The organism is Cryobacterium sp. TMT2-14 (genome assembly GCF_004402465.1).
Taxonomy (GTDB): Bacteria; Actinomycetota; Actinomycetes; order Actinomycetales; family Microbacteriaceae; genus Cryobacterium; species Cryobacterium sandaracinum.
The window spans coordinates 55,963-97,842 of record NZ_SOFV01000007.1 but is presented as its reverse complement, the minus strand read 5'-3'; the positions used below and the strand labels follow the sequence as shown (position 1 = coordinate 97,842).

General features: G+C 67.3%; 41 protein-coding genes, 2 tRNA genes and 2 pseudogenes (1 of these 45 only partly in view). 15 read left to right on the top strand and 30 right to left on the bottom strand.

The genetic code is table 11. From position 1 onward, the window contains the following. A partial coding sequence (locus tag E3O28_RS01905) for a non-ribosomal peptide synthetase (RefSeq protein ID WP_134415091.1) occupies positions 1-2,508 on the bottom strand: 2,508 nt, incomplete at its 3' end. 120 nt (positions 2,509-2,628) lie between these two features. Next, complete coding sequence (locus E3O28_RS01900) at positions 2,629-3,486, bottom strand: Cof-type HAD-IIB family hydrolase (RefSeq protein ID WP_166784707.1); 858 nt, start codon at positions 3,484-3,486, stop codon at positions 2,629-2,631. 250 nt (positions 3,487-3,736) lie between these two features. Here E3O28_RS01900 and E3O28_RS01895 point away from each other — a divergent pair, with 250 nt between their 5' ends. Next, a complete protein-coding gene (locus E3O28_RS01895) occupies positions 3,737-4,522 on the top strand; it encodes an acetoin reductase (RefSeq protein WP_104100116.1) in 786 nt (261 codons plus the stop codon). A 138-nt stretch (positions 4,523-4,660) separates the two neighbouring features. Here the strand turns inward: E3O28_RS01895 and E3O28_RS16640 are convergent. The 7 genes and pseudogenes from E3O28_RS16640 to E3O28_RS01865 form a co-directional block, all read right to left on the bottom strand. Then, positions 4,661-5,166: pseudogene (locus E3O28_RS16640) on the bottom strand (YihY/virulence factor BrkB family protein); the annotation flags it as partial. 60 nt (positions 5,167-5,226) lie between these two features. After that, positions 5,227-5,538, bottom strand: coding sequence for a hypothetical protein (locus tag E3O28_RS16635; protein ID WP_198411521.1), 312 nt, complete (start codon positions 5,536-5,538; stop codon positions 5,227-5,229). Positions 5,539-5,654: 116 nt separating this feature from the next. Then, positions 5,655-5,729 (bottom strand) — tRNA-Arg (locus E3O28_RS01885). A gap of 57 nt (positions 5,730-5,786) precedes the next feature. Next, a complete protein-coding gene (locus E3O28_RS01880; protein ID WP_134415089.1) occupies positions 5,787-6,815 on the bottom strand; it encodes a CHAP domain-containing protein in 1,029 nt (342 codons plus the stop codon). Between the two features lie 107 nt (positions 6,816-6,922). Next, positions 6,923-7,420, bottom strand: coding sequence for an HNH endonuclease (locus tag E3O28_RS01875; protein WP_104100118.1), 498 nt, complete (start codon positions 7,418-7,420; stop codon positions 6,923-6,925). 363 nt (positions 7,421-7,783) lie between these two features. Next, positions 7,784-8,674, bottom strand: a complete 891-nt coding sequence (locus E3O28_RS16630; RefSeq protein WP_241972971.1) for a C40 family peptidase — start codon at positions 8,672-8,674, stop codon at positions 7,784-7,786. A gap of 263 nt (positions 8,675-8,937) precedes the next feature. After that, positions 8,938-9,645 (bottom strand): metal-dependent transcriptional regulator, encoded by a 708-nt coding sequence (locus E3O28_RS01865; protein WP_134342244.1) that lies wholly within the window; start codon positions 9,643-9,645, stop codon positions 8,938-8,940. Between the two features lie 73 nt (positions 9,646-9,718). On the opposite strand from E3O28_RS01865, the gene serC reads away from it, so the two are divergent. Together serC and E3O28_RS01855 are read left to right on the top strand one after the other, a co-directional pair. After that, positions 9,719-10,837: a phosphoserine transaminase gene (gene serC / locus E3O28_RS01860; protein WP_104100120.1), complete on the top strand. Its 1,119-nt coding sequence runs from the start codon at positions 9,719-9,721 to the stop codon at positions 10,835-10,837. A gap of 8 nt (positions 10,838-10,845) precedes the next feature. Continuing rightward, a pseudogene (locus E3O28_RS01855) lies at positions 10,846-11,016 on the top strand (DUF2530 domain-containing protein); the annotation flags it as partial. On the opposite strand, the gene E3O28_RS16800 reads toward E3O28_RS01855, so the two are convergent. Both E3O28_RS16800 and E3O28_RS01845 read right to left on the bottom strand, forming a co-directional pair. Continuing rightward, positions 10,942-11,580, bottom strand: coding sequence for a DUF3027 domain-containing protein (locus tag E3O28_RS16800; RefSeq protein WP_134415087.1), 639 nt, complete (start codon positions 11,578-11,580; stop codon positions 10,942-10,944). The pseudogene E3O28_RS01855 and the gene E3O28_RS16800 overlap by 75 nt on opposite strands. After that, positions 11,573-11,953, bottom strand: a complete 381-nt coding sequence (locus E3O28_RS01845; RefSeq protein ID WP_104171911.1) for a cold shock domain-containing protein — start codon at positions 11,951-11,953, stop codon at positions 11,573-11,575. The genes E3O28_RS16800 and E3O28_RS01845 overlap by 8 nt, the downstream gene beginning before the upstream one ends. A gap of 93 nt (positions 11,954-12,046) precedes the next feature. Here E3O28_RS01845 and E3O28_RS01840 point away from each other — a divergent pair, with 93 nt between their 5' ends. The 3 genes from E3O28_RS01840 to E3O28_RS01830 are packed head-to-tail and all read left to right on the top strand — an operon-like array spanning position 12,047 to position 15,895. Further along, complete coding sequence (locus E3O28_RS01840; RefSeq protein WP_134342241.1) at positions 12,047-12,322, top strand: hypothetical protein; 276 nt, start codon at positions 12,047-12,049, stop codon at positions 12,320-12,322. 2 nt (positions 12,323-12,324) lie between these two features. Continuing rightward, a complete protein-coding gene (locus tag E3O28_RS01835) occupies positions 12,325-14,199 on the top strand; it encodes a helicase-associated domain-containing protein (RefSeq protein ID WP_134342240.1) in 1,875 nt (624 codons plus the stop codon). Positions 14,200-14,239: 40 nt separating this feature from the next. Continuing rightward, a complete protein-coding gene (locus E3O28_RS01830) occupies positions 14,240-15,895 on the top strand; it encodes a DNA repair helicase XPB (protein ID WP_104100124.1) in 1,656 nt (551 codons plus the stop codon). A 19-nt stretch (positions 15,896-15,914) separates the two neighbouring features. On the opposite strand, the gene E3O28_RS01825 is transcribed toward E3O28_RS01830, so the two are convergent. The 3 genes from E3O28_RS01825 to E3O28_RS01815 are packed head-to-tail and all read right to left on the bottom strand — an operon-like array spanning position 15,915 to position 18,806. Next, positions 15,915-16,643: a pyrimidine reductase family protein gene (locus E3O28_RS01825; protein ID WP_134373905.1), complete on the bottom strand. Its 729-nt coding sequence runs from the start codon at positions 16,641-16,643 to the stop codon at positions 15,915-15,917. Beyond that, on the bottom strand, positions 16,643-17,551 hold the full coding sequence (gene folP, locus E3O28_RS01820; RefSeq protein WP_104171865.1) for a dihydropteroate synthase: 909 nt from the start codon (positions 17,549-17,551) through the stop codon (positions 16,643-16,645). The genes E3O28_RS01825 and folP overlap by 1 nt, the downstream gene beginning before the upstream one ends. Positions 17,552-17,561: 10 nt before the next feature. Continuing rightward, complete coding sequence (locus tag E3O28_RS01815) at positions 17,562-18,806, bottom strand: FAD-dependent oxidoreductase (RefSeq protein ID WP_104100127.1); 1,245 nt, start codon at positions 18,804-18,806, stop codon at positions 17,562-17,564. Between the two features lie 108 nt (positions 18,807-18,914). Between E3O28_RS01815 and E3O28_RS01810 the strand changes: the two genes are divergently transcribed. From E3O28_RS01810 to E3O28_RS01800, 3 genes are all read left to right on the top strand, one after another. Next, the gene (locus E3O28_RS01810; RefSeq protein WP_104100128.1) at positions 18,915-19,607 is read left to right on the top strand and encodes a response regulator transcription factor; all 693 of its coding nucleotides are present in this window, start codon (positions 18,915-18,917) and stop codon (positions 19,605-19,607) included. Positions 19,608-19,637: 30 nt separating this feature from the next. Further along, the gene (locus tag E3O28_RS01805; RefSeq protein ID WP_134373901.1) at positions 19,638-21,353 is read left to right on the top strand and encodes a HAMP domain-containing sensor histidine kinase; all 1,716 of its coding nucleotides are present in this window, start codon (positions 19,638-19,640) and stop codon (positions 21,351-21,353) included. Positions 21,354-21,495: 142 nt separating this feature from the next. Beyond that, on the top strand, positions 21,496-21,786 hold the full coding sequence (locus E3O28_RS01800; protein ID WP_104100130.1) for a WXG100 family type VII secretion target: 291 nt from the start codon (positions 21,496-21,498) through the stop codon (positions 21,784-21,786). A 292-nt stretch (positions 21,787-22,078) separates the two neighbouring features. Here the strand turns inward: E3O28_RS01800 and groL are convergent, their stop codons facing one another. The 5 genes from groL to E3O28_RS01770 all read right to left on the bottom strand — a co-directional run bounded on the left by groL (position 22,079) and on the right by E3O28_RS01770 (position 26,369). Further along, positions 22,079-23,698: a chaperonin GroEL gene (gene groL, locus E3O28_RS01790; protein WP_104100131.1), complete on the bottom strand. Its 1,620-nt coding sequence runs from the start codon at positions 23,696-23,698 to the stop codon at positions 22,079-22,081. A gap of 131 nt (positions 23,699-23,829) precedes the next feature. Then, the gene (locus tag E3O28_RS01785) at positions 23,830-24,909 is read right to left on the bottom strand and encodes a DUF3048 domain-containing protein (protein ID WP_158250231.1); all 1,080 of its coding nucleotides are present in this window, start codon (positions 24,907-24,909) and stop codon (positions 23,830-23,832) included. A 91-nt stretch (positions 24,910-25,000) separates the two neighbouring features. Beyond that, positions 25,001-25,204, bottom strand: a complete 204-nt coding sequence (locus tag E3O28_RS01780; protein WP_104100133.1) for a cold-shock protein — start codon at positions 25,202-25,204, stop codon at positions 25,001-25,003. Positions 25,205-25,416: 212 nt separating this feature from the next. Further along, the gene (locus tag E3O28_RS01775) at positions 25,417-25,995 is read right to left on the bottom strand and encodes a LytR C-terminal domain-containing protein (RefSeq protein ID WP_134415086.1); all 579 of its coding nucleotides are present in this window, start codon (positions 25,993-25,995) and stop codon (positions 25,417-25,419) included. A 62-nt stretch (positions 25,996-26,057) separates the two neighbouring features. Then, positions 26,058-26,369 carry a DUF3263 domain-containing protein gene (locus tag E3O28_RS01770; RefSeq protein ID WP_134342235.1) on the bottom strand — a complete coding sequence of 104 codons (312 nt, stop codon included), beginning with the start codon at positions 26,367-26,369 and terminating at the stop codon, positions 26,058-26,060. 190 nt (positions 26,370-26,559) lie between these two features. On the opposite strand from E3O28_RS01770, the gene msrB reads away from it, so the two are divergent. Then, positions 26,560-26,961, top strand: a complete 402-nt coding sequence (gene msrB / locus E3O28_RS01765; RefSeq protein WP_104100136.1) for a peptide-methionine (R)-S-oxide reductase MsrB — start codon at positions 26,560-26,562, stop codon at positions 26,959-26,961. A 3-nt stretch (positions 26,962-26,964) separates the two neighbouring features. Beyond that, positions 26,965-27,543: a nitroreductase family protein gene (locus E3O28_RS01760; RefSeq protein ID WP_134415085.1), complete on the top strand. Its 579-nt coding sequence runs from the start codon at positions 26,965-26,967 to the stop codon at positions 27,541-27,543. 16 nt (positions 27,544-27,559) lie between these two features. Here the strand turns inward: E3O28_RS01760 and E3O28_RS01755 are convergent. Then, positions 27,560-27,632 (bottom strand) — tRNA-Thr (locus E3O28_RS01755). Between the two features lie 73 nt (positions 27,633-27,705). Then, on the bottom strand, positions 27,706-28,620 hold the full coding sequence (locus tag E3O28_RS01750) for a thioredoxin domain-containing protein (RefSeq protein WP_104100138.1): 915 nt from the start codon (positions 28,618-28,620) through the stop codon (positions 27,706-27,708). A gap of 252 nt (positions 28,621-28,872) precedes the next feature. Here E3O28_RS01750 and ugpC point away from each other — a divergent pair, with 252 nt between their 5' ends. Together ugpC and E3O28_RS01740 are read left to right on the top strand one after the other, a co-directional pair. Then, a complete protein-coding gene (gene ugpC, locus E3O28_RS01745) occupies positions 28,873-29,970 on the top strand; it encodes a sn-glycerol-3-phosphate ABC transporter ATP-binding protein UgpC (protein ID WP_104100139.1) in 1,098 nt (365 codons plus the stop codon). A gap of 93 nt (positions 29,971-30,063) precedes the next feature. Then, complete coding sequence (locus E3O28_RS01740) at positions 30,064-31,392, top strand: DUF4032 domain-containing protein (RefSeq protein ID WP_134415084.1); 1,329 nt, start codon at positions 30,064-30,066, stop codon at positions 31,390-31,392. Between the two features lie 125 nt (positions 31,393-31,517). Here E3O28_RS01740 and rlmB read toward each other — a convergent pair whose 3' ends face one another. The 4 genes from rlmB to E3O28_RS01720 all read right to left on the bottom strand — a co-directional run bounded on the left by rlmB (position 31,518) and on the right by E3O28_RS01720 (position 35,968). After that, the gene (gene rlmB, locus E3O28_RS01735; protein WP_134415083.1) at positions 31,518-32,630 is read right to left on the bottom strand and encodes a 23S rRNA (guanosine(2251)-2'-O)-methyltransferase RlmB; all 1,113 of its coding nucleotides are present in this window, start codon (positions 32,628-32,630) and stop codon (positions 31,518-31,520) included. Beyond that, a complete protein-coding gene (cysS, locus tag E3O28_RS01730; protein ID WP_104100142.1) occupies positions 32,630-34,045 on the bottom strand; it encodes a cysteine--tRNA ligase in 1,416 nt (471 codons plus the stop codon). Before cysS ends, rlmB begins: the two co-directional genes overlap by 1 nt. Continuing rightward, on the bottom strand, positions 34,042-35,280 hold the full coding sequence (ispD, locus tag E3O28_RS01725; RefSeq protein WP_134415082.1) for a 2-C-methyl-D-erythritol 4-phosphate cytidylyltransferase: 1,239 nt from the start codon (positions 35,278-35,280) through the stop codon (positions 34,042-34,044). Before ispD ends, cysS begins: the two co-directional genes overlap by 4 nt. A 205-nt stretch (positions 35,281-35,485) precedes the next feature. Continuing rightward, positions 35,486-35,968, bottom strand: coding sequence for a CarD family transcriptional regulator (locus E3O28_RS01720; RefSeq protein ID WP_104100144.1), 483 nt, complete (start codon positions 35,966-35,968; stop codon positions 35,486-35,488). A 165-nt stretch (positions 35,969-36,133) separates the two neighbouring features. On the opposite strand from E3O28_RS01720, the gene E3O28_RS01715 reads away from it, so the two are divergent. Next, the gene (locus E3O28_RS01715) at positions 36,134-36,610 is read left to right on the top strand and encodes a hypothetical protein (protein WP_104100145.1); all 477 of its coding nucleotides are present in this window, start codon (positions 36,134-36,136) and stop codon (positions 36,608-36,610) included. 70 nt (positions 36,611-36,680) lie between these two features. Here the strand turns inward: E3O28_RS01715 and E3O28_RS01710 are convergent, their stop codons facing one another. Further along, positions 36,681-37,361 carry a response regulator transcription factor gene (locus E3O28_RS01710; protein ID WP_104100146.1) on the bottom strand — a complete coding sequence of 227 codons (681 nt, stop codon included), beginning with the start codon at positions 37,359-37,361 and terminating at the stop codon, positions 36,681-36,683. Beyond that, complete coding sequence (locus E3O28_RS01705; protein WP_104100147.1) at positions 37,358-38,512, bottom strand: ATP-binding protein; 1,155 nt, start codon at positions 38,510-38,512, stop codon at positions 37,358-37,360. The genes E3O28_RS01710 and E3O28_RS01705 overlap by 4 nt, the downstream gene beginning before the upstream one ends. Positions 38,513-38,692: 180 nt before the next feature. On the opposite strand from E3O28_RS01705, the gene phoU reads away from it, so the two are divergent. Further along, positions 38,693-39,349, top strand: coding sequence for a phosphate signaling complex protein PhoU (gene phoU / locus E3O28_RS01700; RefSeq protein ID WP_104100148.1), 657 nt, complete (start codon positions 38,693-38,695; stop codon positions 39,347-39,349). Positions 39,350-39,435: 86 nt separating this feature from the next. Here phoU and E3O28_RS01695 read toward each other — a convergent pair whose 3' ends face one another. From E3O28_RS01695 to E3O28_RS01685, 3 genes are all read right to left on the bottom strand, one after another. Then, complete coding sequence (locus E3O28_RS01695) at positions 39,436-40,188, bottom strand: phosphoglyceromutase (protein ID WP_134415081.1); 753 nt, start codon at positions 40,186-40,188, stop codon at positions 39,436-39,438. A gap of 80 nt (positions 40,189-40,268) precedes the next feature. Further along, positions 40,269-41,456, bottom strand: a complete 1,188-nt coding sequence (locus E3O28_RS01690) for a folate-binding protein YgfZ (protein WP_104100150.1) — start codon at positions 41,454-41,456, stop codon at positions 40,269-40,271. A 66-nt stretch (positions 41,457-41,522) separates the two neighbouring features. Continuing rightward, positions 41,523-41,880 carry the 3' portion of an FABP family protein gene (locus tag E3O28_RS01685; protein WP_104100151.1) on the bottom strand. 257 nt of this gene lie beyond the right edge of the window, so 358 of the gene's 615 nt are visible here — the last part of the coding sequence; its start codon lies beyond the right edge, outside the window; its stop codon occupies positions 41,523-41,525.

Below are 41,880 nucleotides of genomic sequence, written 5' to 3'. Positions count from 1 at the left end.
GGCCGGCCACGAGCCGCGGGCGGCGCCCATGCGGGCGGCCGGGGACCCGGCCCAGCGTTCACCCGGCGGCACCGGTCCGGAGACGGCCGAGCCCGGCTCGATTACGGCGCCCCGCCCGATGTCGGCGCCGCCGAGCAGTGCGCTGCGGGAGCCGACCGTGGCGCCGGCGCCGATCCGCACCGGCCCGATGCGCAGCACGTCGCCGTCGATCCAGTAGCCGGACAGGTCGGTCTCGGGTTCGATGGCTGCCCCGGCACCGATGTCCAGCATTCCGGTTACCGGCGGCAGGGAGTGCAGGTCGACGTCGGTGCCGATGCGGGCGCCGAGAGCCCTGGCGTAGTAGCTGATCCAGGGGGCACCGGCCAGGCTCACGGCATCCGAGAGCAGTGCCACCTGTTCGGCGAGCCAGAGGCGCAGGTGCACCGATCCGCCGCGCGGATAGTTGCCGGGCTCCACGCCGCGCAGCAGCAGCCGGGCGGCGACGACGGAGATGGCCATTTTGCCGGGCGGGGTGACGAAGAGCACGAACCCGAGCGCCACCCACCACCAGGAGATGGTGGGCGCGAAGGAGGCGCCTGACCAGCCCGCGAGCAGGTTGTTCGCCGCCGAGAGGTAGACCAGCCAGCGCGCGCCGACCAGCACGTGCAGCGGCACGCCCAGCAGGGTGATGGCGAGGCGGCTGCGCCGGGGCACCGGCTGAACCTCCCGCACGATACTCGCCGCCGCGGGTGCGCGTCCGTCGAGCTCGTCGGCGAGGGAACCGATCCGGGGGTAGTCGTAGATGTCGGAGACTCGGGTGTCGGGGAACCGCTCGCGGACGGTCGACACGAACTGGGCCGCGGAGAGCGACCCGCCGCCGTGGGCGAAGAAGTCCGCGTCGGGGCCGTCGGCCGACACCCCGAGGATGGCGGCCCAGCCGACGGCAAGCCACGCCGCCGTCGGCGAGAAGGCCTCCGCCTGCTCACCCCCGGTGGCGGGAAGGGGCCAGGGCAGGGCACCGCGGTCCACCTTGCCGGAGGTACGCGTGGGCAGCTCGTCGACGACGTGCACCAGCGGCACGAGCGCGGCCGGCAATTCTTCGCGCAGACGAATGTTGGCGGCCGCCCGGTCGAAGAGGGCCCCCTCCACCTGGGCCAGGTAGCCGACCAGGATCTGGTTGCCGGCCGGGGTTCTCTGCACGACCGCGGCCGCTCCGGCCACCCCCGGGAGCGCGCGCAGGGCCGCCTCGATCTCGCCGAGTTCGATACGCCGGCCGCCGAGCTTGACCTGGTCATCGGCCCGGCCGACGAACACGAGACCCTCGCGCTCGTAGCGCACCAGGTCGCCGCTGCGGTAGGCGCGGTGCCAGCCCAGCTCGGTATGCGGGGCGTACTTCTCGGTGTCCTTGCCGGCGTCGAGGTAGCGGGCCAGCCCGACCCCGCCGATAATGAGCTCCCCGGTCTCGCCGTGGGCCACCCGGGCACCGGCGGCGTCCACCACGGCAAGGTTCCAGCCGGCCAGAGGAAGCCCGATCCGCACCGGCCCGCGGCCGTCGAGCAGGGCGGCGCAGGCGACGACGGTGGCCTCGGTCGGGCCATACGTGTTCCAGACCTCCCGGCCGCGCACGGCGAGGCGCGAGGCGAGCTCGGGTGGGCAGGCTTCGCCGCCGAAGATCAGCAGCCGCACCCGCTCCAGCGATTCCTCCGGCCACAGGGCCGCGAGGGTCGGCACCGTCGACACCACGGTGATGCCGTGCTTGATCAACCACGGGCCCAGGTCGACCCCCGAGCGCACCAGGGAGCGGGGCGCCGAGACGAGGCAGGCACCGTTCCGCCAGGCCAGCCACATCTCCTCGCAGGAGGCGTCGAAGGCCACAGAAAGGCCGGCCAGCACCCGGTCCGCGGGACCGATCGGGTCCGACCGGAGGAACAGGTCGGCCTCCCCGTCGACGAACGCGGCGGCGGAGCGGTGGGCCACCGCCACCCCCTTGGGCACCCCGGTGGAGCCCGAGGTGAAGATCACCCAGGCATCGTCGTCGGGGGCCGGCATGGCGCCGATCGTGCCGGCGAGGGCCAGGTCGTCCCCGGGCGCCAGCATCCGTTCGGCGAACATCTCCGCGTCGATGCCGGTGCGCACCTCGAACACGCCGCCCGCCCCGATCACGCCCACGACCCGGGCCTCGCCGAAGACGAGCCGGGCGCGTTCCTCGGGGTCGTCGGCGTCGACGGGCACGTAGGAGGCGCCGACCAGGAGGGTCGCCAGAATGGAGAGATACAGTTCCCGGGTTCCCGACGGGATCCGGATGCCGACGGTGTCGCCGCGGCGCACCCCGCGGCGACTGAGCTGCTCCGCCTGCTCGGTGACCAGGCGCACCAGATCCCGGTAGTTGATCGCCCCGTCGACGTCTTCGAGGGCGAGCGCGCCCGGATGCCGACCGGCGGTCGCGAGCAGGATGTCGACCAGGGTGCGGGCCGGCGCCGCGCGGTGTCCGGCCTCGAGCACGTCCTGGCCGGGCTCAATCGGGGTCAGGGTCACGCAGGCTCCTCGTCCAGGTCGCGGTGCCAGCCACCGCGCGCCACCAGTTTAGAACCCGCAGGTAACAGGGAGGTGTCCGGTTACGGTGACACCGGCGACGGGTGCCGCGACGCGTCAGATCAGACCATGGCGGCGGAAGGCGTTCCAGACGCCGTCGCCCTGCACGGTGGTGGTGACCTCGTCGGCGTAGGCCTTGACGGCATCCGAGGCGTTGCCCATGGCGATGCCGACCCCGCAGACCTGCAGCATCTCGATGTCGTTGCTGCTGTCACCGATGCCGAGGGCGGATGCCGCGTCGAGGCCGAGCCGGTCGAGGAGCCGCAGGATCGTGGAGCCCTTGTTCACACCATTCAGCGTCACCTCGCCGCTGCCGCGCCCCATGTGCGGGATGGTTCCGGTGATGACATGGAAGTCTCCGCTGAGCGCGTCCGACACCCGGTCGTACGCCCGGAGGTCGCCGGCGAGGAACACCGACTTCGCGATGCCCGTGAGGCTGAAGGGGCGCACATCGGCGAAGGCCTTCAGCGCCGGGTGTGCGACGGCACCGGTGACGGATGCCGTCGCATACCCGGCTCCCGCCTTCCGCTTTTCGCCGGACGCGTAGTAGTCCGCGAAGCGGTCATGCACGCCGGGGCTCGGAAACAGCTCGTCAAAGGACTGCAGGTAGAAGTCGTACCCTGACTCCTCATAGAAGCTGATCATGCGGGCCACGGCCGCTTCGGGCATCGTGCGTTCGATCACGAGCTCATCGCCGATCTCCGCGAACCCGCCGCCGGAGCTGATGAAACCGTCGAATCCGATGTCGCGGATCGCGGGGTAGATCTCCACGGACGCCCGTCCGGTGCTGAGGTACACCAGGTGCCCGTTGTGCCGGGCGGCGCGCACCGCGTCGATCGCCGACTCCGCGATCATCGAGCCGGTCTCCATGAGCGTGCCGTCGGCGTCGACGAACGCGATGCGGGGGGAAATCATGAGGCACTCCAGACAAGGTGGTCTCCGGGACGTGTGCATCATCGGAGACGACCGGAGTGTGGTGATCGTATACATCGACGCTAGCTGCTGAGGCGTGTACCGCGTGACCGGATAACATCGGCGAACCGGTCGACAGAACTGTCGCCTAGCCTGAAGGGGTCCGGATGATCGTCTGACCGACACCGTCAGGGCTGCGGGCCAACGACGCCAAACGGCGCTCAGCATGCCCGAACCAGAAATGAGAAATACCATGACCGTTTCGAACAAAGTCGCACTCGTCACCGGAGCCGGGCAGGGAATCGGACGCGGCATCGCACTCCGCCTCGCCCAGGACGGCTTCGACATCGCCGTCGCCGACCTCGACTTCCAGGCAGAAAAGGGGGCCGGTGTCGTCGCCGAAATCGAGGCTTTCGGGCGCAGGGCCGTCTTCGTCACCGCCGACGTCTCCAACCGCGATGATGTGTTCGCCGCCGTCGACACCGCGGCCGAGAAGCTCGGCGGATTCGACGTGATCGTCAACAACGCCGGCATCGCCCAGGTCACGCCCATGCTCGAGGTCACGGCGGACGATCTGGAGAAGATCTTCCGCATCAACGTGAACAGCGTCGTCTGGGGGATCCAGGCCGCGGTCGCGAAGCTCGACGAACTCGGCCACGCCGGCAAGATCATCAACGCCGCCTCCATCGCCGCCATCCAGGGCTTCCCCATCCTCGGCGCCTACTCGGCCTCGAAGTTCGCCGTCCGCGGCATCACTCAGGCTGCCGCCCAGGAGCTCGCACCTCGGGGCATCACGGTCAACGCCTACGCCCCCGGCATCGTCGGCACCGGCATGTGGGACCTGATCGACGAGAAGCTCAGCGCCATCAACGGCAAGCCGCTCGGCCAGAACCTCAAGGAAAACGTCGACGGCATCGCGCTCGGCCGCATCGAGACCCCGGAGGACGTCGCCAAGATCGTGTCGTTCTTCGCCGGCCCCGACTCCGACTACGTCACCGGCCAGGTCCTGCTCGTCGACGGCGGGATGCTCTACAACTAGGGCCTGGAGCGCCCCGGGGAACGACGCTCAGTGACACCCGGAGGCGAGGTTGGGAGCAATCCGGACCTCGCCATCCGTGCGCGGACGCTGGGTGTCCCTGGAAGGATTCGAATCCCCAACCGGTTCCCGGCCGTCGCCCTATTTCTTCTTCTTCGACTCGCTGTCGTCACTCGTTCGTCTGTTCAGCCGCAACCGTCGGCCGATCGCGATGCCCTCTTGTACCTTGTCAGCGGCCTTGTCGCTCTTGCGGGTGTCCCGCGGCGGCAGCTGAAGTTCTTCTTCTGCGGCGATGCCCGCCTGCAGCTCACGGCCTTGTTCCAGCTCGGCGTCGAATTCGGCACCGAAGAGCAGGGCGAGGTTGGCTATCCACAGCCAGAGCAGGAACACCACGATGCCGGCCAGGGAATCATACGTGCGGTCGTAGTTGGGGAAAATAGTGACGTAGAGGCCGAACAGGAATGAGGAGATACCAGAGTGAGGAATGCGAGTAACGCACCCAGGCTGATCCATCGGAACTTGGGCTGCTGGGCGTTGAGGTTGCCTAGTACAGGATTGCGATCCCGGCTGAACGCGCCGACGCACCCGGATGCCGACCACAGCGCCAACAGGATCCCGACGACGAGGGCGACGCCGACCGCCGGCGACGAGCTGAACTGCCCGAGCGGGGAACTGTGGGCAGGGCTGCGGTCGACGCTGCAGCGCTTTCACTGGGGATATCGCGAGGCCGGGTCTACGTCCTGATCAAGCGTCACCAGGACGGGACGGGGCTGCTGATGCAGCACATACCACCAGGACGGCTTGGCGATCTCGCTCAGCGAGTCGGGTTTGCGGGAATCGTCGGACGCCGGTGCTCGCTCGCTTTTTTCGCGCACGCTATTTTTGCCATGGGTGCTCTCCTCGGCTTCGCCAGCGATCGATTCGTGCGCGCATCCGTTGCGCCGCCGCTGAGTGAGTTCGATTAGTTTCATTGACTCCGGGAAGGAATTCAAACCAAATCTGCACATCAGATCAATCACACTATTTCCGTGACGAAACGGGAAATTCCCCGACTTTAAAGGAGGAAGTCGACCGCTCCGTGGACACGTCGACACAAGGGCGATGTGCTGGTCGGTCGGCATCGACCGATGATTAGTGGTGCCCCTGGAGGGATTCGAACCCCCAACCGTTTCCTTAGGACGGAACTGCTCTTCCGTTGAGCTACAGAGGCTGGCTACTGAAGTTTAGTGGTTGTCTGCCGGCGCCGCAGCGCACCGCTGCGACGCGCTTACGTCGGCGGGTACAGGAAGAGCGGAACCTCACTGGCCGACACGGTGCGCGTGTTGTACGCGTGACTGCCGTTCCAGTTGTATTCCTCGAGAATGACCGAGCCGTCGCTGTTGACCGACTGCACGTAGGCCACGTGGTTGTAGTTGAACCAGGCGACCGCGCCGACGACGGGAGTGTCGCCGGTGGCCCAGCCCTGGTCAGCCCAGGCGCTGGCCCAGTTGCTCGCGTTGCCGCCGCTGGGGGTGAGCTTGCTCCAGGTCCAGGTCCACGGGGAGCCGGTCGACCCGGCGTCGCGGTTGAGCCGATATGCCACGAAGTCCACGCATTCGCGGTAATAGTAGCCAAGCGGAGACAGCCCGCCGCCCTGGGTGTCGGTGGCCCGGTCGAACCACGGGTAGTCGTCGCCCTTGGCACGCACGCTGTATACAGCGAAGTCGGTGGCAGCCGATCGGGCTGCCTCGGCGGTCTGCTGGGCGGCCAGCGCACGCTTGGCCTCGGCATCCCGCTGGGCGAGTTCCTCGCTCGTGGTCGCCGTGAAACCGTCGCGAGCGACGGTGATGGCTGCGGCGCCACTGTCCACCGTGACGCCCTGCGTGTCGGCAACCCGCGAAGTCGTCGAGGCGGTGTCGCTCGAACCGGGCGCGAACGCATAGGCCGGAAGGCCGGCGGTGAGGAACAGTCCCGGAATGGCCAGCAGGGTCACGGCGATTTTCATGGGCCGCCGGCGGCGCGACCGGGGCACCGGGCGGCTGACGGCCGGTGCGACCCGCGGGGAAGCGACCGGATTGAGCCGGTTGCTCCGCGCCGCGATCGATGCCTTTTCGAGGTCCAGAGCCTTGGTTTCCGCCACCGCAACCGCATCGGGAATGCGCACAGCCACCGGCACGTCCATGCGCACCGGAGTGTTCACGGTGGCGTCGGCTCGGGTCTCTGCCGCCTCACGCTGCGCACGCAGTTCGCGGCGCGAGAGCGGAAAAATCGGGGTCTCTGGCGAACCAGAAGTGCCGGGTACGCCGGGTTGGGGCAAAAGAAGATCCTCTAACGCACCGAGATCGAGGTTCGGCGCTCCTCAACCATAGGCGACGGCGATCGGGAAGTCACCTTCGGGCGTTACATCCCTGTTACATTCGCGGGTCAGGCGGCAGGAGCAAGGAATTCATCCCACTGCGGTAACGGCCGCTCAGCGCCGCGCACCACCCAGGTCGTGCCGACCGGCAATCCCGGGTGGAACAAGAGTTTCCAGCCCATCTCGGCCGGCGTCCGGTCGCTTTTTAGGTTGTTGCAGCGCAGGCAGCAGGCCACGAGGTTGTCCCAGGTGTCCCGACCTCCGCGCGACCGAGGCATTACGTGGTCGATCGTGCTGGCGGTCTTGCCGCAGTACCCGCAGCGATGCTCGTCCCGGCGCAACACGCCGCGACGGCTGACCGGCACGGCCCTGGACCGAGGGATGCGCACGTAACGCGTGAGCAAGATGACGCTCGGTCGCTCCCAGGAACCGGAGGCGGCACAGATCGGATGCCCCTGGTCGGCCTGCACGATCGTTGCCTTGTGATTCATGACCAGCACGAGTGCTCGTTTGAAGGACACCACGGCAAGGGGCTCATACCCCGCATTGAGGACCAGTGTGCGCATGCGTTCCCTTTCGAAAAGGGCTGGACGGCTTCCAGCCATTCGAACTACGACAGTCAGTGAGAAGGAGCGAACAGGCAAACAAAAAGGGCGCCGTCACCATGACAACGCCCTACCGGCCACACGGTGTCCCTGACACGCGCAACTCAAGTTTGCTCGACTGCTCTGCCGCAGCGCGGAGCGGCAGCGCACATCCATGGTGTGGATCGTGCGCCGCTCGCGCATGGGCTCTCCCGAAAACTCGCAAAACATCAGAGCAACAGGTTAACCCACATTCGGCGCCACCGCGAAGTGCGGGACGCCGAATGTGCTAGGTGTTACGAAACATTCATCTGGCAGCCGGCCGGCTCGGATCTTCCGGCAGGCTCAGATGCCGAGCCGCACGATGTAGTACGAGCTGGTCCAGATCGGCTGCACGCGCACGGCCGCCCCCTCATACGGCGCATGCAGGATGTTGCCGTTGCCTGCATAGAACCCGTCGTGGCCGTCCATGATGACGAGGTCACCCGGCTGAGCCTCAGATTCGGGGATTCGGGTGCCCGCCGCGCCCTGCCCGGTCGAGGAATGCGGCAGCGAGATGCCGAACTGCGCGTAGACGTACATGATGAAACCGGAACAATCGAAGCCGGCCGGGGTGGCCCCGCCGTAGACATAGGGGACACCCTGGTAGCCGGCCGCGACACTGTAGACGGATGCCAGGTCGAAATTCGGGTATGCCGGGGCAGCCAGGTAGTCGGCCGACGACGGACCGGAATACGACGCGGCATAGGAGGTCATCGCGGCCGCGGCTTCCTGTCGGCGCCCCTCGGCTGCCGCTGCCTCGGACGCGGCAACGGCCGCCGCTGCTGCGGCCGCTGCCGCTGCCAGTTCCTCGGGGGTGGTGGCGGTGAACCCGTCGCGCGCGACGCTCACGGTATCGGCCGCGGCGGCGACCGCCACGGACTGCGCACCCGATTCGGTCAACTCGGCCGAGGCCGTTGACGCGTACTCCTTTTCGGTCGGCGCGAACGCATAGGCCGGGATGGCCATGGTCGCGACGAGGCCGCCGGCGAGAGTCATGAACACGATGTTCGCCACGGCGCCTCGGCGGCGTGACCGCCGGCCGGAACGGGGACTGGCGGCCCGATAGTGGCTGAGCTCCGCGTGTTCATTGTCGTTGGTGATGGAAGCGCGGGTGATGGGAGGGCTGGTGATGGATCCGGTGGTGGCTACCGAGTTCGGGGCTCGACGGAAGATCTTCTTACCTAATGCGGCCAAAGTGATTACCTCCGACGCCTCGACAACACTAGGTAGTTGCCCCGTCGACTGCGCTCGTCGCGTGTGTAAGGAACGAATCAAGAGACGGGCAAGAAAGGCGTCTTGATCCGTGTCCGTCGACCGGAATCTGGACTGTGGACGACTCCAAGCTAACTGACGCTCATCCGTTTGTCACGCCGCAGGCTACTTTTTCTAACATATTGATAACAAAATTGTGGGGCGAGTGATCAATGGTGACGGGGCAGGCGGTGACCGCCGAATGGCTAGGCGACCGCTGCCGGCGTGGCGACGAAGATGTGGCCGGCGACCTCGTTGGGCAGTTCCAGTCCGTCCTCGAACCCATGCACCTGCACGAGCACATAGGAGCCCACGGCGGAGAAAACCCCCGTGGCCCCGGGGAGCACACCGGAGTTTTTCAGCTGGGCCAGGAGCTCGGGGTCGACCTGAACGGGTTCGCCCAGACGGCGCACCACGGCGGTGACCGGACCGGCAGATCCGGCGACCAGGTCGACGAGGCTCGTCACCCCGGCCATGAACGCGACGGCCGGCGAATCGCCCAGCTCATCGAGGCCGGGGATGGGGTTGCCATACGGAGACTCGGTCGGGTGATCGAGCATCTCCAGGATTTTGCGCTCCACCCGCTCACTCATCACATGCTCCCAGCGGCATGCTTCGTCGTGGACGAATTCCCATTCGAGCCCGATTACGTCGCTGAGCAGGCGTTCCGCAAGCCGATGTTTGCGCATCACATGCACGGCCTTGCTGCGTCCGTCGACGGTGAGCTCGAGGTGCCGGTCGCCGGAGACGACTACGAGGCCATCCCGTTCCATCCGGGCCACGGTCTGCGATACGGTCGGCCCGGAGTGCCCGAGGCGTTCCGAGATGCGTGCTCGGAGGGGAACGATGTGCTCCTCTTCGAGATCGAGAATCGTGCGGAGGTACATTTCGGTGGTGTCGATGAGATCCGTCATGCCCAGCGTTCCTCTCGGCTCGGTGCGTACTGCCCAACCTTATCGCCGCGAGAGCGGCCGTTAGAATCGCCCTATGTCGAACCTGATAATTCCCACGGAACTTCTGCCCGATGATGGACGATTTGGCTGCGGCCCGTCGAAAGTTCGAAAAGGACAACTCGAACACCTCTTAGAGTTCAGCGCGAGTGTGATGGGCACCTCCCATCGCCAGGCACCCGTCAAGAACTTGGTCGGTCGCGTGCGCACCGGCCTCGCGGACCTCCTTCGCGCCCCTGCCGGTTATGAAGTCATTATCGGCAACGGCGGGTCCACCGCGTTCTGGGACGCCGCCGCGTTCTCCCTTATTCTCCGCCGCAGCCAGAACCTCGTCTTCGGCGAGTTCGGCGGCAAGTTCGCCGCGGCCGCGGCCGCTCCGTTCCTCGAAGCGCCCGACGTGGTCAAGGCCCCGGCCGGATCGCGCAGCGAGTTCGTCGTGACCGAGGGTGTCGACGTCTACGCCTGGCCCCAGAACGAGACCTCGACCGGCGTCATGGCTCCGGTCACCCGCGTGGTTGCCGACCCCAACGCCCTGACGGTGATCGACGCCACCAGCGCGGCGGCCGGTATCGACTACGAGGCCGACCAGGCGGATGTCTACTACTTCGCGCCGCAGAAAAACCTCGCCTCCGACGGAGGCCTGTGGATGGCGCTCTTCTCCCCCGCCGCGATCGAGCGCGTCGAGCAGATCGCCGCGAGCGGGCGCTACATTCCCGAGTTCCTCAGCCTGAAGAACGCGATCGACAACTCGCGCCTCAACCAGACTCTGAACACTCCGGCCGTGGCCACGCTTCTTTTGATCGAGAACCAGCTCGACTGGATCAACGGAAGCGGCGGCCTGGCGTGGGCGTCCGCGCGCACCCTTGAATCGTCATCCGTTCTCTACGACTGGGCCGAGAGCGTGCCGTTCGCGACGCCGTATGTCACCGACCCGGAGCACCGGTCACAGGTGGTCGCGACGATCGACTTCGACGACGCGATCGATGCCGCCGCCATCGCCAAGACCCTGCGCGCCAACGGGATCTCCGACACCGAGCCCTACCGCAAGCTCGGCCGCAACCAGTTGCGGGTTGCCACCTTCACCGCGATCGAGCCCGGAGACGTGCGCCAGCTCGTCCGCTCGATCGAGTTCGTGGTGCAGAACCTGGGCAAGTAGGCCTCGACATGCGGCTCTGGCTGAGAGACAGTGAGCGTCGGCCAGACCCGCTGCCGGCTCGAACGAATTCCCGCAAGGCTTTCCTTGCGGGCTCCGCCGGCTGGCTAGTGGCGCTCGCGCTCGCGCTCGTCTTCCGGGACGAACTCGCCGCCGCCGGGGTGGGCTGGTGGCTCTGGGCTGCCCTCATCGGCCTCGGCCTCGGCCTGCTCGGGATTGCCTGGGTACGGTTCCGGCGCCGTTAGGGCCGCACCGAAGTCGATCCCGTCAAGCACATCTTCGCCGCGGTCTTCGTCGTCGTCTGACTCGTCGCCGTCATCGCCGTCATCGTCGTCGTCAGATTCGTCCTCGTCGTCAGATTCGTCGTCGTCGTCCGATTCGTCATCATCGCCCAACGCCTCGGCGTCGGCCACGGCCGCAGCCAGTTCCTGGGCCGTGCGGTAGTCGGCCAGGCGGTCAGACCACGGCACCCACTCCGGCGCGATCAGGGCGTCGTCGCCCGGCGTGAGCTCGGCTTCCAGAACCGACGGCTCGGAGCTCTTGTCCACCCGGGCGAGGGTGACCGTCCAACGCCAGCCCGGGTAGCCGGACAGGTTGCAGTCGAACAGCAGCGAGAGCACATGCTCGCCTTCGACAAGGTGGCCGAGGGGTTCGCCGATGCTGTCGGCCGGCGTGATCTCCAGCAGCGCGGTGCGCGCCTGGTCGACCGCGGACAGCAGGCGCTCGTCGGCAGCGGCCTCAGGCATCGAGTTCCTCCGCGACCTTGCGCAGCATGGCCGCGATCTTGTGGCTGTGGGTTTTGTCGGGGTAGCGGCCGCGACGCAGGCTCGCTCCGATGCCGTCGAGGAGTTTCACCAGGTCCTCGACAATGACGGCCATGTCGTCAGCCGGCTTGCGGCTGAGTTTGACCAGGCTCGGCGGTGCCTCGAGAACGCGAACGGACAGCGCCTGAGCGCCCCGCTTGCCGTCGGCGATGCCGAATTCGAGCTTCGTTCCTGCCTTGACCGTGACTCCGGCGGGCAGTGCAGAAGCGTGGAGAAAGACCTCGTGGCCGTCATCAGAGGTGATGAAGCCGAAACCTTTCTCCTCGTCGTAGAACTTGACCTTGCCGGTGGGCATCTGGACCTCGCTGGATTCCGGGCGCGCGGATTGCGCGCCAACCACCCCCAGCCTATTCGGTCGGACCGGTTCCCGCCCCGTATCCTTGAGTCTGTGACCAATCAAATTCCACCCGCCGCGAGCCGGCTCGAACGCATCCTTGCTTACATGGTTGCGGGTGTGGTGGGTCTGTCCATCCTCGCGTTCCTTGCCGTCATCCTCGGCACAGCGGCCGGGGCCGGGGCGGACAACGGTTTCGGCCAGGGGGTCTGGCCGGCGGTGCTTGCTTTGCCGCTGTTTGGATTGCCTCTCGGATTCGTGCTGATCATCGTCCTCATGGTGATGTCCGGCATGCGTCGCGCTCGTGAGGCACGACAGAATAAGGAGTAGCAATGCTCACACTCGCTTCGCGCCTTCGGGCGCTGGATGACGCAACGTTGCGTCGCACGATCGACATCCGCATGGTCTCGGCCACGGGCATCCGTGATTTCTTCGACCTGGCCGAGGCTCTCCTCGAACCAACCGCAATCCAACGGGTGCTGGCACGGCTCGATCGGGCCACCCTCGCCGTTCTCGCCGTCGCCGGTGAGCTCAGCCAGGGAACGGAGGTCGGCACGGCTGCCGCGCCGTCGCTGTTCGACCTCGCCGAGCGCCTGTCCGAACTGGCAGGTTCGCCCGTCGACGTGGCCGAGGTCGCCGGCCGTGCCGCCGAATTGGACTCCCTCATGCTCGCGCGCCTGACCGACGGGCGGTTCAGTTCCTACCCGGCGGTGGCCGCGCAACTGCTGACCTGGCCGGACCTGGGCCTGCCGACCGCGCTCGAGCTGGCTTCGACGCCAGCACCCGCGGCGCTGGCCAGTGTCGACACCACCGATACCCGCTTCACAGACCGTCTCGCGGCGGAGCGTGCCTTCGCCGCGGTGTCCTCCATCGCCGAACTGGTCACCGAGCTCGCCCGCGAGCCGGCCAGGGAGCTCAGCCGGGGCGGGCTCGGCCTGCCCGACACCAAGCGTCTGGCCGCCGTGATGGGGGTCGAACTCGAATTCGTGCCCTCCTTCGTCGCGACCGCGGCCCGAGCCGAACTCATCGCCCATTCCGACGGCTACTGGAATGAAACCGAAGCCGGCGAGGCCTGGCTGCTCGAGAGCACCGCCCGCCGCTGGGCAACCCTGGCCGACGCCTGGCATGCGGCCCTGCCGCCGGATGTGCGCGGGATACTCGCCCGCCGGCCCGGCGTGTCCTGGGGCGACGTGCTGCGCAGCTTCGTGGCCTGGCTCTACCCGGCCGGCGGCCAGTGGATGGACGACCGGGTCACCGAGTTCGCCGAGGACGCCGAACTGATCGGCATCACCGCCCACCAGACCACCAGCCCGGCCGGTGCATCGGTGCTGGCCGGTGACCTCGAGGCGGCCGTCGCCACCATGGCGGCCGCGCTGCCGGCGACCGGCGGCGCGGTGTACCTGCAGAACGACCTGTCGATCGTGTCCCCCGGACCGCTCGCCCCCTCGATCGACAGCCGCCTGCGGGGGCTCGCCGACGTGGAGAGCCGGGAACTCGCCCTGAGCTACCGCATCACCGCCAACTCCGTGAACCGCGCCCTGGCGGCCGGCGAAAGCGCGGAGTCACTGCTCGATTTCCTGCGCACGGTCTCCCTGACCGGCATCCCACAGCCCGTCGACTACCTGATCCGGGAATCCGCCGCCCGCTACGGGCGCGTGCGCGTCGGCCCGACGGACCCGATGGAGTCCCCGGCCCAGGCCTATGTCCAGTCCGACGACGCGGCCCTGCTGAGCACCATCGCCGTGGACCAGACGCTCGCCTCCCTCGGCCTTGTGCCTGCCGAGGGCAGCCGACTGACCAGCCGGTTCCCCTCCGACGTGGTCTTCTGGGCGCTCAGCGATGCGCGCTACCCCGTCGCCGCGGAGGACGCCACCCATGAGATCGTGCACCTGCGCCGCCACCAGCTCGCTCGGGTCGTGCCGGTGGACGCCCCGGATCCGGCCGTCACCCTGGTCGAGAGGCTGCGTGCCGCCGATGGCGGCGAGGGCCAGGCAGCGGATGCCTGGCTCGCCCGCCAGCTCGACCTGGCAATCAAGGCGAAGCAGACCGTCGTCGTCAGCATCGCCATGCCCGGCGGTGTGGTGGTCGACTATCTGCTCGAGCCGGCCAGTGTGGGCGGCGGGCGTTTCCGGGCCCGAGACCGTCGCGCCGACATCGAACGCACGCTGCCTCTGTCCAGCATTATCAGCATCACGCCGGCGCCGTAGGTGCGGGCCTTCACGCTGACCGGGCGTAGGATTGACGGCTATGTCTGATGGCCCTCTGATCGTCCAAAGTGACCGTACGGTTTTGCTCGAAGTCGCCCACCCTCTTGCCGAGGATGCGCGCCACGACCTGGCCGTGTTCGCCGAGTTGGAGCGTGCCCCCGAGCACATCCACACCTACCGCATCACCCGGCTGGGGCTGTGGAATGCCCGCGCCGCGGGGCACGACGCCTCCAACATGCTGGCCACGCTCGAAAAGTACTCGAAGTTCGCCATCCCGCAGACCGTCAGCGTGGACATCACCGAGACGGTCGGCCGGTATGGCCGGCTCATCATCGAACGTGACACCGAGGGTCAGCTCATCCTGCAGAGCAACGACCAGGCCGTGCTCACCGAGATCGCCGGGGCCCGGCGCATCGCGCCCCTCCTGATCGGGCATCCGTCGCCGGACTCGTTCCTGGTCGAGCCGTGGGCGCGCGGCCAGCTCAAACAGGAACTGGTGAAACTGGGCTGGCCGGCCGAGGACCTCGCCGGCTACACGCCGGGAACGCCGCATCCGATCGGTCTTTTGGAAGACGGTTGGGCGCTCCGGGACTACCAGAACAAGGCCGTCTCCAGCTTCTTCGACGGCGGCTCCGGCGTGGTCGTGCTGCCCTGCGGGGCCGGAAAGACGCTGGTCGGCGCCGGGGCCATGGCCACCGCCAAGACCAACACGCTCATCCTCGTCACCAACACGGTCTCCGCCCGTCAGTGGCGCGACGAACTGCAGAAGCGCACGACCCTCACCGCCGACGAGATCGGCGAGTACTCCGGGCAGGTCAAGGAGGTCAAGCCGGTCACGATCGCGACCTACCAGATCCTCACCGCCAAACGGAAGGGCGAATACGCGCACCTCGAGCTACTCGACGCCATGGACTGGGGCCTCGTCATCTACGACGAGGTGCACCTGCTGCCGGCCCCCGTGTTCAAGCTGACCGCGGAGTTGCAGGCCCGCCGCCGCCTCGGCCTCACCGCCACCCTGGTGCGCGAGGACGGCCGCGAGGGCGACGTATTCAGCCTGATCGGCCCGAAGCGGTTCGACGCGCCCTGGAAGGAGATCGAGGCCCAGGGCTTCATCTCCCCAGCCTCCTGCTTCGAGGTGCGCATCGACCTGCCCCAGTCCGAGCGACTCAGCTATGCCGCCGCCGCCGACGACGAGCGCTACCGGATGGCCGCGACCGCACCCGCGAAGCTCGACGTCGTCAAGCGCCTGGTAGCCAAGCACCCCGGAGAACGCATCCTCGTGATCGGACAGTACCTCGACCAGATCGACGAGCTCGCCGAGGCCCTGAATGCCCCCAAGCTCACCGGTGCGACCCCTGTCGACGAGCGCGAGCGCCTCTACCAGGCCTTCCGAGTCGGCGAGGAGAACCTGCTCGTGGTGTCAAAGGTCGCGAATTTCTCGGTCGACCTGCCGGAGGCCACCGTCGCCATCCAGGTTTCGGGTTCCTTCGGCTCACGCCAGGAGGAGGCGCAGCGCCTCGGCCGGCTTCTGCGGCCGAAGGAGTCCGGTCTGTCCGCGAACTTCTACACGCTGGTGGCCCGCGACACCGTCGACCAGGACTTCGCCCAGAACCGCCAGCGCTTCCTCGCCGAGCAGGGCTATAGCTACACGATCCTTGACTCGCAGAATCTGGACGCGCAGGTCGTCTCCGTCTGACCGGCGGTGAAACGGCCGGTCAGGCGGTCGGAGAGGAAGCCTTCCGGCGGGCATAGCGCAGGAACAGCATGTCCCCGGCGGTCAGCACGTGCAGCAGGGACATCTCCCGGGTGATGGCGGCGGGACCGGCGGAGATCCGTCCGGCCGGGCCGCCCTCGAGCACGGGGCTGACGGTGAGGCACAGCTCGTCGACGCAGTCGGCGTCGATCAGCGCACCGAACAGGTTCGGCCCACCCTCGCAGAGTATCTGCGCCAGACCGCGCCGAGCCAGCTCCGCCCGCATCAGCCGCGGGTCCACGACGTCCTCCCCGCAGACCAGCACGTCCGCCACCTCTGCGAGCTCCGCGCGTCGCCGCAGCGGTGACGCCGCGTGCGTCACGACCAGCGGCCGCACGGCGGCGTCCGCGAACAGCGAGTGGCTCGGCTCGAGGTCCAGCCGTGAGGACACGATGGCGACGGGCAGCTGCGCCGGAAGTCCGTGCCGGACCCGCCACGCGGCATCCGCGGGGCCCTGACGGATGCCGACGTACCCCTCGGCGCGCACCGTGCCCGCACCGACCACGATCACGTCAGCGAGCATCCGAAGGGTATCGAAGACGAGCCTGTCGTCGGCGTTCCCGAGCCCGCCACTCACACCCTCCCGGGTGGCGGCGCCGTCGAGGCTGGCGATAAAATTCACTCGCAGGTGCGGCAGAGTGCGGTCAGGCACCCGGTAACGGATGATCAGCTCGTCACGATCCAGCATCATCAGGCCAGGTTGTGGCGCACGTACGCCGGTTCGCGGAAGCCCAGGATCGCCTCGGTCATCCGCACGGCGTCGACCGCGGCGACGACGTTGTGCATCCGCACGATCCGGGCGCCCTGCAGGATGCTGTAGACGGCGGCGGCGAGCGATCCCGCGATCCGGTCGCCCCGCTCACGGTTCAGCGTCTCCCCGATGAAGTCCTTGTTCGAGACTGCGACCAGAGTGGGGTAGCCGAGGGCGGTGATCTCGCCGAGCCTCCGGGTCAGCTCGAGCGAGTGGTAGGTGTTCTTGTTCAGGTCGTGCCCGGGGTCAACGATGATGCGGGATGCCGGGACGCCGCGACTCCGGGCCAGCTCGATCCGTTCATCCAAGAAGGCTGCGACCTCGTGCACCACGTCGCCGTAGGTGGGCCCCGGCCACGGTGTGCGCGGCGGCGCGAGGCTGTGGGTGATCACCAGCGTCGCGTCGCTGTCCGCGACGACGTCAGCCATGGCCGGGTCGTGCACCCCGGTGGTGTCGTTGATCACGTGGGCGCCGGCGGCCAGGCTGGCGCGCGCCACGGCGGGATGAAAGGTGTCGACGGAGATGACGACGCCCGAGCCGCGCAGGGCCTCGACCACCGGGACGACCCGGTCGATCTCCTCCTCGATCGGAATGGACGGGCCGGGCGCGAATCTCGCCCCGCCGATGTCGACCCAGTCGGCGCCGTCCAGGATGGCGCGCCGGGCGGCCGTGACGGCCTCGTCAAGAGCGAAGGTCGCCCCCTTGTCGTAGAAGGAATCCGGCGTGCGGTTGACGATGGCCATCACGGCCACCTCACGGGAAAAATCGAACAGTCTCTCCCCGATCAGTCGCCGTGGATGGATCAGGTCGGGCAGCGCCGGGCCAGGTCGAGTGGTCGCGTTGTCCATGTCAGGTCCTTCAGTCGGGTGCTCCGGCGAGAAGTTCGTCCAGTTCAATGCTCTCATCCGCGAGCCGGGTCGTGTCGACCCGCACCTCCGTCCGGATGAAGCGCTGCACCGTCTCATTGACGTCCCACACGTTGACGTTCATGCCGGCGACGACCCTGCCGTCCAACACCCAGAACGCGATGAATTCCCGCCTCGCCGGGTCACCGCGAAACACGACCTCCGCATCCCGGGCAAGTGCGCCGTACCCCGAGTACTCCATCCCGAGGTCGAACTGGTCGGTGTAGAAGTACGGGATCGCGTCGTAGCTGACCGCCTGGTCAAGCATCGAGCGGCCGGCCGCGGCGCCGGCCCGCTCGGCGTTGTCCCAGTGCTCGACGCGCAGATGGTGCCGCAGCACGGGGTGGAAGACCGTGGCGACGTCACCCACCGCATAGACGTCCGGGTCGATGGACCGGAACGCCGCGTCGACGACGATGCCGTCGTCGACGGCCAGGCCCGCGTCCCGGGCCAGGTCCGTGTTCGGCACCGCGCCGATGCCGATGACGACGACATCGGCCGAAACGACCTCGCCGCCGGGGAGTCCCACTCCGGTGACCCTCCCCTGCGTCCCGATCAGTCGGTCGGCCTGAGTTTCCATCCGCAGATCCACCCCGTTCACGCGGTGCAGCTCCGCGAACACCGACCCGACCTCGTCGCCGATCACCGGGGCCAGCGGCACGCCGTCCCGCCCGAGCACCGTGACGGTGTTGCCGTAACCGCGGGCGGCCGCGGCGACTTCGAGACCGATCCAGCCGGCCCCGACGATCACGACCCGGCGGTTTCCCGGCTCCAGCTCGGCTCGGAGCGCCTGCGACTCGCCGACCGTGCGCAGATGGTACACCCCGGCCAGGTCTGCGCCCGGGCCGGGAAAGCGCCGTGACGACGCCCCCGTCGCGAGGAGCAATCTGTCGTAGCGCACCGATTTGCCCTCCCGCAGGGTCAGCTCGTGGGTGTCGAGCGCCAGCCCGGTCACCCGGGCACCCAGCCGTACGTCGATGCCCCGCTCGTCGTACCACGGTGCCGGGTGCACGTCGATCGTGTCCCGGGCGGCCCGCCCGGCCAGGTAGTCCTTGGAGAGGGGCGGCCGCACGTAGGGGTACTCAGTCTCCCCGGCCAGCAACACGATGCTCCCGTCGAACCCCTCGGAACGGATGGCCTCGGCCGCTCTGGCCCCGGCCAAGCCGGCCCCCACAATCGCAAAAGTCGGAACAGTCATTCTGGTCTCCCCACGCCGCGGCAGTCTGGTTTAATGACCAATCTACTCGCCAGCGCGCATACCGGGCATTTTCAGTAAACCTTCAGCTAACGCGCAGATAATATGTACATGACTGACGGCCCACGCATCCTTATTGTCGACGACGAACCCAATATCCGGGATCTCCTCACCACCAGCCTGCGTTTCGCCGGATTCGCCGTGCGAGCCGTCGGAAACGGCGCGCAGGCGATCTCCGCCGTCCTCGAGGAAGAACCCGACCTCATCATCCTTGACGTCATGCTGCCGGACATGAACGGTTTCGGAGTAACCAAGCGCCTGCGGTCCGCCGGCTACACGGCCCCGATCCTCTTCCTCACGGCGAAGGACGACACCGAAGACAAGATCACCGGCCTGACGGTCGGCGGCGACGACTACGTCACCAAGCCGTTCAGCCTCGACGAGATTGTGGCCCGGATCAAGGCCATCCTGCGCCGGACCATGCAGGCCGACGAAGACGCGATCATCCGCGCCGGCGAACTCACCATGGACCAGGACACCCACGAGGTCCTGGTCGGCGACGCCCCCATCGAACTCAGTCCGACCGAGTTCAAGCTTCTGCGCTACCTCATGCTGAACCCGAACCGGGTCCTGTCGAAGGCTCAGATTCTGGACCATGTCTGGGAGTACGACTTCAACGGTGACGCCGGCATCGTCGAGTCCTACATTTCTTACCTCCGCCGCAAGGTGGACGCGCACTCGACCGAACCCCTCATCCAGACCAAGCGCGGCTTCGGCTACATGCTCAAGGCCGCCAAGGCGTAGACACAGGCTGCGCTCATACACTGGTTTCCTATGCATCAGTCACTTATGGAGCGGTGGAGCCGCATTTCCCTGCGTTCCAAAATCACGGGCGTCACGGTCCTGATGCTGACGCTCGGCCTGCTCGTCTCCGGCATCGGCACGATGGCCATGCTTCGCCAATACGTGGTCCAGCAGGTCGATTCGCAGCTGCAGATCGACGCCCAGTCCGCCTCGAACAGCTATTCGGCGGCGGCTCTCGGCCAGGGCACTACAGCCGTGGTCTCTTCGGACTACTACGTCGCCCTGTATGACGAGCACGGCAGCCTCGAGGACCACACCTGGCGGGATGTCCCGCGCAGTGAGCTGCCGATCCTGACCGCACCGCTCGACCTGCAGACCGTGATGGAGCTCGACGGCAAGACGATGACTCTGGTGGACTCGGCACACGACACCGAGTTCTTGGCGGTCGCCGTGCCGCTCGTGATCTCGCCTCAGGGAACCTTGGGCACGCTGGTCATGGCGGTCTCGTTGAGGCCGACCGAGAACACCATGGCCACCTACCTCACCATTTTCTTGGGGTTCGGGCTCGGGGTCGTGCTGGTGGGCGCCCTGCTCACCCGGCTGCTGGTGACCACCACCTTTGCACCGCTGCGAGAGGTGGAGCGCACGGCCGCGGCCATCGCCGATGGCGACTTCAGCCAGCGGCTCGGCGGCGCCACGCCCAACACCGAGGTCGGGCGCCTCAACCGATCGCTCAACACCATGCTGAGCCGCATCGACCGCCTGTTCAAGGACCGCGCCCGCACCATCGACCAGATGCGCCGCTTCGTCGGCGACGCCAGCCACGAGTTGCGCACTCCCCTCGTCTCGGTGCGCGGCTACGCCGAGCTCTACCGAATGGGTGCCTTGCAGGCCCCTGAAGAAATCGCACTGGCCATGGAGCGCATTGAGAAAGAAGCGATCCGCATGGGCGGCCTTGTCGAAGACCTGCTCGAGCTGGCCCGGCTCGACGAGACAAAGCCGCTTGCCCTCGCGCCGGTCGACCTGATGCCGCTCGCCCGTGACGCGGCCCTCGACGCCATGGCCTCCTCCCCCGGTCGCACCATCACCGTCGTCACGCCGATCCCCGCCGAGATCGAGGACAGCACCGAACGCCCCGCCATCGACCTCGCTCACTCAACGGGAGAAGTCCCCTCCGCTGCCGCACCAGGTTCGAAGCCCAACGAGCCGAACCAACCGGCGGGCGGATCCGTCTCTTTCGCCGGGGCAACCCTCGCGCGGCTGCGCACCCGCAAACCACGCAAAGCGGATGTTGCGCCGCCGGCTCCGGAACAGACTCCGGTGACCGAGCCCGGCACCGTGCAGGCCGTGGTGATGGCCGAGGAGAACAAGATCCGCCAGATCATCACGAACCTGATGGGCAACGCGCTACGCTTCAGCCCGACGGACAGCCCGGTCGAGCTCGAGGTCGCAGTCGACCGCCGAAACCAGCGCGCCTCCATCGCCGTCATCGACCATGGTGAGGGTATCCCGCCGCAGATCAGGGAGAAGATCTTCCAGCGCTTCTGGCGTGCGGACACCTCCCGTGCACGGGAGACCGGCGGCAGCGGGCTCGGCCTGGCGATCGTCGCCTCGATCGTCGCCAGCCACAACGGCACCGTCCAGGTTGTGGACACCCCCGGCGGCGGCGCAACGTTCCGGGTCTGGTTCCCACTGGCCTGTTCTCCGAGCGCGCCCCAGCGCGTCGCCCCCGTCATCACGTCGTAGCGCGTGCCGCGGCGTCAAACCCCCGCGGTTCCTCCCCCGCGGTCCGGGAGGATGATTTGCCATGGCAGAACGGCAGCCAACGGGAACGGCTGCAGGCGGCTCCGTAGTCTGATCGGTATCTTCCCCTGCCGAAAGGACCCCCATGACCCGCTATCAGGTCGACAGCGAAGCAGTGCTCCACACCACCTCCGTGGCGCGCGCCACGATCGGGCGCATCCAGGGCGAGGTCGCCGGGCTCATCGCCCAGCTGACCGCGCTGGAGGGCTCGTGGACGGGCCAGGCCGCCACCGCGTTCCAGGCGGCGGTCTCGGACTGGCGTGCCACCCAACAGCAGGTGGCCCAGAGCGCGGAGGGATTGAATCTGGCCCTGAACCAAGCCGGCCAGCAGTACGCCGAGATCGAGCAGGCCAACGCGCGCCTCTTCCTGCGTTAGCCGCGACGGCCTGCGCATTGGCGACGCCTGTTTTGACGACATCTGTTTTGCCGACGCCTGTTTTAGCGACGCCTGTTTTAGTGAGGCCTGTTTTAGCGACGCCTGTTTTAGCGACGCCTGTTTTAGCGACGCCTGTTTTAGCGACGCCTGTTTTAGCGACGCCTGTTTTAGCGAGGCCTGTTTTAGCGAGGCCTGTTTTAGCGAGGCCTGTTTTAGCGAGGCCTGCATTAACGACACAGGGCGCCTCCCGGCGGAGGCGCCCTGTGTTGTGAAGCGGTGAAGCGGTGTGGACTTAGAAGTCCATTCCACCGCCCTGGTCGCCGGCCGGAGCAGCGTTCTTCTCCGGCTTGTCGGCGACTACGGCCTCGGTGGTGAGGAACAGTCCGGCGATCGACGCTGCGTTCAGCAGCGCGGAACGGGTGACCTTCACCGGGTCATTGATTCCGGCCGCGAGCATGTCGACGTACTCACCGGTCGCGGCGTTGAGGCCCCAACCGATCGGCAGGTTGCGCACCTTGTCGGCGACAACGCCCGGCTCCATGCCGGCGTTGAGGGCGATCTGCTTGAGTGGAGCGTCGATGGCAACCTTGACGATGTTCGCTCCCGTTGCCTCGTCGCCGACCAGCTCGAGCTTCTCGAACGCGGTCTTGCCGGCCTGGATCAGCGCAACGCCACCACCGGCGACGATGCCCTCTTCGACGGCAGCCTTCGCGTTGCGGACGGCATCCTCGATGCGGTGCTTGCGCTCCTTGAGCTCAACCTCCGTCGCGGCGCCAGCCTTGATGACTGCGACTCCGCCAGCGAGCTTGGCGAGACGCTCCTGGAGCTTCTCGCGGTCGTAGTCACTGTCGGTGTTTTCGATCTCGCTGCGGATCTGCTGGACGCGTCCGGCGATGGCTTCGGGGTCTCCGGCGCCTTCGACGATGGTGGTCTCGTCCTTGGTGATGACGATCTTGCGCGCGTTGCCGAGGAGGTCAAGCGTGACGTTCTCAAGCTTGAGACCGACCTCTTCGCTGATGACCTGTCCACCGGTGAGGATGGCGATGTCCTGCAGCTGGGCCTTGCGACGGTCGCCGAAGCCGGGAGCCTTGACGGCGACCGACTTGAAGATTCCGCGGATCTTGTTCACCACGAGCGTGGCCAAGGCCTCGCCGTCGACGTCCTCGGCGATGATGAGGAGCTGCTTGCCGGTCTGGATGACCTTGTCCACGATGGGGAGCAGGTCCTTGATGTTGGAGACCTTGGAGTTGACGATCAGGATGTAGGGGTCTTCGAAGACCGCTTCCTGACGGTCGGGGTCGGTCACGAAGTAGGCGGACAGGAAGCCCTTGTCGAAGCGCATGCCCTCGGTGAGCTCGAGCTCGGTGCCGAGAGTGTTCGACTCCTCGACGGTGACAACACCCTCCTTGCCGACCTTGTCGATGGCCTCGGCGATGATGGCGCCGATTTCGGCGTCACCGGCGGAGATGGAAGCGGTGGCCGCGATCTCTTCCTTGGTCTCGACCTCTTTGGCGTTGGCGATGAGCTCAGCGATCACGGCGGCCGTGGCCTTCTCGATGCCACGCTTGAGGCTGATCGGGTCTGCTCCGGCCGCGACGTTGCGCAGGCCTTCACGAACGAGCGCCTGAGCCAGGACGGTGGCGGTGGTGGTTCCGTCGCCCGCGACGTCATCGGTCTTCTTGGCGACCTCCTTGACGAGCTCGGCACCGATCTTCTCGTACGGGTCGTCGAGTTCGATCTCCTTGGCGATGGACACGCCATCGTTGGTGATCGTGGGAGCGCCCCACTTCTTTTCCAGCACCACGTTACGTCCGCGCGGGCCGAGGGTGACCTTGACAGTGTCAGCGAGGATGTTCAGGCCACGCTCAAGGCCGCGACGGGCCTCTTCGTTGAAAGCAATGATCTTTGCCATATGTGTTTCTCGTCCCTCCCGGACGTTACCAAAACGGTGATGGGTTGGCACTCAAACAGAGAGAGTGCCAAGTAGATTCTGGCACTCTGGGGTCGAGAGTGCAAGTGAACGGCAAGGTGCCGCGGCCGCGGCTACGGCACCAGCACAACCGTGCCTCGGTCCGACGGCACCAGCTCGATCCAGGTGTTACCGGCGGCGAGACGAATCGTCACGCCGAAGTCATCGACGAGACGGATGGGGGCGGTCTGGTCGGCCTTGGACCAGACCGCATGCACGGACTTGCCGCCGGCCGACACCCAGGCTTCCCCCGAACCGATCATTGTCGTCGTGGGAACATCTCCGTAGGTGCCGTCGATCGCGACCCGCAGGACCAGGACGTTGGTCGCCCGCAGCTGCGCACCGGTGGCGTCGAGGTCAGGTGCGCCCTCCTGCGAGCGCAGGTAGGCAGCACCGGCCGCATCCCACGTCCAGCCGGGCCAACGGGCGGTGGAGAAGGTGGAGTTGATCGCCGCGACGGGCGCGCCGTCGACGGCCGCGGACGATCCCTGCACGGTCGCGGAGTAGGCAAATTGCTGGTTCGGCGGCGGCACGGTGGCGTTCCGCGCGACGAGCGCTGAGGCCTGGAGGATGACGTTGTGCGGGGCTTCCCGGTCATCCGAACGCGCGAAGAGGCCGGTGTCGTCGGTATCGAAAGCGGCGCTGACGACATCCGTCGCGTCCATCAGGTCGATGAATTTCTGTTGGCCGCCGGAATAAGCCGCGATTCCGCCGAAGGGCGCGATGATGTCCGGGTCCATGGGTCGGATCGATCGCACCGGCCCGACGAGTTCAGGCACGTCGGAATGCCAGACCGCGACATAACGGGTCAGCCCGCCCTCGACCAGTTCTTCGAAGACGATGTCGGCGCGCTCGAGAGAGAGCTGCGGCCTGGCCGCTTCGTGGTTGTCGATCTTCACCGAGAGGGCAGGGTTCTGGAGGCTCCCGGCCGGCACACTCGTGCCACGCAATGGGGCGACCGCCGGGTCTGCGGCCGACTCGAAGGTGGAGTTCCAGGGCGTGCTGGTCGAGCTTGCCGGCGGCTTCGGCGCGTCACTGGCGCATGCGGAGACCAGCAGAAGGGGCGGCAGAAGGACGACCCCGAGCATCCGGATGGACCGGATTCTCGGTGCCGCACTTCGTCGCTGCGCTTGAACCACTATTTTCGTTGTCACGCCCCAAACCCTAACGCGGCTGCACTGCCGCGCACACATGCCTGGGAGCGACCCGACCCTGCGGTCGACCGCTGGAACATCCCCCGCTGGATCAGATCGGACGAACCGCTTCTGCCTGGGGCCCCTTTGCTCCTGTACCCAGTTCGAAGATGACGTGCTGTCCCTCTTCCAGAACCTTGTAGCCGTGCATGTCGATGGCCGAGTAGTGGACGAAGACGTCCTGGCCACCTCCATCGACGGTGATGAAGCCGAAACCCTTTTCAGCGTTGAACCATTTGACGGTTCCGTTCGCCATGTATAACTCCTTGTTGCTGTGAATTCGTCGACACGCGCCCGCTGGCCGTACCGGGCCTGGCGCAAGGATTGCGTCCATTGCATTCGACCGATGGAATACGTCTCCTGCGAGAACGCCCGGACAAACAAAATGAGGGACCAACGCCCAATTTACGGAAGCTCCGGAAGAACGAAAGGGGGTTGACGCGCGAGCGCCGGACGTATAGGCGACGGCTATTCGGCCGGCTCGTAGTCGGCGCCGACAACAACGGTCAGGTCCGCTGCGGAATCGGCGAAATCGCTTGAAAGCAGCACCTCCGAGCCGGGCAGTGACTCCGCGACTCCGCGGGCCGCTCCCTCCAGGGCCGCGTCGGCGTAGTAAACCGTCGTCGTCTGCACATCCTCCGTGCTCGCGTTGTCCAGCTCTTCGATCGTCCAGCCCTCCGCCTCGAGGAGATCGCCAACGGACCGGGCGATCCCCTCGCCGGCGGTCCCGTTCAAAACGGTCACGGTCGAGTCAGGGTCCACGGTCGCGGCCGGCGTCGGCACCGGCGCCGGAGTGTCACTCGGAGTGGCGCTCGGCTCGGCCGTGCTGTCAGCAGTCGTCGCCGTGCCCGGCAACTCGAAGTTCAGGTTGTTGTTCAGGACGGCCAGGCCTACGACTCCGATTCCGACCAGCAGCACGGTTGCGCCAAGAGACCACCACACTGCGACCCAGCCGCGCCCTTTCTTGCCGGGCGCGCGGTGGGCCCCCACCCGCTCCAGGAAGTGCGGGAAGTGGTCGAAGCGGTCTTTAGCGTAGGAATTCGGCATCGTGAGGCTGGTCAGATCCTTTGTAGTGGTGATGAGACACGGGAAGGGTGCAGGTCAGGGAGTCAATCGGTGGACTGTAGCGACCGGCGGCCCCTTGCCTGCGACCGGGCGTCGCGCAGCCGCTGCAGGCGTTTCACCAGCATCGGGTCGTGGGCCAGGGCCAGCGGCGAGTCGATCACAACCCCCAGTAGTTGATAGTACCGGGCGGCCGAGAGGCCGAACTCGGCCCGGATCGCCTGTTCCTTGGCGCCGGCATGCTTCCACCACTGCCGCTCGAAGGCGAGGATCAACCGGTCGCGCGCGGACAAGCCTGCCGGCGAGGAGGACTCCGAGGCAGGCTCCGCGGGAGTCGACGAGCCGGGAGCTCCGTCCACGTGCCACCTCCCTCGATCTCTGCAATCCTAATTGTCGATGCCTGCGTACTCGCTGGGCCGTTGGCCGTGCTGTCCAAGGTGGAAAATCCTGCCGGGCTCCTGATCGAGGAATACCACCGCGGTCTGGCGAGTTTAGTGTTGATACGGACAGATTTCGGCCTCTCCGGGGTCGAGCAGGAAGGAACGGAACATGGACTACGAGGTCGAGAAGTCGGATGCGCAGTGGCGCGCGGAGTTGAGCCCCGAGCAGTACGCCGTACTGCGCGGCGCCGCCACCGAGCGGGCGTGGGCCGGCGAGCTCCTCGATGAGGGCCGCTCCGGGATTTACACTTGCGGGGCTTGCAATGCCGAGCTGTTCAAAAGCGGCACGAAGTTCGACTCCGGTTGCGGCTGGCCGAGCTTCTACGAATCGGTGCGTCCCGAGGCCGTTGAACTCCTCGAAGACCGCACCCTCGGGGTTGTGCGCACCGAGGTGCGCTGTGCTAAGTGCGGCTCTCACCTGGGCCACGTTTTCGACGACGGATTCGGAACGCCCACCGGCGACCGGTACTGCATGAACTCCATCTCGCTCAATTTCAAGCCGGTCGAGTAAGCGTTGCCCGACCTCCTTGATACGGTCAATCATCGACGCTCCCACTCCAAGGTCACCGGGCAGGCACCGAGCCATGCGGAACTGCTGCCTTTGGTGGCTGTCGCGGCCCGTGTCGCCGACCATGGCGCTCTGCGTCCGTGGCGGCTGATCGAGTTGCGCGGTGACGCCCGGCGCCGCCTGGGCGAGGCCATGGTCGAGGCCGCCGGGCTGAACGGCGCCGAAGCCGCCAGGCTGGCCGCTAAGCCGCTGCGCGCCGAACTTCTGATCGCCGTGGTCGCGAGCCGTCGCGAAAGCGACACGGTGGCGGTCTGGGAACAGGACGCCGTCGCGGCCGGTGTCGCCCACATGCTGAGCCTTCTCCTCGCCGCCCAGGGCTGGGGCGTCATGTGGCGTTCCGGCGCCCTGGCCCGCACGCAGCCGGTGAACGAAACCCACGGCCTCGCGGCCTCGGAAGAATTGCTCGGCTGGCTGTACGTCGGGGGCATTCCGGCCGATGCAAAACCGGGCGTGCGCTCGCCGATCGATCCGACGGATTTTCTCAGCGCCCTCGAGGAAACCGGCACCGAGAGAATCACGATCTGAAGCGATGAGAGAACAGGGCCGGCCACGGGACTTGAACCCGTAACCCCCACTTTACAAGAGTGGTGCGCTACCAATTGCGCCAGGCCGGCATGAGGCGATTGACGCCTTGACTAATCATCCTAAATGACGAACCCGTGCTGTGCCGCCATCGAAGCGGGGCGACTACCCTGCCGGTGCCGGCTCGGGGGTCGGCGTCGAGGTGGAGTAGGTCGCGCCGGCCGCCTGTAGCACGAAGGCCGCGAACTCCCTCGGGTCGTCGAGTGCGCCGACGTACTGCTTTCCGTTGACGAGCACGGTGGGTGTGCCGGTGATGGCCTCGACCTCGGTGTTCGGCAACGGACCGGACAGAGCCCGGTCGGTGGATGCGATGACCCACGATTTGAAGGTCGTATCGTCAATGCACGCGTTGATCTGCGACACCCGGTCGCTCACGCCGGCGTCCTTCACGAGGCCCTTGATGGCCGCGTCGTCGTGACCGGCAGTGCCCTCCTTGGGCTGTTCCTGGAACAGGATGGCGTTGAAGTCGTAGAAGTTTGCGGGGGCGTAATTGGCCACACATGCGGCGGCGTTCGCAGCCCGAAGCGAGTATTTCGTGCCGGAGGACTTGTGGGTCAGGATCGAAACCGGGTGGATCTCCACGGTCGCGGCACCCGACGTGACCCATTGGCTGATCTGGTCACTGTTGGCGGCATCGAACTCGCTGCAGAACGGGCAGAGGTAGTCGGCGTAGACGCGAATGTCGGCGACCGTGCCGGTCGCATCCGGCTTGGACGGTATCGGCTTGGCCTCGGGCTGGAGCGCGGAGGTCGTGACCGGGGTCATCCCCTCGGAGATCAGCACGCCGTCACTGGCCATGTTCGCCGGACCGGGGCCGACCGGGGGAATCGAGTTGATGATGACCACGACGATGACCGCGGCAATGGCGACGCCGGCGACGGCGATTCCGCTGCGCAGGGCGACCCGGTAACGGCGGTCCTTCTTCTTCTGCTCCTCGCGGATCCGCTTGGCCTTGGTGCGCACCGCGTCACGTCGCTGATTCTTAGAGGGACGGCTGTCGCCCGATCCGCCAATAGTCATGAATGCTCGCTCCGAGTAGTTAGTGCAGAGGCAAGCCATTTACGAATGCCTCCCAAATAGTAGGTCCCCTTTCTGGGAAACGTCCAGACGGGGCCTGTGGGCGGGCTCCGCCGCAGAATTCCCGCCGTCGCCGCGATCCCCCGACATGACATACTTAGAAAGTTGACCTGTGGCACATGACGTGTGGCAGGCGTAGTAACCCATCACAACGGATCGTCCGGCGCGTACCTGCCGGTGAAGGAGTAATCAACCATGGCTTCAGTCACGTTCGACAAGGCGACCCGCCTGTATCCGGGTTCCTCCATTCCCGCCGTTGACAAGCTCGACCTGTCGGTTGCCGACGGCGAGTTTCTCGTGCTGGTCGGCCCGTCCGGCTGCGGCAAGTCCACGTCCCTGCGCATGCTCGCCGGCCTTGAAGAAGTCAACGACGGCAACATCTTCATCGGTGAGCGCAACGTGACGGATGTCCCGCCAAAAGACCGCGACATCGCCATGGTCTTCCAGAACTACGCTCTGTACCCCCACATGACGGTCGCCGAGAACATGGGCTTCGCGCTCAAGATCGCCGGCGTCAACAAGGATGAGCGCGCCGCCCGCGTTCTCGAGGCCGCCAAGCTGCTCGACCTCGAGCCGTACCTGAGCCGCAAGCCGAAAGCACTCTCCGGTGGCCAGCGTCAGCGCGTCGCCATGGGCCGTGCGATCGTGCGTCAGCCCCAGGTGTTCCTGATGGACGAGCCTCTGTCGAACCTCGACGCCAAGCTGCGCGTGCAGACCCGCACCCAGATCGCTTCGCTCCAGCGCCGCCTCGGCGTCACGACGGTCTACGTGACCCACGACCAGACCGAAGCCCTCACCATGGGCGATCGCATCGCGGTCCTCAAGGATGGCGTGCTCCAGCAGGTCGGCACGCCTCGCGACCTGTATTCGAAGCCGAACAACGTCTTCGTTGCCGGCTTCATCGGCAGCCCGGCCATGAACCTGTTCCTGGCCGACACCGTCGACGGTGGCGTCAAATTCGGCACCGCAACGATCCCCGTGCCCCGCGAGACCCTGGCCGGCTCCACCGGCAAGAAGGTCACGATCGGCGTTCGCCCCGAGGACATCCACCTGTCCACCACGCATGGCGAGGGCCTCGAAGTTGCCGTCGACCTGGTCGAGGAGCTCGGCGCCGACGGTTACCTCTACGGTCACTCCACGGTCGAGGGCAAGCGCACCGATATCGTCGCTCGCGTCGATGGCCGTTCGCACTCGTCCGCCGGCGACACCGTTTACCTCACCCCGACGCCGCACCACATGCACGTTTTCGACGCCGAGACCGGCCTGCGCCTCGGTGGAGCAGTCGCCGACTAGGCACCCGCTCCTCAACGAACGGCCGGATGGAGCATGCTCCGTTCGGCCGTTTTGTCGTTCCCCGACTGCGGAGCACACCGGTAAACTCGACGGATGAGCGGTTCACTCAACATCACATCGGCCACTGCCGATCCAGCCCTACTTGACCTTCCCTGGCACCTCCCGCTGGATGCCTGGCCGAACGAGAACATCGCAGCCCTGCCCAAAGGCATCTCCCGCCACCTTGTGCGCTTCGCTCATTTGAGCGGTCGTGTCGTCGCCATCAAGGAGACCACCAGCGAGATGGCCAAGCGCGAGTACGAGATGCTCCGTACCCTGCAGGGCCTGGAAATTCCCTGCGTCGAGCCGCTCGCCGTGATCACGAACCGCACCGATGACGACGCCGAGCCGCTGAATTCGGTGCTCGTCACCCGGCACCTCAAGTTCTCGCTCCCCTACCGCGCGCTCTACTCGCAGACCCTGCGGCCCGACACCGCCACCCGGCTGGTCGACGCCCTGGCCCTGCTGCTGGTACGCGTGCACATGGCCGGCCTCTTCTGGGGTGATGTGTCGTTGTCCAACACCCTCTTCCGCCGTGACGCCGGCGCGTTCGCCGCCTACCTGGTCGACGCCGAGACCGGGCAGCTGTATCCAGGCGGGCTCTCCAACGGCCAGCGCGAGAACGACCTGGAGATCGCGCGCGTCAACATCGCCGGTGAGCTCATGGACCTCGAGGCCGGCGGTCGAGCGGCCGACGAGCTGGATCCCATTCGGGTCAGCAATGGGATCGTGGCCGCCTACCGGCTGCTCTGGAAAGAGCTCACCGGGTCGGAATCCTTCTCCAGCTCCGAACGCTGGCGCATCACGGAACGCGTCGAACGCCTCAACGACCTCGGGTTCGACATCGAGGAACTGGCCATCAAGACGGACAACACGGGTACGACCGTGCGCATCCAGCCGAAGGTCGTCGACGCCGGCCACCACCAGCGGCGCCTGCTGCGGCTGACCGGGCTCGACGCCGAGGAGAACCAGGCCCGGCGCTTGCTCAACGACCTCGACTCCTACCGGGTCTCCTACGGCGACCCGGAGGCCGACGAGGAGATGCTGGCGCACGAGTGGCTGGTGCGCGTCTTCGAACCCGTCATCCGGGCCATTCCCCGCGATCTCAAGGGCAAGCTGGAACCGGCCGAGGTCTTCCACCAGCTGCTCGACCACCGCTGGTTCATGGCCCAGAACCAGTCCAGGGACATCCCGCTGGCCGAAGCCGTCACCTCCTACGTCAAGAACGTGCTCCGGCACCGCCGCGACGAGGCCACCGTGATCGAGCCGGCCACCGGCGAGATCACGATCCCGATCGACGTGACCGACGATGAGACCGCCGCACTGGCGGACGCGGCCGAGTCGGCCGCCGACGACGCGGCCGACTGGCGCCTCAAGGTCTGATCCGGCCGGCGCTCCGCCTGGTCCGTGTACCCAGCCGAACCGTGAGAAAAGGCTGCCGATTGTGGGATTAAGGGGCTTTTCTCGCGGTTCGGCCTGCCTGGCGGGCGCCCGGCCGGCGGGTCGGGTTAAGAGGCTGCGGAGGCGGCTGCCGCCGTCGCGGCGGCTGCCTGCTTCGCGACCTTGGCGGCCTTGGCAGCCGCGCGCAGTCGGGAGACCTCGTACAGTGTCACGCCGGCCGCAATCCCCGCGTTGAGGGATTCGGTCGAGGCGCTGATCGGGATCGACACAATCGCGTCGCAGGTCTCGGTGACGAGGCGGGACAGCCCCTTGCCCTCGCTGCCGACCACGATCACGATGGGGCGCTCGGCGAAACCGATGCCGAGCTCGGGCAGCTGGGTGTCGCCATCACCGGCGAGGCCGATGACGAGCACGCCGCGCTCCTTGAGCGCCTTGAGCGACTGGGTCAGGTTGGTGGCCATGGCGACGGGAAGTCGGGCAGCGGCGCCGGCCGACGTCTTCCACGCCGACGCGGTCACGCCGACGGACCGACGCTGCGGCACGATCACGCCATGTCCGCCGAACGCGGCCGTCGAGCGGATGATGGCGCCGAGGTTGCGGGGGTCGGTGATGCCGTCGAGGGCGACGAAGAGCGGCTTGTGGCCGCGGCTGATCGTCAGTTCCAGCAGCTCGAGGGGCTGGGCGTACTCGTAGGACGGCACCTTGAGCGCGAGACCCTGGTGCACCGAGTCCCGGCCGGCCAGGCGGTCGAGCTCCGGGCGCATGACCTCGAGGACGGGGATGCCGCGGGTCGTCGCGAGGGTGAGGACCTCCTTCACCCGTTCATCCATTTCGATGCGCGTGGCGATGTACAGGGCCGTGGCGGGGATCTTCGCCCGCAGCGCTTCCAGTACGGAGTTGCGCCCGGTCACAACCTCATGCTCGTCGATCTGCTTGGCCCGGCGGGTGGACGCTCCGCCGCCGCCGGTGTTGCCGGTGGTGGCGCTGCGCGGCGCGCTCTTGGGACCCGCGGAACTGCGGCTGCGGACGCCGCCGGCCGCGACGAAGCGGTCCTGGGCGAGCTTGCGTTTGCCGGCGGGGTGGTAGGGGCGGTCTTCCGCTTTGGGCGTGGGCTTCTTGCCCTCGAGCGCCTGGCGTCCCTGGCCGCCGGAACCGACCTGTGGTCCCCGGCTGCCCTTGCGCACGGCCCCGGTGCGGGACTTACGGTCTGTGTTCTTCATCAGTCAAAACTCCAATGGGCACCCGAGGGGGTGTCTTCGATGGTAATTCCGGCGGCGACGAGCTCGTCCCGGATACGGTCTGCGGCCGCATAGTCGCGGCCCTGCCTTGCGATTTCGCGATCGTCGAGCAGGCGCTCGACGAGGGCGGTGAGTGCGATCATGGCCGGTTCGTCCGTGGCCACGGACCAGCCCGGTGAGAGCGGGTTGATTCCGAGAACCTCACTCATGGCGAGCACGTGACCACGCGCGGCGGCGGCCGCGTGCAGATCTTCGGCGTCCAGCGCCGCGTTGCCGGTACGCACGGTGTCGTGCAACACGGCCAGAGCCTGAGGCACCGCCAGGTCGTCGTCCATGGCGGACGCAAATTCGTCCGGGACGATCTCGACGCCGGATCCGGCGAAGCGGGTGTCCGCCAGGCGGCGGTCGGCGCGGTCGAGGAAGCTCTCGATTCTTTCGAGGGCCGCTTCGGCCTCCACGAGGGAACCCTCGTGGTAGTCGATGGTGGAACGGTAGTGGGCCGCCCCCAGGTAGTAGCGCACGACGATGGCGCGCGCCTGGTCGAGCAGCTCCGCCGCGAAGACCGAGTTGCCCAGCGACTTGGACATCTTCTGTCCGTTCACGTTGACGAGACCGTTGTGCACCCAGTAGCTCGCGAAGCCGTCGCCGGCGGCGGCGGACTGGGCCAGCTCGTTCTCATGGTGCGGGAAGCGCAGGTCGAGCCCGCCGCCGTGGATGTCGAAGTGGGAGCCGAGGTAGCGGGACGCCATGGCCGAGCACTCGATGTGCCAGCCGGGACGGCCGGCTCCCCACGGGGACGGCCAGGAGGCGGACTCCGGTTCGTCGACTTTGCGACCCTTCCACAAGGCGAAGTCGCGTGGGTCATTCTTGCCACGCGGGTCGGCATCCGCTGCCGGTTCCATGTCGCCGCGCCGCTGGCGGGTGAGGTCACCATAGTCGGGCCAGCTCGCCGTGTCGAAGTAGACGTCGCTGGAGGCGTCATCGGCCGGGTAGGCGTGCCCGAGTTGGATCAGTCGGGTGATCAGGTCTTGCATCTGCTGGATGCTGGCGGTCGCCCTGGGTTCGTAGCTGGGGGCGAGGATGCCCAGCCGCTGGTATCCGGCGGTGAACTCCAGCTCGTAGCGGTAGGCGAGCGCCCACCACTGCTCGGTGCCCCCGACCGCGTGGGCCAGAATTTTGTCGTCGATGTCGGTGACGTTGCGCACGAAGGTGACATCGAAGCCGCGGTAGGTGAGCCAGCGGCGCAGCTGGTCGTAGACGAGGGCGCTGCGCAGGTGGCCGATGTGGGGCGAGGACTGCACGGTGGGTCCACAAACGTAAATACCCACCGCGCCGGGCGTGAGGGGTATGAAGTCGCGGAGGGCCTGGGCCCTGGAATCGTAGAGTCGCATGGTCACGCTTCCCAGCTTAGGTCAGGGTCTGCCGGGGGTTCGGGGAGAATGAGCGCCGTCGCGATGGCGGCGAGGCCCTCGCCGCGGCCAGTGAAGCCCAGGGCATCCGTCGTGGTCGCCGACACGGCGACCGGCGCCTTCAGCAGCGATCCGAGCAGCGCCTCCGCCTCGGCCCGGCGCGTGTTGAGTTTGGGCCGGTTGCCGATGATCTGCACCGTGACGTTGCCGACCCGGAATCCGGCGGCCGCCAGCAGGCGCAGGGTCTCGCCGAGGAACACGTCGCCATGGGCGCCGACGAGGCGCGGATCGGATGTGCCGAAGACACCACCGATATCGCCCAACCCGGCGGCGGAGAGCAGGGCGTCGCAGATGGCGTGCACGGCGGCATCGCCATCGCTGTGCCCGGACAGTCCGCGCTCCCCCGGCCAGTGCAGGCCGGCGAGCCACAGTTCGGAGTCGTCGTCGAAGGCGTGCACATCGAGCCCGGTGCCCACGCGGGGCGCGGTGTCGGTGCGGGGCGCGGACTGGGCCGGCACGCGCGCGCCGAGCAGGGCCTCGGCCCGGCCCAGGTCCCACAGGGTTGTGATCTTGAAGGCGAGCGGGTCCCCGGCGATCACGCTGACCGGGTAGCCGGCGGCGGCCACCACGCCCGCGTCATCGGTCGCCGCGAGCGACGAGCCGGCGGATGCCGCGGCGGCCGCGGCGGTGAGCATCTCCCTCGGGAAGCCCTGCGGGGTCTGCACGGCCGAGAGTGCGGCGCGGTCCACCGTGCCCAGGATCTCGCCGGCAGCGGAGATTTTCTTGATGGTGTCGACCACGGCCAGGCCGGGAACGATGCCGTGACCGGTTGACTGCACCGCGTCGACGACGGCGTCGCAGAGCGCGGCGGGCGTGAGGGCACGCGCGGCGTCGTGCACCAGGACGGTGCGCACGCCGGGGTGCAGCGCGGCCAGGCCGCGGTTCACCGATTCCTGTCGGGTGGCGCCGCCGGCCACCACGTCGACGGATGCTGCCCCGCCCGCCCTCGAGGCGACCCGGCGGGCGTGAGCCAGGTGGGTGTCGGGCGCTACGACGATGACCTGCACCGGGTCCCGCATCCCGAACACAGAGGCAAGCGCGCGTTCGAGCAGCGTGCGTCCGGCCAGCGAGACGAACGCCTTCGGCTCGGCGTGCCCGAGTCGGCTGCCACTCCCGGCGGCGACGACGATGACTGCGACCTGGGGCGCAGGGGTTTCAGTCATATCTGGACGCTATCTGGTGAGGTCGGCGACGAATGGACGCGAGACGGTGAGTACGAGGTGGTGCGGGAGGTACTGCGGCAAAAGACCGCGTCGGTGCGGGCGTCGGAAGCACGAAATGCGAAAGGCGGCACCTCGCGGCGCCGCCCTCCATCGAAAGCAAGTCTGGTTACGTGGGTTCTGGTTCTGCCGGTTCCGGCTATGCCGGTTAGGACGCCAGGACCTCGTCGAGGACCGTGGAGGCCTTCTCTTCGTCGGTCTTCTCCGCCAGGGCCAGCTCTGAAATAAGAATCTGACGGGCCTTGGCCAGCATCCGCTTCTCGCCGGCGGACAGGCCCCGGTCCTGGTCGCGGCGCCACAGGTCACGAACGACCTCCGACACCTTGATGACGTCGCCGGATGCGAGCTTTTCCAGGTTGGCCTTGTACCGGCGGGACCAGTTGGTGGGCTCTTCGGTGAAGGGAGCGCGCAGCACCTCGAACACCTTGTCGAGACCTTCTTGGCCGATCACGTCGCGAACGCCGACCAGGTCGACGTTCTCGGCGGGAACCTCAATGGTCAGATCGCCCTGGGTGACATTCAGCTTCAGGTACAGTTTCTCTTCACCCTTGACCATGCGCGTCTTCACCTCGGTGATCGTCGCAGCACCATGGTGGGGATAAACGACAGTTTCGCCAACCTCAAACAGCATATGTGTATCCCTTCAGCAACGTCGAGGATACCACAGCCGCCAGTGGTAAGGTGCGCCGCGCCCGGGCGCGCGCGGCTCAGCCCGACGGGAGCCGGTAGGCTGAAGGGGAAAGCTAAATTTGCAGCGTTTGGCCGTCAGGCGGAACGGTGATCTGTTGGAGGCGTTGTGAAAGCTCGTATCATCGTGTCCGTCGTTGTGGCGACCGGCATCCTTCTGGGGACCAGCGGTTGCAATCTCCTGGCACCGCAGTCGACGACCGCGAAATACGACGCGAGCGACGGAGTCAGCGGCAATGTCGGCGACCTCGCCATCCGCAACGCCATGCTTCTGTCGGACGACGGCAACATCGCCAACCTCGTGGTCACCGTCGTCAACTCGGGCGATTCGGCACACAACCTGAACGTGCAGTACGACGACGGCACCGAGAAATTCACCCAGGAGGTGAACGTGGACGCGAACTCCAGCGTCACGTTCGGCACACCGGATGCCCCGACCGTCACCGTCGCGGCCGACGTCGCGCCGGGATCGCTGTTCCCCGTCTTCTTCCAGTACGGCAACGAGACCGGCGTCGAAGTTCTCGTCCCGGTGCTCGACGGCTCGCTCGAGGAGTACTCGACGCTGCTGCCGACCTCCGCCCCGTAGGGCGAGGGCGACCGGCCGCTCCGGATCGTGGCACGCATTCCCACGCGGGCGCCCTCCGTCGCCCCCGGCCTCAGGCGTCGAAGCGGTAGCCCAGGCCGCGCACGGTGACCAGCATGGTCGGATCCGAGGGGGCGGCTTCGATCCGCGACCGGATCCGCTTGATGTGCACGTCCAGGGTCTTGGTATCCCCGAAGTAGTCGCTGCCCCAGACCCGGTCGATCAGCTGACCTCGAGTGAGCACCCGGCCGGCATTGCGGAGCAGGAACTCCAGCAGCTCGAATTCTTTCAGCGGCAGGTTCACGATCTCGCCGGACACTGTCACGGTGTGCCGCTCGGTGTCCATCCGCACTGTGCCCGCCGACAGCAGGCTCAGGTCCTCCCCGACCTCGTCGGTGCGGCGCCGGGAAACGGCACGGATGCGGGCGAGCAGTTCCCGGGTCGAATACGGCTTGGTGACGTAGTCGTCGGCGCCGAGCTCGAGCCCGACCACGATGTCCACCTCGGAGTCCTTGGCGGTCAGCATGATGATCGGCACTGACGACCGCGTGCGGATCTCCCGACACACCTCCGTGCCTGGGATGCCGGGGAGCATGAGGTCGAGCAGAATCAGGTCTGCACCGGTGCGGTCGAACTCGCTGATGGCGCTCGGACCGTCTTCGGCGACGGTGACCTCGTACCCCTCCCGCTCGAGCAGGAAGCTCAGCGGCTCACTGAGCGCGCTCTCGTCTTCGACTAGAAGGATGTGGGTCATGGGGTGTCTCCTATCGCCGCCGAAGCGGGGTGCGGCGCCTCCGGGAGGCGGATGGTGAAGGTCGAACCGCTGCCCGGCTGCGACCAGACGCGGATGTCGCCGCCGTGGATCTGAACGATGTGCTTGACGATCGCGAGGCCGAGCCCCGTACCGCCGGTGTGCCGCGAGCGGGCCTGGTCGACCCGGAAGAAGCGTTCGAAGATCCGATCAAGATCGGCTTCCTCGATGCCCACGCCCTGGTCGGTGACGCTGATCTCGACGACTCCGGCGTTCTTGCGCACCCCGACCCCGACGCGGGAACCCTCTGCTGAGTAGTTCACTGCATTGGCCACGAGATTGTGCACGGCCATCACGAGGAGCCGCTCGTCGCCGCTCACCTCGGCCCCCGATTTCTTGCCGAGGGCGATCGTGATCCGGTCCGCCTCCGCGGTGACCCGGCTCTGGTCCACCGCCGTGGCCACGATGACGTCGACGTTGACGATCTCGGGCTCGGTCAGGGAATCCTGCGCCTGTAGGCGGGACAATTCGATGATCTCCTGGGTCAGGCGGCTGAGGCGACCGGACTCAGTGGTGAGGCGGTTCGCGAAGCGGCGCACCTGCACCGGCTCGTCCGCCGCCTGGGTGAGCGCCTCGGCCAGCAGCCCCACGGCGGCGATGGGCGTCTTCAACTCATGGCTGATGTTGGCGACGAAGTCCCGGCGCACCTCGTCGAGCCGGAAAGCCTCGGTGCGGTCCTCCGCCAGCACCAGAACGTACCGTGTTCCCAGCCGGGCCAACCGTACCCGCACCCGCATGCTGGCATCACCGAAGGGCCCGCGGGAGAGGACCAGATGGTCCGAGATCGGCTCGCCGGAACGGCGCACCTGGCTGATCAGGTTCAGGAGCTCGGAGTGCACCAGCTGCCGGTTCCAGACCAGTCCCATCGACACCGCGGCCTGGGATGCCTTGATCACGTTGTTGGACGGGTCGACGACGGCACCGGCCGTCTCCAGCGCGTCGAGCACCTGGTCGATTCCGTCGGGGACGGCCGGGTTGACGACCTCGGCGGCGCGCCGACCGTGACGCTCGGCCACGTGCAGCAGCGTCATGAAACCGGCCCCGACAGTCAGGCCGAGGGCCAGCGCCAGAAGCACAAGCCCTGTCGATTCCATTCATCCAGAATACTGACGTTTATTCCGGGTGGGTGACAGGGCCGTCCCGGCGCGCAGGCTACTTTAGGTAGAGTTCAAGACCACGGCACCTGCCGTTAACCTCCCTCCCCCATGATTCGGTGGGGCCAGGTGGGTCTCACGCGTCTGCGTGTTACGCGCGCCCAGGAAGGACCACACACCATGCGTGAAGTATTCCAGCAGGAACTCGCCGAAGTGCAGGATCGCCTTGTCGAGATCTCCCGACTCGTGGCGATCTCCATCGACAAGGCGACGCGCGCCTTCAACGAGTCCGACGTCGGTCTGGCGGAAGAAGCGATTTCCGAAGACGAGAAGATCGACGAGCTGACCATCGAACTCGATGAGCTGGCCATCACGATCCTGGCCCGCCAGCAGCCGGTCGCACGCGACCTGCGCATCGTCGTCAGCGCCCTGCGCATCAGCGCGTCGCTCGAACGGATGGGCGATCTGTCCACGCACATCGCCCAGCTGGCCCGTTACCGGTTCCCCGACAAGGTCGTGCCGAAAAGCCTGCGCGCCACCTTCGCCGAGATGGGCACGCTCGTCACGGCAATCGCGCACATGCTCACCGCGCTTCTGACCAATGAGGACATGAAGCTGGCCGAAACCATCCGCAACGAAGACGACAAGGTCGACGCGCTGCACCTCAGCGTGTTCGACGCCGTGCTCGGGGCGACCTGGAAGGGCCAGGCGGCCGACACGGTCGACTCCACCCTCGCCAGCCGCTACCATGAGCGCTTCGCCGACCACGCGGTCTCGATCGCGAAGAAGGTGCAGTACCTCGGCACCGGCGCCTGGCAGCAGAACACGAACGCCTAGAGTCCAGGCGCTCCGGCGTCACCAGGAACGAGAAAGCCCCGGAAGCAGTCGCTTCCGGGGCTTTCTCGTTCCTGGTGGGTTGGACGCTACTTCTTGTTTCCCTGGGCCGCGACGGCAGCAGCACCGGCGGCGGCAGCCTCGGGGTCAAGGTAACGGCCGGGGCCGAGCGGCATCATGTCCGCGCCGAGGCGGTAGACCAGCGGGATGCCGGTGGGGATGTTCAGCTCGGCGATGTCCGCGTCGCTGATGCCATCGAGGTGCTTGACCAGCGCGCGCAGCGAGTTGCCATGGGCGGTGACGAGAACCGTCTTGCCCGCACGCAGGTCGGGGGTGATGTCGGATTCCCAGTAGGGCAGCATCCGGTCGACGACGTCGCTGAGGCACTCGGTGCGGGGCAGGTCGTCGCCGAGCGCCGCGTAACGCGGGTCGTGCGCCTGAGACCAGCGGGAATCGTCGGCCAGCACGGGCGGCGGAACGTCGAAGGAGCGGCGCCACAGCTGGAATTGCTCGGGCCCGAACTTTGCGAGGGTCTCCGCCTTGTCGAGGCCCTGCAGGGCGCCGTAGTGGCGCTCGTTGAGCCGCCAGGAGCGCTTGACGTCGATCCACAGCCGGTCGGCTTCTTCCAGAGCGATATTCGCGGTCTGGATGGCGCGGGTAAGTAATGAGGTGTGCAGGATGTCGGGCAGCAGGCCCGACTCGGCGAGAAGCTCGCCGGCGCGCTTGGCTTCGCCCGCGCCCTGCTCGCTCAGCCTGACATCCACCCAGCCGGTGAAAAGGTTATCCTGGTTCCATAGGCTTTGGCCGTGACGGAGAAGGATGAGATTGTATGCATCTGACATGAGTCCAACTCTACCGACGTGGCGAGCGCGCCGGGGCTGGGTCGGCGGCCCGGGTCAGTGGCCGGGGTCAATGACCGGCGTCAGTGGCCGGGCGTGCGGATGCCGAGCCGGGGCAGGCGCGGGATATCGGCCACCGAGCCCGCCGACTGAGGCACGATGACCTCCTGCGCGGCCGCGACGAGGATGTCCTGGGAGGCCACGTACAGGGTGACCGTGGCGGGAACGGTGCGCTTCACCGTGGCGAGCGCGATCGGGCCCAGCTCGTAATGGATGGCGCTGGAGGTGATCCGGCCGATCCCGCGGTGCTCGGTGGTTCCGTCGGCCAGCTGCTTCACGGCCTGCACTTCGTCCCCGTGCACGGGGAGCACCGCGTCGGAGCCGTCCAGGTGCAGCAGCACCAGGCGGCGGGGCGGATGCCCGAGGTTGTGTACCTTGGCCACGGTCTCCTGGCCGCGGTAGCAGCCCTTGTTCAGGTGCACGGCGCTGCGCAGCCAGTCGAGTTCGTGCGGCAGGCTCTTCTCGTCGACCTCCGTGGCCCGGCGCGGGCGCCACGCCGCGATCCGGAGGGCCTCGACGGCGAGAAGGCCGGCCGCGGCGACCCCTCCGTTCCGCACGGCGTCGCGCAGAGCCGGCAGGGACGCGCGGGGGACGAGGGTCTCGGTCCAGTGCCACGCGGCGGCCGGGTGCGCCGGTCCAGGCGCGTACTGGTATCCGCCCGCGGAGACCTGGGTCCAGGGGTCGTGCCACACCAGAGGCACTCCGCTCGGCGCGGCCGGTGTGAGCGGCAACACCGACGGGTCACCCATCGACCCGATCACGGCATAGGCGAGAGTGTGGTCGACGACCTGCACCCGCAGTGTGAAGCGCATCGTGTCGAGCCACGCGTGCAACCCGGGCAGTTGGGCTGCCTCGACCAGCAGCCAGGTCTCCACCCCGTCGTCGATGACCGCCATGGCGTATTCGACGTGGCCGTTCGGGTCGAGCAGGAGCGTCTCGGTGGACTCCCCCGGCGCCAGGCGGCGCAGCTCCTGGCTGGAGATGGAGTTGAGCCAGGTCAACCGGTCCGGTCCGGCGACGCTCAGCACGCCGTGGTGGGACAGGTCGACGACGGCTCCGCCGGCGAGGAGCCGGCGCTGCTCCGTGAGAGGTCCGCCGTAGTGCGCGGCCACGCCGGCATCGATGCCCTCGGCCTGCACCGCGCCGTCGAGTTCGAGCAGCGGGGATCTGAGCGGCGAGGACGGGAGAGGGGACACGGGTGCATCGGTCATGGGAACTCTTTCCAACGGACGGTTCGGCGCCGGGGCACCTGGATGTGACGCGCAGGGATGCCCGGTTTATTCGACGCGCTTGAGGCGGCCGGACGCGTGGGTGCGCAGGCTCTGACCTAAGGCGGCCATGTCCCAGGCCCAGAGCAGATGGCCGTCGACCAGACCATAGAGCCTCGTCGCCGCCGAGTAGGGTTTGGCACCCTGGGTGCGCATCACGGCATCCGTCGCCAGGTCGATGCGCGGACCCTTGACCTGGCCGAGGTAGATTTCCGCGACTCCGCCGGGGTGCACGATGGTCACGTCGATATCGAAGCCGTTGTCGGCGTTGCGGAGGGTTTCGACCGCAGCAGCGGTGACGAACGGATGCTCACCCACGGCCGGCAGCAGACCCGGACCGGGATCGCCGAGCCCTTGGGCACGGCTC

Bases quoted from the DNA above. Each gene is read 5' to 3' on its own strand.
- E3O28_RS01835 (WP_134342240.1), top strand. From the start codon at position 12,325: ATGCTCACACTCGCTTCGCGCCTTCGGGCGCTGGATGACGCAACGTTG.
- E3O28_RS01805 (WP_134373901.1), top strand. From the start codon at position 19,638: ATGCATCAGTCACTTATGGAGCGGTGGAGCCGCATTTCCCTGCGTTCC.
- E3O28_RS01825 (WP_134373905.1), bottom strand. From the start codon at position 16,643: ATGATGCTGGATCGTGACGAGCTGATCATCCGTTACCGGGTGCCTGAC.
- E3O28_RS01750 (WP_104100138.1), bottom strand. From the start codon at position 28,620: ATGACTATTGGCGGATCGGGCGACAGCCGTCCCTCTAAGAATCAGCGA.
- E3O28_RS01810 (WP_104100128.1), top strand. From the start codon at position 18,915: ATGACTGACGGCCCACGCATCCTTATTGTCGACGACGAACCCAATATC.
- E3O28_RS01815 (WP_104100127.1), bottom strand. From the start codon at position 18,806: ATGACTGTTCCGACTTTTGCGATTGTGGGGGCCGGCTTGGCCGGGGCC.
- phoU (WP_104100148.1), top strand. From the start codon at position 38,693: ATGCGTGAAGTATTCCAGCAGGAACTCGCCGAAGTGCAGGATCGCCTT.
- E3O28_RS01780 (WP_104100133.1), bottom strand. From the start codon at position 25,204: ATGGCGAACGGAACCGTCAAATGGTTCAACGCTGAAAAGGGTTTCGGC.
- msrB (WP_104100136.1), top strand. From the start codon at position 26,560: ATGGACTACGAGGTCGAGAAGTCGGATGCGCAGTGGCGCGCGGAGTTG.
- E3O28_RS01875 (WP_104100118.1), bottom strand. From the start codon at position 7,420: ATGCGCACACTGGTCCTCAATGCGGGGTATGAGCCCCTTGCCGTGGTG.
- E3O28_RS01845 (WP_104171911.1), bottom strand. From the start codon at position 11,953: ATGCCCACCGGCAAGGTCAAGTTCTACGACGAGGAGAAAGGTTTCGGC.
- E3O28_RS01720 (WP_104100144.1), bottom strand. From the start codon at position 35,968: ATGCTGTTTGAGGTTGGCGAAACTGTCGTTTATCCCCACCATGGTGCT.
- E3O28_RS01710 (WP_104100146.1), bottom strand. From the start codon at position 37,361: ATGACCCACATCCTTCTAGTCGAAGACGAGAGCGCGCTCAGTGAGCCG.
- E3O28_RS16800 (WP_134415087.1), bottom strand. From the start codon at position 11,580: ATGCCTGAGGCCGCTGCCGACGAGCGCCTGCTGTCCGCGGTCGACCAG.
- E3O28_RS01900 (WP_166784707.1), bottom strand. From the start codon at position 3,486: ATGATTTCCCCCCGCATCGCGTTCGTCGACGCCGACGGCACGCTCATG.
- E3O28_RS01740 (WP_134415084.1), top strand. From the start codon at position 30,064: ATGAGCGGTTCACTCAACATCACATCGGCCACTGCCGATCCAGCCCTA.
- E3O28_RS01895 (WP_104100116.1), top strand. From the start codon at position 3,737: ATGACCGTTTCGAACAAAGTCGCACTCGTCACCGGAGCCGGGCAGGGA.
- E3O28_RS01705 (WP_104100147.1), bottom strand. From the start codon at position 38,512: ATGGAATCGACAGGGCTTGTGCTTCTGGCGCTGGCCCTCGGCCTGACT.
- folP (WP_104171865.1), bottom strand. From the start codon at position 17,551: ATGGACAACGCGACCACTCGACCTGGCCCGGCGCTGCCCGACCTGATC.
- rlmB (WP_134415083.1), bottom strand. From the start codon at position 32,630: ATGAAGAACACAGACCGTAAGTCCCGCACCGGGGCCGTGCGCAAGGGC.
- groL (WP_104100131.1), bottom strand. From the start codon at position 23,698: ATGGCAAAGATCATTGCTTTCAACGAAGAGGCCCGTCGCGGCCTTGAG.
- ispD (WP_134415082.1), bottom strand. From the start codon at position 35,280: ATGACTGAAACCCCTGCGCCCCAGGTCGCAGTCATCGTCGTCGCCGCC.
- ugpC (WP_104100139.1), top strand. From the start codon at position 28,873: ATGGCTTCAGTCACGTTCGACAAGGCGACCCGCCTGTATCCGGGTTCC.
- serC (WP_104100120.1), top strand. From the start codon at position 9,719: ATGTCGAACCTGATAATTCCCACGGAACTTCTGCCCGATGATGGACGA.
- E3O28_RS01775 (WP_134415086.1), bottom strand. From the start codon at position 25,995: ATGCCGAATTCCTACGCTAAAGACCGCTTCGACCACTTCCCGCACTTC.
- E3O28_RS01830 (WP_104100124.1), top strand. From the start codon at position 14,240: ATGTCTGATGGCCCTCTGATCGTCCAAAGTGACCGTACGGTTTTGCTC.
- E3O28_RS01800 (WP_104100130.1), top strand. From the start codon at position 21,496: ATGACCCGCTATCAGGTCGACAGCGAAGCAGTGCTCCACACCACCTCC.
- E3O28_RS01690 (WP_104100150.1), bottom strand. From the start codon at position 41,456: ATGACCGATGCACCCGTGTCCCCTCTCCCGTCCTCGCCGCTCAGATCC.
- E3O28_RS01695 (WP_134415081.1), bottom strand. From the start codon at position 40,188: ATGTCAGATGCATACAATCTCATCCTTCTCCGTCACGGCCAAAGCCTA.
- E3O28_RS01865 (WP_134342244.1), bottom strand. From the start codon at position 9,645: ATGACGGATCTCATCGACACCACCGAAATGTACCTCCGCACGATTCTC.